The sequence below is a fragment of the Roseateles sp. YR242 genome (genome assembly GCF_900109745.1).
GTDB lineage: Bacteria > Pseudomonadota > Gammaproteobacteria > Burkholderiales > Burkholderiaceae_C > Roseateles.
The window spans coordinates 343465-399980 of record NZ_FOAV01000003.1; the positions used below are offsets into that span (position 1 = coordinate 343465).

Below are 56516 nucleotides of genomic sequence, written 5' to 3' on the forward strand. Positions count from 1 at the left end.
GTCGGCCACCACCTCGCGCTCCTGCTGCAGGGTCAGTTCCAGGCGCAGGGAGGTGGGCTGCGCGAGCCGGTGCGAGAGCTCCGCAAAGTCCGTCTTCAGCACCCGGCACAGTTCATCGATGCGTGACAGCGGCATCTCCCCGCCGGCCGCAAACATGCGCTTCACGCTGGATTCGGACAGGTCCAGCTCACGAGCCAGCTGGGCATAGCTGATGCCGGCGGACTTGAGCTCCACCTTGATGAGATCGATGAGGGTCTGGGTGCTGGCCATGCCAGAACGGTAGCGCAGATTGCACCCGTCCAGGTCAGCCTGCGCCACCGCCACAGGCATCTGGCGAACCCTCGTCCTCCGGGCCACAACATCGCGTCGTTTTCACCGGAAAGGATCATGTTGAAACGACGTCATCTGCTGTGCTGCGGTGGACTGGCCGGCGTGGGCTTGTTCAGCGCCCTGGCGGCCCCAGAGACGCTTCAGGCGCTTCAGGCGTATGAGGGCGGCCCTGTGCTGAACCCGTGCAAGTCGGCAACACCCACGGCCTTTGAAGGCGTTCCGCCGGACTGGCTCGCCGCCGTCTGGGACGGCCTGGACCCGAGCCAGCTTTGGGACGTGCACGCCCACCTGCTGGGCACGGGCGACAGCGGCTCGGGCTGCTGGGTGGACCCGCGGCTGTCCCAGTGGTGGCACCCGGTTGAACACCTGCGCAAGCGCATGATCCTCAACGGTGCGTGTGTGCCCATGGACAGCCGGGCGGTCGACCGGGCCTACGTGAACCGACTGACGCAACTGGCCGACGCATTTCCGGCCGGCGCGCGATGGCTGCTGTTTGCCTTCGACGAAGCACTCGACGACGCAGGCACGCAGCGGCGGGACTGGACCACCTTTCATGTCCCGGACCGCTACGCCCGCGAGATCGCCACCCAGCGTCCGGACCGCTTCGGCTGGGTCGCCTCCATCCACCCCTATCGGGAAGACGCGCTGGAGCGGCTGGAACACGCGCTGAGCGGCGGCGCGCTGGCCATCAAGTGGCTGCCCAGCAGCATGAACATCGATCTCCGTCACCCTCGACTGCTGCCCTTCTACCAGCGCCTGGCGGCCGCCCGGATACCGCTGATCGTCCATGTTGGTGAAGAGCACGCCGTGCCGGGCGCCGGCCGTCAGGCCCTGGGCAACCCCTTGCATCTGCGCGCACCGCTCAGCCAGGGCGTGCGGGTGATCGCCGCGCACTGCGCATCCTTGGGCACCGCCATGGATCTGGACCTGCCACGCCCGCGCAAGGTCCCGGCCTTTGACCTGTTCGCCCGGCTCATGGACGAACCCGCCTGGTCGCAGCTGCTGCTGGGCGATGTCTCCGCCCTCTTCCAGTTCAACCGCAGCCCCGAGGTCTGGCACACCGTGCTGCGCCGAGAAAATTGGCACGCACGCCTGCTGCACGGCTCCGACTACCCGCTGCCGGGCGTGATGCCACTGGTGCGGTTGCCCGGCCTGGTGCGGGCCGGGGTCCTGGATGAGGCTGACGTGGCGCCCTTGGACGCCCTGCGCCGCCAGCACCCATTGCTGTTCGATCTGGCGCTCAAGCGCCGAGCGAATTCCGCTGGCCACCGGCTGCCCGCCTCCGTGTTCGCCACGGCTGGGCACTGGGCGGCTGGGCATGCCCGGGCGGCGCCGACGGTGGCGCCTGATCGGGGAGTGAGTGACCAAAGCACGGATCCGATCCTCCCGTCTTCGGTAGGATCCGCCGTCGGCGCCCAGACCGGAACCACCGGCTTGGCGCGCTGACACTCACGCCCAGACCTTGTCTGCCCTGCGTTTGCATCCCAGTGTGTGCAGCCCAGTGGTTGGCAGCCCCGTTCTTGCAGTTCCGTTTAAGCCCTCACCACCACGAACAGCCGTCATGAGCGAGCCCCAACACACCAGTCAGTTCGCCCTGCTGGGCCAGCGCCGATTTGGCCCCTTCTTCGCCACGCAACTGGCCGGAGCGTTCAACGACTCCTTCCTGAAGCAGCTGACGATCTTGCTGGTCACCTTCCATGCCGCGGAGTACACGTCGCTGTCGCCCGGCCTGGTGGCCAACCTGGCCGCCGGCTTGTTCATCCTGCCCTTTGTGCTGTTCTCCGCCTATGCGGGCCAGCTCGCCGACCGGTTTGACAAGGCCCGCGTGATCCGGGCGGTGAAGGCGGTCGAGGTGGTCATCATGTTGATCGCCAGTGCCGGGTTCTACATGAAGAACCTGCCGGTGCTGCTGAGCGCCATCTTCGCGATGGGGTGCCACTCGGCGTTCTTCGGTCCCGTCAAATACTCGCTGCTGCCCCGTGTGCTGGCCAAAGAGGAACTGACGGGCGGCAATGGCCTGCTGGAGATGGGCACCTTCCTCAGCATCTTGCTGGGCACCCTGGTGGCCGGGGTGCTGGCGGCGGTCACGACCGATCCGCGTTGGTTGTCGCTTGCTCTTCTTGGCTTTGCCTTGGTGGGCCTGGCTTCCAGCCTGTTCATTCCCGCCACGGGTGAGGCGGCGCCCGACTTGCAGCTGCGCTTCAGTGTCGTCAGCGAGACGGTGGCCACCGTCAAGATGGGCAAGCGCGAAGGTGAAGGTGTCTGGAACAGTCTGCTGGCCGTGTCGTGGTTCTGGTTCATTGGTGCGGTGGTGCTGTCTCAGATTCCGGCCTTGGGGAAGGACCTGCTGCACGGTGACACCACGGTGGTGACGCTGCTGCTGGCGACCTTCTCGGTGGGGATTGCCGTTGGCTCCTTGCTTTGCGAGCGTCTGTCCGGCCACAAGGTCGAGATCGGCCTGGTGCCGATCGGCTCCATCGGCCTTTCGCTGTTCACGGCGGATCTTGCTTGGTCGGCGGATCGTTTTGCCGCGATGGCGGGGGCCTCGGCCCTCGCTTCACCACTGGATTGGGCGCATTTTCTGGGCATGAGTGGCAGCATCCGGGTGCTGAGCGACATCTCGCTTGTCGGGCTGTTCGGTGGCCTGTTCATCGTCCCGCTGTATGCGTTTGTTCAGTTGCGCACGGCGCCTCAGCGTCAGTCGCGGATCATCAGCGCCAACAACATCCTCAACGCGCTGTTCATGGTGGTCGCGGCCGGTATGTCGGCGGGCTTGCTTGGCGCGGGGATGTCGGTCACCGGGCTCATCCTGGTCTGCGCCGGACTGAATGCGCTGGTGGCGATCTACATCTACAAGACTGTTCCTGAGTTCCTGTGGCGCTTCGTCAGCTGGTTCGTGGTGCACGCCATCTATCGGCTGCGCGCTCAAGGGACGGCGCATATTCCGGAGGAAGGTCCCGCGCTGCTGGCGCCCAACCACGTCTCCTATGTCGATGCGCTGGTCCTGAGCGCCCTGAGCCCGCGGCCGATCCGCTTCGTGATGGACGCCAGCATCTTCCGCGTGCCGGTGCTGTCGTGGTTGTTCCGGCAGGTCAATGCGATTCCCATCGCTTCGGCGAAGAAGGAGCCCGAGACATTGGAGAGGGCCATGGCGGCGGTGGACGCTGCGCTGCGCAATGGTGAGCTGGTGTGCGTCTTCCCCGAGGGCGCGCTCACGCGTGATGGTCAGTTGGCCGAATTCAAGCCGGGCGTGCGCCGGATCCTGGATGCTTGCCCGGTGCCGGTCATCCCGGTGGGCCTGGCTGGTTTGTGGGAGACCGCGTTTGCTCGAAATGGCAAGTCCACGGCCGCCCGGCTGGCCAGCTTGCGGCCAGGTCGGAGGCTTGACGTCCATGTGGGGGCGCCGCTGCCTCCTGACGTGAGCGTCGAGGCGCTTCGGTTGAAGGTTCAGGGGCTGATGGAAGCGGCTCCGGCGGGAGGTTCCGTGCATCCGTCTCAGGCCCGCGGTTAGCGGTCACAGCGAGAGGTTTGCATGGGTCGCAGACGGCCATCCTAAACAGTCAACGCCGCCCGCTTCACCGACCTCATCAAGGTCTGCCTCACTGGCTTTAGCAAGCCGCCCAAAGCCCGCTCCCCCCGCTGTCCTGGGCGAGTAGGTCCGAGGGCCCTCATACAGTTGGTTTGGACAAGGTGCGTGGTTAAGGACTACTGCGCACGGCGCGCCTCTGAACGGCGCAACAACCGGCGCAGGCGCAACTTCAACGCCCGCGCGGTGCGCCAGACCGCGCTGGCGCGCACCCAAGCGAGCAGCCCCGCCTTCCATTCGGTCCAGCGCGCGTAGACGCGGCGGAACCAGGCCAGGCGCATCAGCGCCGGCTGGGTCAAGGCAAAGAGGCGGGCCACCACCGCCGTGCCCACCACCTTGGCCAGCACGATCACGCTCAGGCCCACCCCCGTGTGGCCCAGGCTGATCAGCCACAGCGCCAGCAACTTCACGGGCACCAGGAACAGGCTCGGCACCAGCAGCACCGCCAGCGCCAGATAAGGCGACAGGCGCCGCACCGCCGCCTCCAGGTGACGGAAGACCGGCAACTGGCCAATCCGGGCCATCGCCCGCTGCAACGGATCCCAGCCCCATTCCTCAAACAGGATCACCAGGGCAAGGACGAACCGGACCGCCCACTTCAACGGCGCCAACATCATCTTGAGCATGCCGCGATCATCTACCCCCGACACCACTAGCGCAAACTGATGCTACATCTCGTTGGAATCGGTTTTTTCGAATGCAGCGTCGTTTTGACGATCTCGACGGTAATTTCGCTTGCAATTAGTTTGCGTGCGATTTAAATTCTCGTCCATGGCACACGACAACACCTCCACCACCGCAGCGGCTGCCCCCGGCACCGCGACGCCGGCGGCCTGTGTGCCGTTGGATATTGATCAGCAGCTCTGTTTCGCCGTCTATTCGACGATGCTGGGCTTGAACAAGATTTACCGGGACCTGCTCAAGGAACTGGGCATCACCTACCCGCAGTACCTCGTGCTGCTGGTGTTGTGGCAACGGGATGGACTGACCGTCGGCGAAATCAGTGAACGCGTGTTCCTGGATTCGCCCACCATCACCCCGTTGCTCAAGCGCCTGGAAGCCGCCGGGCTGCTGACCCGCACCCGCTCGGCACAGGATGAACGCCAGGTCTTGATCACCCTCACGGAGGAGGGCCGCACGATGCAACGGCGGGCCTCGCATCTGCCGGAATGCGTGGCTGAAGCAGCAGACACCGACGTGGCGGAGATCATCGAACTGCGGGACCGCCTCCTGGCCCTGCGATCCCGCATGGCACACAAAGCCGGCTGACGGCGCGCCGTCAACGTCGATCACACCCACCCATCAACGTTCAGATATTCATTCATTCCGTCTTCGTCACATCAAATACTTCGCATGCGAAGTATTAGGAAGCAAGCAAACAAGATTTTTCGCTGTTCTCACGTCTCTCACTGCCCCCTCACCAACCCATTACTCACCACCAAGGAGCCCACCATGACCCATCTCTCCGCCTTTGCCCGCTCGTCACGCCGCCAACTGCTGGCGATTTCCACCTTGGCTATGGCCATGGCGAGCGCCGTCGCCACGCCTGCGTTTGCCGCCGAGGCCAGCAAGCCGGCCGCAGCGCGAGTGGCCGCAACCGCCCAGCCGGCGGGCAGCTACATCACCACCAAGGATGGTGTGCAGCTCTATTACAAGGACTGGGGTCCTCGCAACGGCCAGCCCATTGTCTTCAGCCACGGTTGGCCGCTGGATTCGGACAGCTGGGAGTCGCAGATGATCTTCCTGGCGGACCATGGTTATCGCGTCATTGCCCATGACCGTCGGGGCCATGGCCGTTCCAGCCAGCCTTGGGAAGGCAATGACATGGACCACTACGCGGACGACCTGGCCACTGTCATCGAGACGCTGAACCTCAAGAACGCGGTGCTTGTCGGCTTCTCCACCGGTGGCGGTGAGGTGGCACGCTATATCGGCCGTCATGGCACCTCGCGTGTTGCCAAGGCGGTGCTGGTGTCGGCTGTCCCGCCCATCATGCTGAAGTCGGACAAGAACCCCAACGGCGTTCCGATGGAAGTCTTTGACGGCATCCGTGCGGGCCAGTTGGCCAACCGTTCGCAGCTTTATCGGGACATTGCCTCCGGCCCCTTCTACGGTTTCAACCGTCCGGGCGCCAAGGTGTCGCAGGGTCTGATCGACAGCTGGTGGATGCAGGGCATGTTGGGTGGTCACAAGAACACCTATGACTCCATCAAGGCGTTCTCTGAAACCGACTTCACCGACGACCTGAAGAAGTTTGACAAGCCCACCTTGGTCATCCACGGTGACGACGACCAGATTGTTCCGATCGACATTTCCGGCCGTGCCTCTGCCCGCTTGATCAAGGGTGCTCAGCTGAAGGTTTACGAGGGTGCGCCGCACGGTCTGACCGACACGCACAAGGACCGTCTCAACGCGGACCTGCTGACCTTCATCCAACAAAAGTAAGCCCAAAAAACAAAGGGAGCGCCACGGCGCTCCCTTTTTTTCCCCTGCACCTCACGACCACCTCGGTCCGGGAAAGTGGCGGTCCGGGGGGCAAATACCCCCCGGACCGGCGCTTTCCAGCGATACAAGAGGAATCGCAGATCCCCCTCGGATCCCCTTCAGATCCCTCTGGCCCGATCCGCCTTGAACCTCACCTGGAAGCCAGCAAAGTCCCCGCCGTCCAGCGCTTCGCGGACTTCCTTCATCAGATTGAGGTAGTAGTGCAGGTTGTGCACGCTGGTCAGCATCGGCCCCAGCATTTCTCCGCAGCGATCCAGGTGATGCAGATAAGCCCGGCTGAAGTTCTGGCAGCAATAGCAGCTGCAGGTCTCGTCCACCGGCCGCTCGTCCGCCTTGTAGCGCGCATTGCGCAGGCGCAGGTCGCCAAAGCGTGTGAACAGGTGGCCATTGCGTGCATTGCGGGTCGGCATCACGCAGTCGAACATGTCCACCCCTTGGCGCACACCTTCGACCAGGTCTTCCGGCGTCCCCACGCCCATCAGGTAACGAGGTTTCTGGTCCGGCAGCTGATGCGCCAGATGGTCCAGCACCCGCAGCATGTCCGCCTTCGGCTCGCCCACCGACAGGCCACCAATGGCGTAACCCGGCAGGTCCAGCGCCTTCAACCCGGCCAGCGATTCGTCCCGCAGGTTCTCGAACATCCCGCCCTGCACGATGCCGAACAGCGCATTGGGATTTTCCAGCCGTGCGAACTCGTCCTGGCAGCGCTTGGCCCAGCGCAGGCTCATCTCCATCGACAGACGGGCTTCCTTCTCCGTCGTGATGTGGCCTTTGGTCTCGTAGGGGGTGCACTCATCGAATTGCATCACGATGTCGCTGTTCAACACCGTCTGGATCTGCATGGAGATCTCCGGTGTCAGGAACAGCTTGTCCCCGTTGACCGGCGAGGCGAACTTCACGCCCTCCTCGCTGATCTTGCGCATCTCCCCCAGCGACCACACCTGGAAGCCGCCGCTGTCCGTCAGGATCGGCTTGTCCCAGCTCTCGAACCGGTGCAGGCCGCCGAACTGCTTCATGATGTCCAGGCCCGGACGCATCCACAGGTGGAAGGTGTTGCCCAGGATGATCTGCGCGCCCATCTCCTCGAGCGAACGCGGCATCACCCCCTTCACCGTGCCATAGGTGCCCACCGGCATGAAGATGGGCGTCTGCACGACACCGTGGTTGAGCGTCATCCGGCCGCGACGGGCACGGCCTTCGGTCTTGAGCAATTCGAACTTCAACATGGCCCGGATTGTCGCAGGGCCGGGGGCAATAATCCCGGCCATGCCCTCGAGTCTTGCTGCCCCTGCCCACGCCGAACTGATCATCAAGAAGAGCCGCTTCATCGCCTGCGTGGAATCCGTGGCCAGCCGCCCCGCCGCCCTGGCCCGGGTGGAACAGCTTCGGGCCGAGCATCCCGGCGCCGCGCATGTCTGCTGGGCGTTGATGGCCGGCGGCCAGTCCGCCGCCAATGACGACGGGGAACCCGGCGGCACCGCGGGCCGCCCGATGCTGGAAGTGCTGCGCCATCAGGACCTGGAAGGGGTGCTGGCCACGGTGGTGCGCTATTTCGGGGGTGTGAAACTCGGCGCCGGTGGCCTGGTGCGGGCCTATACCGACGCCGTGGCGCAGGCACTGCTGGGCGCCGAGAAGGTGCCCATGATCCGCTTGCGTACCCTGCGCTGCACCCTGCCCTATGCCCATGAAGGCCTGCTGCGCCGGGAGGCGGAGCGTCATGGCGCGGTGCTCGGCACAGTGGTGCACGGCGCGCTGGTGGATGCCACGCTGCAGTTGCCGGAGGCCCACGCCGCCGATTTCATCACCCGGCTGAATGACGCCGGCCAGGGCCGGATCGGGTGGTTGACGCCCGACGAAGGCAGCCCCGGCGAACTCGGCAAGTGAACCGGCGGCCGGGCGGCCTAGAATTGCTAGTTGCGCCGGTTCCCTGCTCCTGGGTTTTCGGCGAACTTTTTCTGCTCTCCTTCCCCTCTCAACTGCGCGAGACGTCCCGTGGCCGCAACCATCCTCCAAAAGATTCCTGCTGGCGAGCGCGTCGGCATCGCCTTCTCCGGCGGCCTGGACACCAGCGCCGCGGTCCACTGGATGCGCGGCAAGGGCGCCATCCCCTGCGCCTACACGGCCAATCTGGGCCAGCCGGACGAAAGCGATTACGACGACATCCCCCGCAAGGCCAAGGCCTACGGTGCGGAGATCGCCCGCCTGGTGGATTGCCGCGCGCAACTGGTGGCGGAAGGCATTGCCGCCATTCAGTGTGGTGCCTTCCACATCAAGAGCGGCGGCGCCACCTACTTCAACACCACACCGCTGGGCCGCGCCGTCACCGGCACGGCGCTGGTGGTGGCCATGCGCGACGATGGCGTGAACATCTGGGGCGACGGGTCGACCTTCAAGGGCAACGACATCGAGCGCTTCTACCGCTACGGCCTGCTGGCCAACCCGTCGCTGAAAATCTACAAGCCCTGGCTGGACCAGACCTTCATCGACGAGCTGGGTGGCCGCAAGGAGATGAGCGAATATCTCATCGCCCATGGCTTCGACTACAAAATGAGCGTGGAGAAGGCGTATTCGACCGACTCCAACATGCTGGGTGCCACGCACGAAGCCAAGGACCTGGAGTTCCTGAGCAAGGGCATGAGCATCGTGAACCCGATCATGGGCGTGGCCTTCTGGAAGGAAGACGTCGTGATCAAGCCGGAAACGGTGTCGGTACGCTTCGAAGAGGGCGTTCCGGTGGCCATCAACGGCAAGACGTTCGCCAGCCAGGTGGATCTGTTCATGGAGGCCAACGCGATTGGTGGCCGTCACGGTCTGGGGATGTGTGACCAGATCGAAAATCGGATCATCGAGGCGAAGAGCCGCGGCATCTACGAAGCGCCAGGGATGGCGCTGCTGCACATCGTGTATGAGCGCCTGGTGACCGGCATCCACAACGAGGACACCATCGAGCAGTACCGGATGAACGGGATGAAGCTGGGTCGGTTGCTGTATCAAGGCCGCTGGTTCGACCCGCAGTGCCTGATGCTGCGTGAGACCGCCCAGCGCTGGGTGGCCCGCCCGATCACCGGCGAGGTGACGGTGGAACTGCGCCGCGGCAACGACTACACGCTGCTGGATACGGTCAGCCCGAACCTGACGTATGCGCCGGAGCGGCTGTCGATGGAGAAGGTGGAAGACGCTCCGTTCTCCCCGGCAGACCGGATCGGCCAGCTGACGATGCGTAACCTGGACATCGCGGATACGCGGGAGAAGCTGCAGGTCTATAGCAATACGGGGCTGCTGGGTGGGCAGAGCGAAGGCAGCATCGGGTTGCTGACACCACCGAAGGAATAAGCGCCGGTTGTCTTCTGCTGGGCTGCTGGGCTGTTGGAGGTGGCGGTCTCAGAAGATGAAAAGCAAAAAGCCGCTGGGCGTGATGTCCAACGGCTTTTTTTGTGTTTGGCGATACGGCTTTTTTGGGAGTCGGATATAGAGGACGCCGCCAGAAAGTGCCGATTCGGCACCCTTTTCCTCCATGCCAGGGCCAGTGGCCCTGGCGCTCCCTAGGCATAAACAGTCCACTGGACTGTTTATGTCCGAGGTCGCTCCCCCGCCCCTCCGGGGCTCCTCCTAATACTTACGGAAAAGGGCACCGAATTGGCACTTTCCGAACCGAGGACTAGGTCAGCCCGTCAGTTCGTCGGTCCGTCAGTTCCTCGGTCCTAATCGGGACCGAGGAATTCAGCGGCGGCGGCGCGCCAGGAAACCCAGGGCCGCCAAGCCCGCAATCATCATGGCGTAAGACTCGGGTTCCGGCACCGGGCTCGCCAGCGGCGTGGTACTGGGCAAGGCATTGGCCGTGGCACTGGCAAACTCAACACGCACACCGGTGTAGTTGTAGACCGCGCTGGCGTCGTCAGTGACGACAAAACTCAAAGTGTTGGTGCCAGAAACGAAGTAGCTGGCAATGCTGCTGAAATTGGTCCAGCCGGTATAGCCATTGCCCTCAATAGTGGAAATGGCCTGGCCATTGAGCAGCAGCACACCACTGTTGTCCGACGCCCAACGGCCCGTGATGGACGCGCTGGAAAGCTCGTAACCCGTCATGTCGAACGACAGCGACCACGTCACGACACTGTCCGCGCCCGCACTGTAGTTGGTCTGCTGATCACCGCTCAGAATCAGCCAGGAAGACGAATCCGTGTTGGCAATCCAGTGCGGGAACGGATCGTCCGACCCCGTGCTCACCACGCCATAGCCGGCCTGGCCCGCATAGTCGCCACCAGAAACGGTGTAGGTGTAGTACTTGTCCGTGTCACCGGAGCTCAGTCCGCTGCCCGTGTTGACCAAGCCACCAATGGTGTCAGCCATCGCCACGCCGCCAACCAGGGTCGCGGCTACCGCGAAAGGGGTGAGTGCAAGCAGTTTCATGAAATTCCCGAATGACTTGAAATAGTGGTCGACACAGGTTCACACCCGTTCCCTCTGCCCCGGCTTCAAGCACGCCAGGCCCGTCGTTTTGTGAGTTGATTGTTCCAAAAAACGTGACTTATTGATCCCCGTAGCTGTGGGGGTCAGGTCTGTTGATTGGTAACGATGGGGTAACGGCTGTTGCCGCCCCCTTCGAGAGCCGGCAAAGGCGGCAAGTGCAGCAGCTTGTCGGGGTTGCGCTGCACGTAGATGGCGCTGATGCGGTGGCCCGGCGCCGGGCGCAACGCCACCGTCTGGATGGGCTGGCCCGAGGGCTCATAAACGATGTAGCCCGGCCAGCCATTGATGCGCGCAGACCGCAGCCGCCAGTGGTGGCTGGTCGGCATCCGGGCAAAGCCGACAAAGACCTTCGCCACCAGCGCCCCCCCCTCCAGCACACGCGGCACCGCAGAGACCTTGCCACCCCCGTCGGCAAGCAGCACCGCATCCTCGGTGAGCACCCGTGCCAAGGCATCCACATCGAAGTCTTGCAAGGCCGTCACAAAGGCACCAAAGAGCCGTTGACGCTCCTCTTCCTCCACCTCATGCCTGGCGTAATCCGCCTTCACATGCTGACGCGCACGGCTGGCCAACTGGCGGCAGGCCGCGGCGCTGCGACCCAGCCGGGTGGCGATGTCGTCGAACTCGAGCTCAAAGACCTCACGCAGCAGGAACGCCGCCCGCTCCAACGGCGTAAGACGCTCCAGCGTCAACATGAACGCCACGGAAACATCCTGGGCAAATTCGGTCTGCGCCTCCGGGCTGGGCGACCACTCGCTCGCCTCGTCCACCAAGGGCTCCGGCAACCAGACACCGACGTATTGCTCCCGCCTGGCGGCCGCAGACTGGAGACGGTCCAGGCACAGGTTGGTCACCGTGCGGGAAAGAAAGGCGCCCGCATGCTGCACCGTGCGTTCATCCACATCGGCCCAGCGCAGCCAGGCCTCCTGCACGATGTCCTCCGCCTCCGCCCGCGCGCCCAACATGCGGTAGGCCAGCGCACGCAGAGACCGCGCGTGTTCGCGGTCGAAGCGCACGGCACGCTCCGCAGCGGAAAACCCCATCGAAGCAGACACCGGCACATCACCCGGCACGGCAGCGCCAGAGGCGTCCGCCCGAGCAGGCAACCCAGGGCCGGTCAGCTCCGCGCTGGTCGGCACCGGGGAAAAGGAAGACACCGGGCTTGACGGGCTTGACGGGGGTAACGGGGACGAGGAGGGGTCCAGGGGCTGCATCGTGCTCATGCCTCCAAGACGGGACAGGCCCGCAGTTTGTGACGCCCTACCCCCGCCGGTCCAGCAACATCGCGTCCCCATAACTGAAGAAGCGGTAGCGCTGTTCGATGGCGTGCTGGTAGAGCACCATGATGCGCTCATACCCCGCCAGCGCGGAAACCAGCATCATCAAGGTGCTCTTGGGCAGGTGGAAGTTGGTGACCAACCGGTCCACGACCTGGAACTCGAAGCCTGGTGTGATGAAGATGTCCGTCTCACGGGCGCCCGCCTGCAGGCTGCCCCCGCGCGCGGCCGATTCCAACGCCCGCAGCGTGGTGGTGCCCACGGCCGTGACCCGCCCCCCCGCCGCACGGCAACGCGCAATGGCATCCACCGTCTCCTGCGGCACCTGGAACCATTCGCTGTGCATCTTGTGCTCGGCCAGCGTGTCCACCCGCACAGGCTGGAAGGTGCCGGCCCCCACATGCAGCGTCACATGAGCCGTCTGCACCCCCCGTGCTGCCAGGCGCTCCAGCAAGGCCTCGTCAAAGTGCAGCGCCGCCGTGGGCGCCGCCACCGCACCCGGCTCACGGGCAAAGACGGTCTGGTAACGGCGCACGTCATCCGCCGAATCGTCATGGGCGATGTACGGGGGCAACGGCACGTGGCCGTGACGCTCCAGCAGCTCAAAGGGCTCACCCGACAGACGCAGGTGGAAGAGCCCGTTGTCCGGACCGCAGCGGCCCAGCACCTCGGCGTCGAAAGCGTCAGCAAACCGCACCACCGCCCCCGGCTTGGGACTCTTGCTGGCCCGCATGTGCGCCCAGACCTCCCGCGTGCCGGGCAGCACCCGCTCAACCAGCGCCTCCACCGCCCCACCGCTGGACTTGGCACCATACAGGCGAGCCTTGATCACCCGGGTGTTGTTGAAGACCAGGAGGTCCTTGGGGTCCAGCAGATCCGGCAGTTCGCGGAACACACGGTCCACCGGCGCGTCACCGCGCCCGTCCAGCAGGCGGGAGGCGCTGCGTTCGGCAGCGGGATGCTGGGCAATGAGGTCGTCGGGCAGAGCGAAATCGAAGTCGCTCACGGAGAAGAGACGGGACATGGAGAACCAGGGCCGGACAGACCCTTGCCGGTCAGGAATGAGGAATGGCCCGATTCTCCCATTCCGCGCGCCACGTCCCTCGCACGCTTCGGACTGCTCCCGATCCCAGGCAAAATTCCGCCCCATGTCCGAGGCCTCTCCCGACTCCGCCAAATCCAAGTCCAAGCGCTCCCCCAAGGCCCCAGCCAAGGCCGGCGCCCCGGAGGGGGCGACGCCTGCCGCTCCCGCCAAGTCCGCGCCGCAGAAGGCGATGGAGCGCATGGGCCTGACCCGGGACATCGACCTCGCCCTGCACCTGCCCCTGCGTTACGAGGACGAGACCCGCCTGACACCGCTGGACGCCGCCCACGACGGCGACACGATCCAGTGCGAAGGCGAAGTGGTGGAGAGCCGCATCGAGATCCGCGGCCGCCGCCAATTGCTGGTCAGGCTGCGCGACGACCACGGCGCCCTGCTGCAACTGCGCTTCCTGCATTTCTTCCCCGCCCATCAGAAGACCCTGGCCGTGGGCGCCCGGGTGCGCGTGCGCGGCGCCCTGCGCGTGGGCTTCTTCGGCCGGGAAATGATGCACCCCACGTTCCGCAAGGTAGACGGCGAAACACCGCTCGCCACCTCCTTGACCCCCGTCTACCCCACCAGTGCGCAACTGCCGCAGGTCTACCTGCGCAAGGCGGTCGCTTCAGCGCTCAAGCGCGCGCCACTGGACGAAGTGCTGCCGCCCGCGCTGGTCCCGAAAGGCCTGCCCAGCCTGCGCGAGACCCTGCAGTTCCTGCACCATCCGCCCCCCTCGGCTGGGCTCTCCACCTTGGAGGACCACACGCATCCGGCCTGGCAACGCCTGAAGTTCGAGGAACTGCTCGCCCAGCAGCTCAGCCAGCAACGCGCCCAGCGGGAACGGGCTCACCTGCGCGCCCCGGTTCTGCGCGGCACCAAGGGCGGCCTGCATGAACAGCTGCTGGGCGCCCTGCCCTTTGCGCTCACCGGCGCGCAGCAGCGCGTGACAGAAGAGATCGCGGCCGACCTGGCCCTGCCCCAACCCATGCACCGCCTGCTGCAGGGCGATGTGGGCTCGGGCAAGACCGTCGTGGCCGCCATTGCCGCTTCCGTGGCCATGGACGCCGGCTGGCAGTGCGCACTGATGGCGCCCACCGAGATCCTGGCGGAGCAGCACTTCCGCAAGCTGATCAGCTGGCTGGAACCGCTGGGCATCCAGGTGGCCTGGATCACCGGCAGCGTCAAGGGCAAGGCCCGCCAGAAGATGCTGGACGCCGCCGCCTCGGGCGAAGCGAAGCTCGTGGTGGGCACCCACGCCGTCATCGAAGACAAGGTGAAGTTCTCCCGCCTGGGCCTGGCCATCATCGACGAACAGCACCGCTTCGGGGTGGCCCAGCGCCTGGCCCTGCGCAAGAAGCTGGCCGACAGCCTGGCCGACGAGTTCCCCGGTGCCGTCCCCATGGAACCGCACCTGCTGATGATGAGCGCCACGCCCATCCCCCGTACGCTGGCCATGACCTACTTCGCGGACCTGGCCGTGTCGACCATCGACGAACTGCCCCCCGGCCGCAGCCCCATCGTCACCCGCGTCTTCGCGGACGGACGGCGGGACGACGTGATCGAAAAGATCGCCAGCGCCGTGCAAGACGGCCGCCAGGCCTACTGGGTGTGCCCGCTGATCGAGGAGTCCGAGGCACTGGACCTGAAGAACGCCACCGAGACCCACGAGGAACTCAGTGCCGCCCTGCCCGGCTGCCTGGTCGGCTTGCTGCACGGACGCATGCCACCCGCCGAGAAGGCCGCCGTGATGTCACTGTTCAGCAGCGGCCACGTGAGCGTGCTGGTGGCCACCACCGTGATTGAAGTGGGCGTGGACGTGCCCAACGCCAGCCTGATGGTGATCGAACACGCTGAACGGTTTGGGCTGTCGCAGCTGCACCAGTTGCGTGGCCGGGTGGGACGCGGCTCAGTGGCCAGCGTGTGTGTGCTGCTCTACACCGGGCCGCTGTCCGACACCGGCAAGTCGCGCCTGCGCGCGATGGCGGAAACCACCGACGGCTTCGAGATCGCCCGGCGCGACCTGGACATTCGCGGCCCGGGAGAATTCATGGGGGCCCGCCAGAGCGGCGCACAGTTGCTGCGCTTTGCAGATCTGGAGGAAGACGCCCCGCTGCTCAGCGCAGCCCGCGCACTGGCCCCGCGCCTGCTGGATCAGTACCCGCAAGCCGCCGAGCGGCAGGTGGAACGCTGGCTGGGCCACAAGACCGAATACCTGAAGGCCTGACGGTCTGAAAGCCTGAATGCCTGGGCACCAGGCTGCTGCCCCCCGAGGTCAGCCTTCGATGTTGTCGATCAGGCGCGTCTGGCCCAGCTTGGCCGCGCCCAGCGCCACCAGCGGCTCACCCTCACGCGGCGCGCCCAGGTCGTGCTGGCGGCGCAGGGTCATGTAGTCCGGCTGCCAGCCGGCGTCACGCAGGGTCTGCATGGCATCGCGCTCGATCCGGTCGATGTCCCGCTCCCCGCCCTGCCACCGGGCGAGCTGCCCGCGCAGCGACTGCGACAACAGCAAGGCACGCTGCTTCTCATCGTCGCTCAGGTAGCCGTTGCGCGACGACAGGGCCAGCCCGGTGTCACTGCGGCGGGTCTCGCCCGCGAGGATGCGAATGGGCAGGGCCATCTGGTCCACCAGGCGGCGCAGGACCATCAGCTGCTGGTAGTCCTTCTTGCCAAACACCGCCACATCCGGCTGCACGATGTTGAACAGCTTGGTGACCACGGTGCTCACACCGATGAAGAAGCCTGGGCGGAAATGCCCTTCCAGGATGTCTGCCAGCTCGGCCGGCGGATGCACCTTGTAGCCCTGGGGCTCGGGGTACATGGTGGCCTCGTCCGGCGCGAAGATGACATCGCAGCCCACGCTGGCCAGCAGTTCCGAATCCCGCTGCAGCGTTCTCGGGTAGCGGTCGAAGTCCTCGTGCGGCGCAAACTGCAGCCGGTTAACAAAGATGGACGCCACGATCCGGCCCTGCGGCCCCACCGCTTGCCGCGCCTGCGTCACCAGCGCCAGGTGGCCGTCATGCAGGTTGCCCATGGTGGGCACAAAGGCCACGGGGGCGTCGCCCTGGAGTGCGGCGCGCAGGCCGGGGATGTCGTGATGGATCTGCATGGCGGGGATGATGGCGTGCGCTGTGCCTGAAGCTCGGCAGGAAGCAAGACAAAGAGCGAGAGGGGTTCAGTATGTGTGTTCCGCTGCGGGGAACGCACCGGATTTCACATCCGCCACATAGCGCTGCACCGCGTCCTGGATAGAGGTGGCGCCTTGCATGAAGTTGCGCACAAAGCGCGGGCGGCGCCCCGGCGTCACATCCAGCATGTCGTGCAGCACCAGCACCTGGCCGGAACATTCTGCACCCGCACCGATGCCGATCACCGGAATGCCCAGGCTGCGGGTGAGCTCACCCGCCAACGCCGCCGGCACCATTTCCAGCACCAGCATCTGGGCACCGGCCGCCACCAGTTCACGCGCATGCGCCTTGAGCTGGGCGGCACTCTGTTCGTCACGTCCCTGCACCTTGAAGCCGCTCAGGGCGGTCACGGTTTGGGGCGTCAGGCCCAGGTGGGCGCATACCGGAATGCCGCGTTCAGTCAAGAAACGCACCGTGTCGGTGGTCCAGCCGCCGCCTTCCAGCTTCACCATGTGGGCGCCCGCCTGCGCCAGCTGCATGGCGTTGAGCCAGGCGTCCTGGGGCGAGGTGTGATAGGTGCCGAAGGGCAGGTCCGCCACGATCCACGCCTGACGGCGGGCCCGCGCCACGCAGCGTGTGTGATAGACCATTTCCTCCAGGCGCACCGGCACGGTGGTGTCCTGGCCCTGCAGCACGTTGCCCAGCGAATCGCCGATGAGCAGCGCGTCCACGCCGGCGGTATCCAGCAGGTGGGCAAACGCGGCGTCGTAGCAGGTGAGCATGGCGATCTTGTCGCCGGCGGCATGCATATCCAGCAGCCGCTGAAGGGTCATGGGTTTTTTGTCAGTGGTCATGCGTCTCCCCTGGTCTTGTCCCATGGGTGGGCCGGCAGTGTACCGGGCCCCAACCGGGAAGGCCGTTTCTGAGGACAATGCGCCCATGACCCTGACCGAACTTCGCTACATCGTCGCCGTGGCCCGCGAACGCCATTTCGGCCGTGCCGCCGAGGCCTGCTTTGTCTCCCAGCCCACCCTTTCCGTGGCCATCAAGAAGCTGGAAGAGGAACTGGACGTCAAGATCTTCGAGCGCGGCGCCAATGAAGTCACCATGACCCCCCTGGGTGAAGACATCGTGCGCCAGGCGCAATCGGTGATCGAACAGGCCAGCGCCATCAAGGACATTGCCAAACGCGGCAAGGACCCGCTGGACGGCGCGCTGCGTCTGGGCATCATCTACACGATTGGTCCTTACCTGTTGCCGGAGCTGGTGAAGCACTGCATCGAGCACTATCCGCGCATGCCGCTGATGCTGCAGGAGAACTTCACCACCAAGTTGCTGGACATGCTGCGCACGGGCGAGCTGGACTGCGCCATCATGGCCGAGCCCTTCCCGGACGCTGGCCTGGCGGTGGCGCCGCTCTACGACGAACCTTTTGTCGTGGCGGTGCCGGCCACGCATGCGTTGGCCAAGCGCACCAGCATCACGGCCGAGGAGCTCAAGGCGGAAACCATGCTGCTGCTGGGCAACGGCCACTGCTTCCGGGACCATGTGTTGGAGGTCTGTCCCGAATTCGCCCGTTTCTCCACGGACGCGGAAGGCATCCGCAAGAGTTTCGAGGGCAGTTCTCTGGAGACCATCAAGCACATGGTGGCCTCCGGCATGGGTGTCACGGTGGTGCCATCCCTGAGTGTGCCGGCCCAGGTCCCGGACCACCTGCGCTACGTGCCCTTCGAAGCGCCCGCGCCGACCCGCCGCGTCGTACTCGTCTGGCGACGCACCTTCACCCGCTACGAAGCCGTCGCCGCGCTGCGCAACGCCGTCTACGCCTGCAAGCTCGACAGCGTCACCCTCCTCTCCTGACGGGGTGGCGCCCCTTGGGCCAGGAGCGCAGCCACCGGCCATGCGCCTGCGGGCGCCGCGATCCCGCAGCCTGAGACCCCGCGCCAACGACCAGCTGACGACCAGCCGACCACCGCGCCGGCGGCCCTGCTGCGCCTCCCCCAAACGTCTCTCCAGCCGGCCTCCTTCTGGGCTGGGGCCGCTACGCCCTTTGGGAGGTAGTTTTTTACTATCGCGCCTTTTAAGCTATTTGCGTTGATCTATTAGCTGGCGGTTTTTACATTCGTCCTCATGTCGTGCCGCGACAAAGACCAAGAGGTTCGCCAGCCCCACTAAAGGGGTCCGGTCCGGGCCTCCAGACCTTCGAGGAGTTGTTACCCATGAGTGTGAAGCCTTCCCATCCCGCCCAGTGCCCGGTCATGACGACCACCGCCGGCGCCCCTATTGCCGACAACCAGAACTCGCTGACCGCCGGCCCACGCGGCCCCGTCCTGATGCAGGACTACCAGCTGATGGAAAAGCTGGCCCACCAGAACCGGGAACGCATTCCTGAACGTGTTGTGCACGCCAAGGGCTGGGGCGCCTTCGGTACCCTGACCGTCACCCACGACATCAGCCGCTTCACCCGCGCCAAGCTGTTCGGCGAGGTGGGCAAGAGCACCCCGATGCTGGCCCGTTTCTCCACGGTGGCCGGTGAGCTGGGCGCCGCCGATGCCGAACGCGATGTGCGCGGCTTTGCGCTGAAGTTCTATACCGAAGAAGGCAACTGGGACCTGGTGGGCAACAACACCCCGGTCTTTTTCATCCGCGACCCGCTGAAGTTCCCCGACTTCATCCGTACCCAGAAGCGCCATCCGGTGAGCCACCTGCGCTCGGCCACCGCCGCCTGGGACTTCTGGAGCCTTTCCCCGGAAAGCCTGCACCAGGTCACCATCCTGATGAGCGACCGCGGCATCCCGGTCAGCCCGCGTTTCATGAACGGCTACGGCTCGCACACCTACAGCTTCTGGAACAACAACGGCGAGCGTTTCTGGGTGAAGTTCCACTTCAAGACCCGCCAGGGCCATCGCACCATGAGCAATGCCGACGCCGCCAAGGTGATCGGCGAGACCCGTGAGAGCTACCAGGAAGACCTGTTCGGCTCCATCGATCAAGGGGACTATCCGCGCTGGACGATGTTCGTGCAGGTCATGCCCGAGCTGGACGCCGACAAGACCACCTACAACCCCTTCGACCTCACCAAGGTGTGGCCGCACCAGGAGTACCCGCTGATTGAAGTGGGCGTGCTGGAGCTCAACCGCAACGCGGACAACTATTTCGAAGAGATCGAGCAGGCCGCCTTCTCGCCCAGCAACATCGTGCCCGGCATCGGCTTCAGCCCGGACCGCGTGTTGCAGGCCCGCATCTTCAGCTACGCCGATGCGCACCGCTATCGGCTGGGCACGCACTACGAGGCGTTGCCGGTGAATGCGCCCAAGTGCCCGGTGCACCACTATCACAAGGACGGCTCGATGAAGTTCTTCCGCACGCCGACCGGCAATGCCGACGCCTACTACGAACCCAACAGCTTCGGTGGCGCCACGCAGGACCCGTCGGTGGCGGAGCCGCCGCTGCGTCTGCAAGGTGATGCGGACCGCTACAACCACCGTGACGGGAACGACGACTACAGCCAGCCGGGCGCCCTGTTCCGCATCCTGGGGGCCGAGCAGCAACAGCGCCTGGGCCGCAACATCGCCGCGTCCATGAAGGGCGTGCCGGCTTTCATCATCGACCGCCAGCTGGGCCACTTCGACAAGGCCGACCCCGACTACGGCCGCGCCGTGCGCACCGCGCTGCGCGAGCTGGACATCGAGTTCACCGTCTGAGCGTGATTCCGGGGGCAGCACGGCCCCCGGTCAAAACAAGGAGCCTTGATCATGAACATCAGATCCGGACAACGACTGCTGGGACTGGTCCTCACCGCTGCGGGAGCCGCCCTCAACGCCCAGACACTGGTGGATTGGATGCGGCACGGCACCACCTGACCCCAGGCATGGCGCATGCCAAAGTCACCGGGATCAGTTAGGCTTCACCCGCAACAGAATTGGGCGACACCGGTCGCCCCCAACGACCACAGGAGTCCGTAGATGGCCAAGAAGTCTCCCGCCGCGCCCGTCAATTCCAAGGGCCAGGCCCCCATCAACATCGGCATCAGCGACAAGGACCGCGCTGCGATCGCGCAGGGCCTGTCCAAGTTGCTGGCTGACACCTACACGCTGTACCTGACCACCCACAACTTCCACTGGAACGTCACCGGGCCGATGTTCAACTCGCTGCATGCGATGTTCATGACCCAGTACACCGAGCTGTGGAACGCGGTGGACCCGATTGCCGAGCGCATCCGCTCGCTGGGCCACGCCGCACCAGGCTCCTACGCCCAGTTCGCTGCGCTGAGTTCGCTCAAGGACGCACCGACCACCCCGCCCAAGGCGCTGGACATGGTGCGCGTGCTGGTGGAGGGCCATGAAGGCGTGGCACGCACGGCCCGTTCGCTGTTCCCCCTGGTGGAAAAAGCCAGTGACGAGCCCAGCGCCGACCTGCTGACTCAGCGCCTGACCGTGCATGAACAGGCCGCGTGGATGCTGCGCAGCCTGCTGGAAGACCGCTAAGCCGCCGCCCCCTGGAGCGCACCCGGAACACGCGGGAAGCACGCTGGAATGGCCGCTGACGTGGCCATTGACGTGGCCGTTGGCGCCTAACCCACGGCCTTGATGCGTCCGGAGCGGCGGGCATCCGCCAACATGGATGCCAGCGCACAAGACGCCAGCCGAGCGGCCCGCGAGTCGGCCCGGCTGGTGAGGATGATGGGCACCTTGGCGCCCAGCACCACCCCAGCCGCATACGCCTGTGCCAGGAAGCTCAGGCTCTTGGCCAGCATGTTGCCGGCGTCCAGGTCCGGCACGATCAACACATTGGCACGCCCGGCCACCGGCGAGACGATGCCCTTGATACGGGCCGCCTCCAGGTCGATGGCGTTGTCCATGGCCAAAGGGCCATCCAGCACCGCGCCGGTGATCTGACCCCGGTCCGCCATCTTGCACAGCGCGGCGGCCTCCAGCGTGGAGGGCACCTTGGGGTTGACCGTCTCCATGGCCGAGAGCAGCGCCACACGCACCTCTGGCAGCCGCACGGCATGCGCCAGGTCGATGGCGTTCTGGACGATGTCGACCTTCTCTTCCAGCGTCGGCACGATGTTGATGGCGGCGTCCGAAATGATGAGCGGTTGGGGATGACCCGGCACGTCCATCACGAAGCAGTGGCTGATGCGCCGTGAGGTGCGCAGGCCCCCCTCGCGCCGCACCACCGCCCCCATCAGTTCATCGGTATGCAGGCTGCCCTTCATCAGGGCGTCCACCTGGCCGCTGAGCGCGAGCTTCACCGCCGTCTCGGCGGCAGCATGGCTGTGGGGCACGTCATGCAGTTCAAAGGCGGACGCGTCCACCCCCGCCAGGGCCGCAGCCTCGGACACCTTGCCTGCCGGCCCGACCAGCACCGGCTGGATCAACCCCAGCGATGCCGCCTCCACCGCCGCATGGATAGAGACGTCACTGCACGGGTGGACGATGGCGACACGCAGCGGCGGCAAATGCCGCACGGCTTCAATCAGGCGGTCGTAATGGGGGTGCGCTGACGACATGAAGAAACTCCCTGATTTGATTGAACGCATGATGCGATCGTGACGACTCGTCGCTTATCCCTGCACGTTGGTCGGAGATGTACGCGAATCGCGATAAATCATGCATGCTGCATCGCAACAAATCAAGCCGCCAAGGGGGTGCACGTGATTGCAGATGACTGGCACAACTATGTCGGGGACGCCTGGCAACGCTGGCTGCTCACCCTGGATGCGCTGCATGCGCGCGGCCAGATCTTCCTGGATCACCTCGAAGCTGGCAAACCGGCGCTGCTCAAGTTCCAGCATGAGTTGCTGATGGACGGGCGCGACCTGCCGCAGCCGTGCAACTACTCGTTGCTGCACATCGTGCCGCCGCCCGAGTGGCCCGAACGCCCCGCCAGCCGGCCCATCATCGTCATCGATCCGCGGGCCGGTCACGGCCCCGGCATTGGCGGTTTCAAGCCCGACTCCGAGATCGGTGTGGCCCAGCGGGCGGGGCATCCGGTGTACTTCATCACCTTCGCGCCAGAACCGGTCGAGGGCCAGACCCTGCTGGACGTGGCGCGCGCCGAGGCCACCTTCATCGAAGCCGTGGTGGCCCGCCATCCGGACGCGCCTGGCCGCCCGGCCGTGATTGGCAACTGCCAGGCTGGCTGGGCTGTGGCCGCGCTGGCGGCCGTGCGCAGTGACCTGCTGGGCCCCATCGTGCTCAACGGCGCGCCACTGTCCTACTGGGCGGGCAGCCCGCAGCAGAACCCGATGCGTTATTCCGGTGGTGTACTGGGCGGCGCCTGGCTGTCCGCCCTGACCTCCGACCTCAGCGGTGACCGGTTCGACGGGGCCTGGCTGGTCTCCAACTTCGAGAACCTCAACCTGGCCAACACCTGGTGGGACAAGTACTACCACCTCTATGCCAATGTCGACACCGAGCGCGACCGTTTCCTCGACTTCGAACGCTGGTGGGGGGGCTACTTCCGCATGACCGGCGAGGAAATCGAATCCATCGTCGAGAACCTCTTCATCGGCAACCGGCTGGCGCGCGGCGAGGTGACGCTGGAGGGCTACCGGCTGGATCTGCGTAATATCCAGGCCCCCATGGTGATCTTCGCTTCCTGGGGCGACAACATCACCCCACCCCAACAGGCGCTGGACTGGATCATCGATGTCTGGGGCAGCGAAAAGGCCCTGATCAAAGCCGGCCGCACCATCGTCTACACGTTGCATCCCAAGATCGGCCATCTGGGCATCTTCGTGGGAGCGGCGGTGGCGCGCCGGGAGCACGAGCAGATCGTGGACACCCTGGAGCAGATCACGGTGCTGCCGCCCGGGCTCTATGAGATGAAGATCAGCACCCGCGATCCCGAAGCCCCGCTGGCAGAGCTGGAATCTGGCGACTACAGCGTGAGCTTCGAGCTGCGCACCGTGGACGACCTGCGCGCATTGAACCCCGATGGGCGCCGCGATGAAGCGGTGTTCAGCACCATCGCCCAGTGCTCGGAATTCAACATGCAGGCCTACAGGCGCTGGGTCCAGCCGATGGTCCGGGCCGTCGGCAGCCGGGAACTGGGGGAATGGCTGCGCTGGATGCACCCGCTGCGTCGGCAACGCCTGGCGTTCTCCAACCTGAACCCGGCGTCGACCTGGGTCGCAGCCGCCGCCGCCAGTGCGCGCGAAAAACGTGCACCGGTGCAGAGCGACAACCCGTGGCTGGCGCTGGAGCAGACCGGATCGCGCTGGATCAGTGACACCCTCGACCACATCGGCCAGCAACGTGACCAGGCGGTGGTCCGGTGGGTGGAGGCGGTTTATGGCCCGCATGGGTTGGGTGCCCTGCTGCCGCCACGCGCCTCCGATCTTGCGGCGGGAGAGGCCCGTGCCGCCCAGGACGAAGCCGAAGGCCGGCGGGTGGCGCTGGCGCAGGTCGAAGAAGGCGGATTCCCCGAAGCGGTCTGCCGCATCCTGCTGGCGGGGATGTCCCATCTGGGTGTGATTCAGCGCCGAGGCCTGATCCTCGGCCAGCAGCTGGCGGCCTCCCAGCGCCAGTTGCCGCCCTGCCAGACATCGCCCGGGGAGTCCCGCTCCACCGCCCCGCAGAACGGCGCGTCACCGGAAGACTGGGCCTCGCTGCTGCATCAGCAGGCGCTGGTCATGGCCTTCGCCCCGCAGGAGGCCATTGCCGCGCTGCGTCAACTGCTGCCATCGGTGCAGGAGCGTGAGCAGGCGCTTGCCCTGGCCACCGCCGTGCTCATGGCCGAATCCGACATCGCCAGCCCCGATTCCCCCGCCGCGCTTTATCTGCAGCAAACGCTGGGCGTGGCGACTGCCCGGGTGGTGGCACTGGCCAGGACACTGCATGCCTCACCGGTGGCCACGGTTTCCGTGCCGCCACCGGGCAAGCCTTCGCGCGCAGCCAAGGCGACGACCCTGCCATCCTGACCTGACCATTCGACGATACGGAGGCGACATGGACCCCAGACTCGAAGGCGAATTCATCGCCGTGGTGAACGCAGGTTCATCCAGCGTCAAGCTCTCACTGTTCTCATTGCATGCGGATGCAGAGACGGCGCCGGGCGTCGCGCCCCTGCGCTTCGAATTGCATGCGCAGGTGGAGGGGCTGGGCACCTCGCCGCACTTCGAGGCGCGGCATGCCGACGGCAGCTCGGCCGGCACCCGCGATTGGCCGGTGGCCACCCTGACCCACGACCGGGCCATCGACCATCTGGTGGAATTCGTCAGCCACGAATACCCCCACCTCGAGATGCTGGCGATCGGCCACCGTGTGGTGCACGGCGGCGCGGACTTTGACCAGCCGGTGGTGGTCACCCCCGAGGTGCTGGCCCGGCTGGAAGCCCTGATCCCCCTGGCCCCGCTGCACCAGCCCCACAACCTGGGGCCCATCCGCCGTGCCCTGGAAGGGCTGCCGGGCCTGCCGCAGGTGGCCTGCTTCGACACCGCCTTCCACCGCACCCAGAGCGTGGTGGCGGAGGCCTATGCCCTGCCCTATGAGCTGTACGAGGCCGGGGTGCGCCGTTATGGCTTCCATGGCCTCAGTTATGAATACATCGCTGCGAGCCTGCCGGCGCTGTCTCCCGCGCTGGCCGACGGCCGCGTGGTGGTGCTGCACCTGGGCAACGGCGCCAGTGCCTGCGCGCTGATCCGTGGCCGCAGTGTGGCCACCAGCATGGGTTTCACGGCCGTCGAGGGCCTGCCCATGGGCACCCGGAGCGGATCAGTGGACCCCGGCGTGCTGCTCTACCTGATGGACCAGCGCGGCATGGATGCCCGCGCCCTGGAACACCTGCTCTACAAGGAGTCCGGCCTGCTGGGCGTGTCCGGTCTCTCCAGCGACATGCGGACCTTGCTGGCCAGTGATTCGCCGCACGCCCGGCTGGCGGTGGAGTTGTTTGTCCACCGGATCGTCCGCGAGATCGGAGCGCTCGCGGCGGACCTCGGTGGCCTGGACGGTATTGTCTTCACCGCCGGCATTGGCGAACATGCGCAGGCCATCCGCCGACGTGTGCTGGAACGCTGCGCATGGCTGGGGCTGAGCTTCGACGACGATGCCAACCGGGCACCGCCGCAGACGCCGCATGGCGCCCGGCGCATCAGCGCCCCGGGAAGCCGCTGCGAGGCCTGGGTCATCCCCACCGATGAAGAGCTCATGATGGCGCGTCACACTTACGAGGCCCTCGTCACCCCGGACTGAGCCATTCACGGCCTCAAGGAATATTGCCATGCGAACCCCCAACCAACGCCACAGCCACGAGGAGTGGGAACACACCACCGAGGAGGTGGACCTGAAGATCGTCCAGCTGGCGGTCATGTGCAACATCCGCCTGCTGGAGCCCGGCGTGATCAACCGCGTGCTCGACAACGACACCAGCCTCTGCCATAGCGACCATCAGGGTGCGTTTGAACAGTTGCGAGGCATGGTGTTCCTGCACTACGAGATCCAGAAACGGCTGGCGGGTGAGCTGGGGGCCGCGGATGCGGCCGAAGTGGTCGCGCGGGTGCGCCAGCACCTGCTGGTCCGTGTGGGCACCCAACTGGGCACGCCCAGGTAGCCGGGGCAGCCCCGGGTAAAAAGACCCTTTGGACTTGGGAGAGTCGGCCGGCAGCGATAAAGTCGGCGCAACGCCATGCATATCGCCATCCTCTCCTTCGACGGATTCAACGAACTCGACTGCTTCGTGCCGCTCGGGCTGCTGAACCGCCTCAAGCCGATGGGCTGGTCCGCCGAACTGTGCGGGCCCGGCGGCATGGTGACGTCCATGAATGGCGTCAACGTCCAGGTGCAGCGGCCGCTGGAGTGGGCCAACGAAGCGGACGCCGTCTGGTTCGGCGCAGGGCTCTACACCCGCGCCATCGCCGAGAATTCCGCCCTGCTGGACCGGCTCCAGCTCGACCCCACGCGCCAGATGTTTGCCGCCCACGGTGCCGGCGCCCTGCTGCTGGCCCGGCTGGGCCTGCTGGGGGAGGTGCCGGCCTGTACCGACGGCTCCGCCCGCCCCTGGCTGGTCGAGGCCGGTGTACGGGTGCTCAATGAGCCCTTCCATGCCCGGGGGCCGGTGGCCACGGCCGGCGGCGGGCTGGCCTCCCAATACCTGTCCGCCTGGCTGATCTGGCAGAAGGCCGGTGAGGAGACCGCGCGGGAGGCCCTGGGGCATGCCGCCCCGGTCGGCCAGAAAAGTGACTATGTGGACAGCCTGCTGGGCATCGTGCGGCCTTTCATGGCGCCCGCCACGCCCCCCAGTCCGCCTTAGCGGGCGGCATCGTCGATAATCGCGGGTTCGCCGCTTCGGCACCCATTTTTCCCCTGCGCGCCTGACCCGGGCCGGTTGATGCCGGCCCCCACCGGACCCTGTATCGACGACGGTCCTGGTCCGGGCGCGACCCCACCATTCGCGCCATGTCTACCGACCAACCCAGCCGTATCCAGTCCGAAGTGCGCCGCCGCCGCACCTTCGCCATCATTTCCCACCCTGACGCGGGCAAGACCACGCTGACCGAAAAGCTGCTGCTGTTCTCGGGTGCCATCCAGATCGCCGGTTCGGTGAAGGCGCGCAAGGCCACGCGCCATGCCACCTCGGACTGGATGGAAATCGAAAAGCAACGGGGCATTTCCGTGGCCTCGTCGGTGATGCAGATGGAATACCGTGACTGCGTCATCAACTTGCTCGACACCCCGGGCCACCAGGACTTCTCCGAAGACACCTACCGCGTCCTGACCGCCGTGGATGCGGCGCTGATGGTGATCGACGCCGCCAACGGCGTGGAACCGCAAACCCGGCGCCTGCTGCAGGTCTGCCGGGCCCGCAACACCCCCATCCTGACCTTCGTCAACAAGATGGACCGCGAAGTGCAGGACCCGCTCGCCCTGATGGACGAGATTGAACAGGAGCTGGGCATGACCGTGGTGCCGTTCACCTGGCCGGTGGGCATGGGCAAGCACTTCCATGGCGTGATGGACCTGCGCCAGAAGCGCATGCGCGTGTTCTCGCCCGGTGAAGACCGCGCGGCGGGTACCGAAGAAGTGCTGGACGGCCTGGACAACCCGGCCTATGCCGAGCGCTTCGGCATGCAGTATGAAAACGCTCAGAGCGAGATCGAACTGGTGAACGAGGCGGCACCCGCCTTCAGCGAGAGCGATTTCCTCACCGGCCGCCAGACCCCGATGTTCTTTGGCTCCGCCGTCAACAACTTCGGCGTGCAGGAAGTGCTGGACGCCCTGGTGGAACTGGCGCCGCCGCCTGCCGAGCGCGCCGCCATGCAACGTGTGGTGCAGCCGGAAGAACCCAAGTTCACCGGCGTGGTGTTCAAGATCCAGGCCAACATGGACCCGGCGCACCGCGACCGCATTGCCTTCCTGCGCGTGGCCTCCGGCCACTTCGAGCGCGGCATGCGGCTCAAGGTGGTGCGCTCCGGCAAGGAGCTGCGGCCCAACACAGTGGTGAGCTTCCTGAGCCAGCGCCGCGAGCTGCTGGACGAGGCCTTTGCTGGCGACATCATCGGCATCCCGAACCACGGCGTGCTGCAGCTGGGGGACACCATCACCGAGGGCGAAGCGCTGCAATACACCGGCCTGCCCTTCTTCGCGCCCGAAATGTTCCGCTCAGTGGAAGTCGCGGACCCGCTCAAGACCAAGCAGCTGCGTGAAGGGCTTCGCCAGCTGGGCGAGGAAGGCGCGATCCAGGTCTTCCGTCCCGAGGCGGGCAGCGTGCTGCTGCTGGGCGCCGTCGGCCAGCTGCAGTTTGAAGTGGTGGCGCACCGCCTGGAGCACGAATACAAGGTGAAGGCGCGCATCACCGCCGCCCGCTACAACGTGGCGCGCTGGGTCACCTGCGATGAGGCCGATGGTGGGGAGAAGGAGCTGCGCCGCTTCATCGACCACAACGCCCACCGGGTGGCCTGGGACGCGGTGAACGCGCCCACGGTGCTGCTGGAATACGCCGGGGAACTCCGCGCCATGCAGGAGAACTGGCCCAAGATCAAGTTCCACGCCTTGCGGGAACATGCCGGGCTGGTGTTCCAGAAGCAGATGGACGCCTGATCAGTACCGCAGCTCCCAACCCAGATTCCACACATTCACGTTGACCCCGGCATACCGTTCATAGCCGGTGGTCAGCGCCATGTGACTGCCCAGTTGCAGGGCCAGGCCGACGCCGGCGGACGCAGAGGTCTTGGTGGAGTCGGGGCCGTTGTCCCGCTTCAAGGTGGTCTGGCCGATGCCCGCGCGCCCGGTCACGTTGAAGATGCTGCTGATGGGCAGCGAGCCCGTCAGCGCCACGCCGACATGGCGCTCGGGATAGGCGTAATCACGGTTGGGCGCAAACAGGTTGATGTCGAAGTTCAGGCCACGCAGGAACACCTCGGCCCCGAGGTTGGGCGTGAAGCGGTAACCCAGGCCCCAGGCCACCGACAGGGTGCTGCTCTTGTCATAGTTGGGATTGCTGCCGTTGGCCGCGCCAATGGCGAACTGGCCATAAACACCCGGCGTCAACCCGGGGTTCGGGTCTTCCGCATGGGCATCGCTGGACGCGCCCAGGGCAGCGGTCAGCACCATCGCCGACGCGCAGGTGGCCACAAAAGTTCTCATGCTGCTCCCCTCCATGATTCGTATATCGCCCAATTCGGCGAGGCGCAGCATAACGATCTGTTTCCCACTTGGGGAGGGTGCCCCCCCTTGGTGGGATCGCCCGCCGCACCGTCCCCGGTGCGGCCGACCAGGACCAGGTGGGGTCAGGGCTTGATGCTGTAGTTCACCGGCACCCAGGTGTAGCCCTTGCCGTCCGCACGCAGGTGGCCGATGCCGGGGAAGGACAGGTGGGCCACGGCGACGAAGTAGCCCTTCTTTGCGGCATCCGCAAACACCTTCTCGCGCTGCGGCACCGCGACCTTGGAGTCGCTGTCGAAGTTGATCGCCACCGACGGGTCAGCGAACTGCACGGCGGCCACGTGCATCACGTCACCCCACACCGCCAGTTGCTGGCCCTGGCTCTCCACCATGTAGATGGTGTGGCCCGGGGTATGGCCGGGTGCGGCCACCGGATGGATGCCGGGCACCAGTTCAGCCGTGCCGGTGAACGGCTTGACGCGGCCGGCGTCCTGGTAGGGCTTGAGCGCGGCGATGACGCCGGGGAAGAAGCCACGGTGGCCTTCCGGCTCCTTGGCCGCGTTGGCGGGGTTGAGCCAGTGGTCCGCGTCATGCTGGTCCATGCGCACCACGGCATTCGGGAACACCGCCTTGCCGTCCAGCGTCAGGCCGCCGGCATGGTCCGGGTGCAGGTGGGTGATGTAGATCTCGTCGACCTGCTCGGGCTGATAGCCTGCGGCCTTCAGGTTGGTCAGCAGACGGCCGGCCGTGGGGCCGAAGAGGCCGGCGGCGCCCGTGTCGATCAGCACCAGCTTGGTGCCGGTGTTGATCAGGTAGGCGTTGACCGAGGTCTCCACGGGCGGCTTGAGGTAGGCCTTCTGCAGCGCCTTCACCACCGTACCGGGCTTGGCCTTGTCCATCAGTTGGTCGACCGGCAGGTCCAGCGTGCCGTCGTTCAGCGCGGTGATCTCGAAGTCGCCCAGCATCAGGCGGTAATAGCCGGGCGCCTGGGTCTTGACCTGCGGCGCGGCGGCCTGCACACCGGCGGCGGCCAGTGCCATGGCCAGGCCCAGGGCGGCAAAGCGTTGGTTCAGACGAATCATGCGGCTCTCCTTGGAGGATCAGGGATTTCAATGAGCGCGCAGCATAACGACGCGCGCAACCGCCTGCCTTTTGCAGCAGAGAAGCCCTCCTCTTTTGGAAGAGTGGCCCAGGTCCCCCTGCAAAGTCTCATGTCAGCGTGCTGAAAGCCGACGCAGGCGAACTGAACAGGGCTTGCGCGTGCACTGACCGCATCCAAGGGTTAGCCCTTGCGCAATGCTACGTAAAGGGTTCTACGCTCGCCGCTGCGGCGGGCCGCACCCTAAATTCCTGGCTCCACTACAGAGGCACCGGACACCGATGCCCACCCTTGCGCCGATGAGCACACTCATCCTGGAGACACGCAAACTGACCAAGACGTTCAAAGGCTTCACCGCCGTGGACGCCGTGGATCTGCAGGTTCAGCGCGGGCATATCCACGCGCTGATCGGCCCCAATGGGGCCGGCAAGACCACCTGCTTCAACCTGCTGACCAAATTCCTCACGCCCACCCGAGGCCAGATCCTGTTCAACGGCACGGACATCACCGGCGAGAAACCGGCCCAGATCGCGCGGCGCGGCGTGATCCGCTCCTTCCAGATTTCCGCGGTCTTCCCCCACCTCACGGTGCTGGAGAACGTGCGCATCGGGCTGCAACGCTTCACCGGCACCAGCTATCACTTCTGGAAGAGCATGACCGCGTTGCGCGCGCTGGACGAGCGCGCGCTCGCGCTGCTGGAACTGGTGGACCTGCGGGATGCCGCGTCCCTGCGCGCCGCCGACCTGCCCTACGGGCGCAAGCGCGCCCTGGAGATCGCCACCACCATGGCCATGGAGCCCGAGCTGATGCTGCTGGACGAACCCACGCAGGGCATGGGCCATGAAGATGTGGACCGGGTCACCGCCCTGATCAAGCGGGTGGCCGAGGGGCGCACCGTGCTGATGGTGGAACACAACATGAAGGTGATCAGCAGCATCGCCCACCGCATCACCGTGCTGGCGCGCGGCGCGGTGCTGGCCGAAGGCGACTACGCCACCGTCTCCCGCCATCCGGCCGTGCTCGAGGCCTACATGGGCAGCGAAAGCGCCGAACTGCAGGGAGCGCACGGATGACCGCCGCGCTGGAAATCCGGGGGCTGCAGGCCTGGTATGGCGAGAGCCACATCCTGCATGGCGTGGACCTCACCGTCCCCCAGGGCCAGGTCTTGACCCTGCTGGGCCGCAACGGCGCGGGCCGCACCACCACGTTGCGCGCCATCATGGGCCTGACGGACCGCCGCAGCGGATCGATCAAGGTGCATGGCCAGGAGAGCGTCCATCTGGCCACCCACCGTGTTGCCCGGCTGGGCCTGGGCTACTGCCCGGAAGAACGCGGCATCTTTGCCTCGCTCACCACCGAAGAAAACCTGCGCCTGCCGCCCGCGCTCAAGGGCGGCCGCGGCAAGGTGATGTCCGAGCCGGAGATCTACGCCATGTTCCCGAACCTGGCGGAGCGGCGTCACAGCCCGGGCACCCGGCTCTCGGGCGGCGAGCAGCAGATGCTGGCGGTGGCCCGCATCCTGCGCACCGGCGCGGACATCCTGCTGCTGGATGAAATCTCGGAAGGGCTGGCACCCGTCATCGTCCAGGCCCTGGCCCGCATGATCACGGCGCTCAAGGCCCAGGGCTTCACCATTGTGATGGTGGAGCAGAACTTCCGGTTCGCCGCGCCGCTGGCGGACCATTTCGTCGTGATGGAACACGGGCAGGTCGTTGAATCCTTCCCGGCGGTGGAGCTGGCGGCCAAACGCGCGCTGCTCGACCAGTTGCTGAGTGTGTGATCCCAGGCAAACAGGCCACCATCAAAGGCCGTGAACAAGGAGACAAGCATGAAGAACAGCAAACCCGCCTTCCCCAAGGCGCTTGAGGCTTTCAAGGCTCAATACACCAGCAATACCAGCAACACCAGCAGCGCCCGCAACGTCCTCAAGCCACTGGCTGCCGCCCTGATGCTGGCGGGCGCGGCCACCGGCGCCCAGGCGCAGTTCTCGGGTGACGTGGTGAAGATCGGCATCATCACCGACATGTCCAGCGTCTACGCGGACATCGACGGCGCGGGCGGCGTGGAGGCCGTCAAGATGGCCATCGCGGATGCCAAGGGCCAGGTGGCGGGCAAGAAGATCGAGTTCTTCTTCGCGGACCACCAGAACAAGGCGGACGTCGCCGCCTCCAAGGCGCGTGAATGGTTCGACACCCAGGGGCTGGACCTGCTGATCGGCGGCACCAACTCCGGCACCAGCCTGGCCATGGCCAAGGTGGCGGCGGAGAAGAAGAAGCCCTTCATCTCCATTGGCGCGGGCACCTCGCGGCTGACCAACGAAGACTGCACCCCGTTCACCATCCACTATGCCTACGACACGGTGGCGCTGGCCAATGGCACGGGCGCTGCGGTGACCAAGTCCGGTGGCAAGACCTGGTTCTTCCTCACTGCGGACTACGCCTTCGGCACCTCGCTGCAGTCGGACACGTCGGCCGTGGTCACCAAGACGGGCGGGCAGGTGCTGGGCAGCGTGAAGCATCCACTCAATGCCAGCGACTTCTCCTCCTTCCTGCTGCAAGCCCAGAGCTCCAAGGCGCAGATCCTGGGGCTGGCCAATGCGGGCGGTGACACCATCAATGCGGTGAAGGCGGCCAACGAGTTCGGCATCACCAAGACGATGAAGCTGGCCGGCCTGCTGATGTTCATCAATGACGTGCATTCGTTGGGCCTGAAGACCACCGAGGGCATGTACCTCACCGACAGCTGGTACTGGAACCAGAGCGCCGAGTCCCGTGCGTGGAGCCGGCGCTTCTTCGAGAAACTCAAGCGCATGCCCTCGTCCCTGCAGGCTGCGGACTATTCCGCCACCGCGCACTACCTGAAGGCGGTGGAGGCCGCCAAGACCGATGATGGCGAGAAGGTCATCGCGCAGATGAAGGCCACCCCGGTCAATGACTTCTACACCAAGGCCACCATCCGCAAGGAAGATGGCCGCGCAGTGCACGACATGTACCTGCTGCAGGTGAAGTCGCAGAAGGAGTCGACCGAGCCGTGGGACTACTTCAAGGTGGTCACGCGCATTCCTGGGGATGAGGCGTTCACCAAGCTCGCCGACTCCAAGTGCCCGCTGGTGAAGAAGTAATCCCTGAACACGAGCCCGCGCAATGACTGAAATCTTTGGCGTCCCGCTGCCCGCCCTGCTGGGCCAGTTGTTGCTCGGGCTCGTGAACGGCTCGTTCTACGCAATGTTGTCGCTGGGGCTGGCGGTGATCTTCGGCATGCTCAACATCATCAACTTCGCTCATGGCGCGCTGTACATGATGGGCGCGTTCCTGGCGTGGATGGGGCTGGAACAGCTGGGGTTGAACTATTGGGTGATGCTGGTGCTGTCGCCGCTGGTGGTGGGTCTGTTCGGGCTGGTGATCGAGCGGCTGCTGTTGAAGTGGCTGTACAAGCTGGACCATCTCTACGGGCTGCTGCTGACCTTCGGCATCACCCTGGTGATCGAGGGCATCTTCCGCTCGTTCTACGGCGTGTCCGGCCAGCCCTATGCCGTCCCGGAAGCGCTCTCCGGGGCCACCAACCTTGGTTTCATGATCCTGCCCAACTACCGGGCCTGGGTGGTGGTGGCCTCGCTGGTGGTGTGTCTGGGGGTGTGGGCGCTGATCGAGAAAACCTCGCTGGGCGCCACGCTGCGTGCCGGCACCGAGAACCCGCGCCTGGTGCAGGCGTTTGGGGTGAACGTGCCACGCATGATCACATTCACCTATGCCGGTGGTGTGGCGCTGGCCGCCTTCGCCGGTGTGCTGGCCGCGCCCATCCTGCAAGTGAACTCGCTGATGGGGTCCAACCTGATCATCGTGGTGTTTGCGGTGGTCGTGATCGGTGGCATGGGGTCCATCCTCGGCTCCATCCTGACCGGCCTGGGGCTGGGGGTGGTGGAGGGCCTGACCAAGGTGTTCTACCCGGAAGCTTCCAACACCGTGGTGTTTGTGGTGATGGCCCTGGTGCTGCTGGTGCGGCCGGCGGGGCTGTTCGGCAAAGAGAAATGACTTCGCGACCAGGACGCCTCTGTCGATGAACAAGAAGACCTCGGGTTATGTCGTGCTCCTGATCGCGGTGGCGCTGCTGCCGCTGGCGGGGGTGTATCCCATCTTTGCGATGAAGGTGATGTGCTACGCGCTGTTCGCCTGTGCATTCAACCTGCTGATCGGCTTCACCGGGCTGCTGAGCTTCGGCCACGCCGCCTTCCTCGGCACGGCCGCCTATGCGGCGGGCCATGCCTTGAAGGTGTGGGGGTTCCCGCCGCTGGTGGGCATTCTTTTTGGCACGGCCATGGCGGCGCTGGCAGGGTTGGTGTTCGGGCTGCTGGCCATCCGCCGTTCCGGCATCTACTTCGCCATGATCACGCTGGCGCTGGCGCAGATGCTGTTCTTCTTCTTCCTGCAGGCGTCTTTCACCGGGGGTGAGGACGGCCTGCAATCGGTGCCGCGCGGCTCGCTGCTGGGCATCGGGCTGGACAACGACACCACGCTCTATTACCTGGTGCTGGCCATCTTCGCCTTTGCCTTCTGGCTGATCTACCGCACGGTGCATTCCCCGTTCGGCCAGGTGCTGACCTCCATCCGCGAGAACGAGGCGCGAGCCATTTCGCTGGGCTACGACACCGACCGGTTCAAGCTGCTGGCCTTTGTGCTGTCGGCCGCGCTGGCGGGCCTGGCCGGGGCGACCAAGACGCTGGTGCTGGGTTTTGCCACGCTCACGGACGCGCTCTGGACCACCTCCGGCCTGGTCATCCTCATGACCCTGGTGGGCGGCATGGGCACGATGGTGGGGCCCATCATCGGCGCGCTGCTCATCATCGCCCTGGAGAACAAGATCGGAGACCTGGGCCAGTGGCTGGCCGGACTGACCGGCATCCAGTGGTTTGCCGGCCTGGGTGAATCGGTCAGCCTGGTGACCGGCCTGATCTTCATCATCTGCGTGCTGGCCTTCCGGCGTGGGCTGGTGGGTGAGGCGGGGGCGCTCTGGGAGCGGTTGCGCAAGCCTGCCTGAGCAGACACCCGGCGCTGGCCGACAATGGCCCCATGACCTCCGCCGCACCCTCCCCTGCCGCACCCTCCCGGCTGTCGCTCTACCTGAACCTGATCCGCTGGGACCGGCCGGCGGGCAGCTACCTGCTGCTGTGGCCCACGCTGGCCGCGATGTGGATGGCGGCGGACGGATGGCCGGGCTGGCACCTGCTGCTGGTCTTCGTGCTGGGCACCGTGCTCATGCGCAGCGCGGGCTGTGCCGTCAACGACGTGGCAGACCGCGAGTTCGACAAGCACGTCAAACGCACCGCACAACGCCCGGTCACCAGCGGCATGGTCAGCGTCAAGGAAGCCCTGGGTCTGGGCGCCGTGCTATCACTGGTCGCTTTTGCACTGGTGCTGTCCACCAACGCCCCCACCATCCTGCTGTCCTTCGCCGCGCTGGCGGTCACCATCCTCTACCCCTTCACCAAGCGCTGGGTGTCCATGCCCCAGGCCGTGCTGGGCGTGGCCTTCTCCTTCGGCATTCCGATGGCGTTCTCCGCCGTTCTCGGCGGGCGCGAGTGGAGCCTGGAGGCCGTGCGTGCCTCCGTACCTCTGGCCGCCTGGGGCCTGCTGCTGGCCAACCTGTTCTGGGTGCTGGCCTACGACACCGAATACGCCATGGTCGACCGCGACGATGACATCCGCATCGGCATCAAGACCTCCGCCCTGACGCTCGGCCGCTTCGACGTCATCGGCGTGATGAGCTTCTACGTGATCTTCCTGGCCCTGTGGACCGGCATCGGCCTGCAGCTGGGCATGGGCCACTGGTTCCTGGCCGGCATGGCCGTGGCGGCCGGCCAGGTGGTCTGGCACTACCTGCTGATCAAGGACCGCACCCGCGACGGTTGCTTCCGCGCCTTCCGTGAGAACCACTGGCTGGGCTTCGCGATCTTTGCCGGCACGGTGCTGGACCTGAGCTTGCGCTGAGCACCGCCCGTACGAGCCCTACGACAGCAACCGCACGATGGCATCGGGGTGCAGCGCCCACCCGGCCAGCCCGGCGACGCCCATCACCACCCCGAGCGCGGTAGGCACCAGGGCCGCCGCATACAAGGCCCAGAGCTGCGTGAGTGCCGTGATGGCCAGCATGGCGATGGCAATCGCCAGCAACGCGTCCGACAGGTCGAACTGGTCATCCCGGTAGTTGAACGCGTCATAGGCCTGCTGGTCGGCCTCGGCCTGCTGGCGCAATTCTTCCTTCTTGCGCCCCTGCTCCTCGGCCAGCGCCCGGTATTGGGCAATGGCCTTCTGATAACCCTCGGCCGCTGAGGCTGGCGCGGACTGGGCCTGCAACGCCAGCTGCACCAGCGTGGCCTTGGCCACCTCCTCGCGCATGTTGCGCGCCTGGTAGAAGGCCCAGTGGTCAATACGGTTGGCCTCGGCCTGCTGCATGGCCTGGACGATGTTGTCGTCCTTGACCTTGCAGATGCCCATGAAGGTGGCCAGGATCGCCACCGTCACCGCCACGGTGGCATTGAGCCGCGCGCCTGGGCGATGCGTGGGCGGCGGCAGGTCATTCACCTGGCGGGCGTTCTCAATCAGCTCTTCGGGATCGATGTCCATCGGGTCGGAGGCCTCGGGCCTGGTGGGGCGTGGGTCGGAACAAGGGGCAAGGCCGGCAGCACGTCCGCCGGCTCGCGGCGAAGTCTAGGCGACCCCGGTGGCCCCTGGCTTAATCGAGGCTGATGGGGATCTCAAAGCCTGTCCATCCGGGCCAGCGCCGCCACCAGGTCGGACTGCGTCAGGATGCCCACCAGGCGCGCCTCTGGCCCGACCACCGGAATGTGGTGATGGCCCGTGTCCGCAAACAACGGCACCAGCTCCGCCAGCGGCCGGTCGGCACTGGCCACGCGAACCTGCCGCGTCATGATCTGGCCCACCACCTCGGGCTTGTCGCTGTGGCTGGTCGGCGTCGGCAGGATGAGGCGGCGCAACCGCGTGGGCCACTCGTCATGCACATCCAGCGAGGCTTCGCGCATGAAGTCGTTCAAGGTCACGATGCCGACGACCCGGCGGGCCCGGTCGATCACCGGCAGCGCCTTGATCTGATGCTCTCGCAGCAGGGCCCAGGCGTCTTGCAACGGTGTGCCCCACTCGACGACCTTGAGGTCGGTGGACATGACGTCCGAGCAGCGCAGCGTGGTGATGCGCCGCCGCGCCGCCGTCAGGCCGGCCTCGTTGAGGATGCTGCGCAGGTCATCCGGCGGCACGTCCAGCACCTGGTTGTAATGCGCGAGGGCTGCCTCCAGGTCGGCCTCGCCAAACACACCGGCCTCGGTGGGGCCGGCCGACACGGGTGCGGCGGCCGCCACCTGGGGGTGCGGATAACGACGGCCGCTCAGGCTGTTGTAGGCCATGCCTGCCGCCACCAGCAGGCAGGAATTGAGCAGCACGGGTTCCAGCGCAAAGGTCCAGCCCTTCACGCCTGTCAGCACCATCAGCAGGGCCGCCGCACCACCGGGCGGGTGCAGGCAGCGCAGCAGGAACATCAGGCCGATCGCCAGCCCAACGGCGGCCGCCGCGGCGATTTCGGGCACATCGCCCAGCAGGTGCACACAGGCAATGCCCACCAGGGCCGACGCGGTGTTGCCCGCCACCACGGCCCAGGGCTGTGCCAGCGGGCTGGCCGGCACGCCGAACACCAACACCGCGCTGGCCCCCAGCGGCGCCACCAGCCACGGCAGGCCACCGCCATGCGGCATCAGCCATTCAGTCAGGCAAGCGGTCAGCAACAGGCCGACGCTGGCCCCCGCCACCACCCGCAGCCGCTCGCGGGCGTCCACCCGCAATGGCGCAGGGCGCAGTGCCAACAGCCATTGCCGCAGCGCATCCCACCTGGGGGTTTTCGGGAAGGAGTTCGTTCCACTCATGGCGGTGTCCGGAATAAAGAGCGCCTGCCCCGCCGCGCTCAGCGCCGGCGTTTCAGCCGCAAGGAGCCGGGTGACCGCTCGGCCACCGTCGGGACAAACAATTCCATCACCCGCAACTGCATGCCGTGGCGGGTGAAGACCGAGTTGCGCGACCACTGCATCTGCGCCGGCGCCGGCACCCCGGTGGCCGCCCGCCACTGGCGCTCCATCTGGCGACGGGTGTGCCCATGCCGCGACAGCCGTCGAGGCTGCAGTTCACTGCGGTGAATGCGCGGATCTTCATACAACAGGTGGCCCAACGGTCGGGCCCCCAGGCCCTTGACGGCCTTCCAGGGCCCGGCCAGCGCGCTGCCATGCAGCGCCGAACGGGCCCACACCAGAGGCTGGCCATCCACCCGCAACAGCACCTCCCGCACCACCGTGCAGCCACGGCGGGGCAACCCCAGCGCCGCACGTTCCGGCGCCCGCAACGGCGCCACGGCCTGTCGAAGCACCTGCACCTCGTAGCGGCAGCCCGTGGCGGCCAGGCGCTTGCTCAGCGAGCCGGGCGCGCGCAGCCAGGCGCGCAGGCCCCAACGGTCAGCGATCCCCATCCCGTTCCAGCGTCAGGCTGCTCCGGGCGCACGGCCGAACTCGTCGCCCAGCTCCTGCGCACGACGATGGGCAGCGGCCACGGCACGCTGGATGGAAGCCCCCACGCCGTCCGCCTGGAGCATCGTGATGGCGGCATGGGTGGTGCCGCCCTTGGAAGTCACCTTCTCCCGCAGCTGAGCGGGCGCTTCGCCCGACTGCAGGGCCAGCGCCGCAGCGCCCGCACAGGTGGCCAACGCCAGTTCCCGGCCCTCGGCTTCGCTCAGCCCCAGTGACTGCGCAGCCGCCACCATGTGTTCCACCAGGTAGAAGAAATAGGCGGGGCCGGAGCCGGACAGGGCCGTCACGGTGTCCAGGTCGGACTCGCGCTGGACCCACAAGGTGCGGCCCGTTGGCGCCAGCAGTTGGTCGACCACGGCGCGGTCGGCTTCCGTCAGACCGTCAGTGGCGAACAGGCCGGTGATGCCGGCCCCAATGAGCGCGGGCGTATTGGGCATGCCCCGCACGACGCGCGCGGCCCCCGTCGCGGCCGCAATGGCATCCGTGCGCAGGCCTGCCATGATGGACACCTGCAAGGCGGCACCGACATGCGGCGCGACCGGCGCGGCGGCTTCCAGGAAGAGCTGGGGCTTGACCGCCCAGACGACGGTGCCGGCCCGTGCCAGCGAGGCATCCGCAGCGGCCAGGGCCTTCACGCCGAAATCGGCCAGCAGGCGTTCCCGCTGCGCGGCCACGGGCTCGACCACCACCAGGTCTTCGGCCGGATGGCCGGCACGGCGCAGGCCGCCGATGATGGCGCTGGCCATGTTGCCGCCACCGATGAATGCGATGCAGGAACTCATGGGCGGCAGTGTAGCTGTGGCGCCGTGAGGGTGTCCCGCCAGCAAGCCTCCGGCTCAGCGCCTTGGGGCCTCGGTGACCCCGCTTCGGCTCGCGGGCGGCAGGCAGAGTTTGCCTACGGCGCGGCCATCACCGGCCGGGCTGGCGCGCGGTCGCCGTGTTTCATCAGCGACTGGCACAGCTCGCCCAAAGTCGCCACCGCCTGCCGCTGGCCTTCGTCCATCAGATAGCCGGCATTGACGCGCAGGAAACCGTCAAAGCGCAGGGAGTTCGAGAACATGGCCCCCGGCGCAATGCGTACGCCCTTCTCCAATGCCGCCTCGAACAGCCGCATGGACGACACCCCCGGCGGCAACTCCACCCACAGGTTCATGCCGCCCTGGGGCAGACTCAGCCGCGTGCTGGCCGGCAGGTGGTCGGACAGCAGCTGGGCCATCGCCTCCCGCTGCTGCGCCAGCCGGGCGCGCAGCGTTCGAAGGTGCCGGTCCATCTGGCCGCCGGCCAGGAACTCGGCCACCACCGCCTGGCCCAGCATTTCATTGGGGCGGCTCTGGGCGTATTTGAGGATCTCCACTCGGTGCTGCCAGCGCCCGGCCGTCATCCAGCCGATGCGCATGCCAGGGGCCAGCGTCTTGTGCATGGACGCACAGAAGATCACCCGCCCGGTCTGGTCCCAGGACTTGATGGCGCGCTGCGGCTGATCCGCGAGTGCGGCGTAGGTGTCGTCCTCGATGAGTGCGAGGTCCCGCTGTTCACACCAGTCCAGCAGCGCGACCTTGGCGTCGTCCGGCATCAGTGAACCCAGCGGGTTTTGCAGATGGGGCACCACCACCACCGCCTTGAGCCGGGGTTCACGTTCAGCGGCCTCCTGCAGGGCCGGCAGCGACAGGCCCGTGTGGGGGCTGGCCGGAATCTCCAGCGCCCGCAGGCCCAGGGTCTCCAGGATCTGCAGCAGGCCGTAATAGGTGGGGGACTCCACCGCGACCGTATCGCCGGGCTGTGTGATCGCCCGCAAGGCGATGCCCAGCGCCTCGGTGCAGCCGTGGGTCACCAGCACCTGGGCCGGATCGAGCTGGATGCCGGCGTCCAGGGCGTGCCGTGCCAGCGCCGTGCGCAGCAGCGGATGGCCTTGGGGTTCCGGCGCCTGGCCCAGCAGCTCGGGGCGGCGGCGCAGCAGGCGCTGGGCCTGCAGGGCCAGCGCCTTGACCGGGTACAGGGTCGGGTCCGCACACGCGCCGCCCAGATGGACCTTGACCTGTGCCATGCCGGCACGGGTGAGGATGTCCGACACCCGCTGATGCACGCCGACAAACTGGGAAGGGTCTGCCTGCGTCTGGCTGGGTTCCGCCGCGCGGGCCAGCCGCAAGGCGCGCAGCGGGCGAACAAAATAACCGGCCCGCTGACGCGCCTGCAGCAGGCCCTGGCTCTCCAGCAGCCGGCAGGCCTGCAGCGCCGTGGTGAGGCTGACGCGGTGCAGGCCCATCAGCGCCCGCACCGATGGCATGCGGCTGCCGGGTTGCATCAAGCCCTTCTGGATGGCCTGGCGGTACTGCGCCGCCACCTGCTCGTACAACGGCGGGGCCGACGGCGCCGCAGCGGCGGCAGACAGGGCGGTGCGTTCAGTCATGGCGCGATTCTGCGCCGGCCAAAAGCAGGGCATGCGGAACAGCCGTGCATGAATCCATACGGAACAGCGATGAAGAGGGCGCTGTTATCGACAACAAAGGTGTGCGCTGTACCTGTTGCCGCGCCAGCCGTCGCACGAGACTGAAACGGTTCTGTGTCGAGGTTCCAGCATGACCGCCCTTGTTCCGCTCTTTCGACCCCTTGCCTTCTGGCGCCAATGGCTGAAGCCGCGTCCCGCTGCGGGCCGTGCCGTGGTGTCGGGCAAGCCTGCATCGGCAAAGACCGCTACGGCGGATACATCAGCGGCGGCGGGCTCGTCGGCGCAGCCGGGCCTGTGGACCCACACGACGGTAGCCGCCAGCCACCACCCCCTGGTGCTGATGGAGAGCCAGACCGCGCTTCAATGGCTGGCACGGGGTGCCGTGCTGCATGTACACCGGGGAGCATTGACCGTGGAAGAAGCACCGCGCGGCTGGGCGGGACGGGCCTGGTGCCAGACCTGGGCGCTGCCCCGCGGCCAGGTCTGGGTGGCGCCGCGCGCCGCTTGGGTCCGCCTCACGGCGGGCCCGGGTCGGTGCGAGTTCAGTGCACGCCGGCCAGCAGGGCGGCATTGCCCCCCGCCGCCGCCGTGTTGATGGTCAGCGTCTGTTCTGCCGCAAAGCGGTAGAGCTGGCGCGGCTGGCCGGCCTCGGCGGCCGGGATGACCGGCAGGATGGCGCCGTCACGGCTGGCCAGCTCGCGCTGCACCGGAGCCAGCAGGGCCGCGGGCACCACCACGCCCGCCAAGCGCGGCGCGCGCAGCACCGCGCCGAGCTGGTCCGGCGGCAGCAGGGCCAGCGTGCCAGCGGCCACACCGCCGCGCAGCAGGGCATCGCGCAGCTCACGCGCCACGTCGCCCTCACCCACCACCGCCACGGCATTGCCGGCGACCAGCGCCGCCGCCAGCGACCGGGCCAGCTCCAGCGGCAGCAGGCCCTGGGTCAGGATGGCGATGACACCACGGCCATGCAGGCGCAGCTCATTGCTTTCGCCGGTCGGACCGGGCAGCACCTGGTCGGCCAGCGCGGTGCGAGCCGTGCGCGCGATGTCGCGCCAGGCCTGCGCCACCTCCGGGCCCTGGCCGGCCGCCGCGCGCTCCAGCGCGGCGGCACGTTGTTCCAGGGGCCGGGCAGCCCAGGCATCGTGTGCCTGGAACAGCGCGCCCAGGTCGGCAACGGCCGTGGTGGTAGCCAGGGCGGGCGCTTCGTCAGTCACCGTCGGCGCCACCACTGGTGCGGTGAAACGCAGCAGGTAGTGCGGCCCACCCGCCTTGGGGCCGGTCCCGGACATGCCTTCGCCGCCGAAAGGCTGCACGCCCACCACGGCACCGATGATGTTGCGGTTCACATAGACATTGCCAATCCGGGCTTCGGCGGCCAGGCGCAGGGCGCGGCTGTCGATCCGGGTCTGGATGCCCAGTGTGAGGCCGTAACCCAGCGCATTGATCTGGCCGATGACGCCTTCGACATCGCCGCTCCAGCGCACCACATGCAGCACCGGGCCGAAGATTTCCTTCTTGAGCGCGGCGATGCTGCCCAGCTCCACAGCGATGGGGGGCAGCAGGCGGGCACCGCTGTCTGCGGTGTCGGACTCGGCGATGACCCGGGCTTCGCGCTTGAGACGCTGTACCTCGCCCGAAATGGCCTGGAAGGCGTCGTCGTCGATCAGCGGGCCCACATCGGTCGCCAGGTTGGCGCTGTCGCCCACCCGCAATTCCCGCACGGCGCCACGCAGCATCTCGATCACACCGTCGGCAACAGCCTCGTGTACCGCCAACAGGCGCAGTGCGGAGCAACGCTGACCGGCACTGCGGAAAGCCGACTGCACTACCGCATCGATCACCTGTTCCGGCAGCGCCGTGGAGTCCACGATCATGGCGTTCAGCCCACCCGTCTCCGCGATCAGCGGCAAGGTGCCCGCCCCAGGCTTGGCCGCCAATTGGCGATTGATGATCTGCGCCACCTGCGTGGAGCCGGTGAAGCACACGCCCGCGGTATGCGGCGACGCCACCAGCCCCGCGCCCACGGTGTCGCCCTGGCCATGCAGCAGGGCCAGGGCGTCCGCCGGCACACCGGCGGCATGCAGCAGCGCCACGCATTCGCGGGCGATGGCGGGCGTCTGCTCGGCCGGCTTCGCGGCCACGGTATTGCCCGCCGCCAACGCCGCCACCACCTGGCCGGCAAAGATCGCCAGCGGGAAGTTCCAGGGCGAGATGCACACGAACACACCACGGCCATTGAGCGGGGCACCGTCCGCGGTGAGGCGTTCGGCTTCATCGGCGTAATAACGCATGAAGTCGATGGCCTCACGCACTTCGGAAATCGCGTCGCCCAAGCTCTTGTGGGCCTCCTTCACCAGCAGGGCACAGTAGGCCGGCAGGGCCGCCTGGAGCGCATCGGCTGCTCGGCGCAGCGCGGCGGCGCGCTGCGGCACCGGCGTGGCATTCCAGGCCGGGAAGCCGGCCTTGAGACGCTGCATGGCCGCATCGACATCCGCTTGCGTGGCTTCGCTCAGCACCGGCACCTCGCAGGCGGCCAGTGCGTCCAGCAAAGGCTGGCGTTGCTGCGGCACGGCCAGGTCCAGGCCCGAGGAGTTGTCGCGGCCACGGCCGGCGCTGTCGCGGTACAGGTCCAGCGGCAGGGGCAGGCTGGTGCGGGGCTGGATCTGCGCCATCGGCGACCCCAGCAGCGCTTCCGGTGCCACCGACGGGTCGGCCAGCTGATGCACGAACGAGGAGTTCGCGCCGTTCTCCAGCAGTCGGCGGACCAGGTAGGCCAGCAAGTCGCGGTGCTCACCCACGGGGGCATATACGCGGCAGGGAATGCTGCCGTCCTTGAGTACTTCGCGGTATACGCCCTCGCCCATGCCGTGCAGGCGCTGCATCTCGAATTTCGCGCCCAGCGACCGGGCCATCTGCACGATGGCAGCGATGGTGCCCGCGTTGTGGCTGGCGAACTGCGGGTAGATCACGTCGTGATGCTGCAGCAGCGCCTGCGCACAAGCGAGATACGACACATCGGTGTGAGGCTTGTGGGTGTAGACCGGATAGGTCGGCAGGCCCTGTTCCTGGGCGCGCTTGATTTCGCCGTCCCAGTAGGCGCCCTTGACCAGGCGCACCATGAAGTGCAGGCCATGCTTGCGGGCAATGGCGGCCACCTCGTCGACCACGGCGCGGGCGCGCGTCTGGTAGGCCTGCACGGCCAGACCGAAGCCGCGCCAGTCGGGGAAGTGGATGGCGATGCGGGCGGCCAGCGCGTCCAGCAGCTCCAGCGAGAGCTCCAGGCGGTCGACTTCCTCGGCGTCGATGGTCAGATTGATGTTGGCGTGTGCGGCCTTCTCGACCAGTTGCCACACACGCGGCAGCAGCTCGGCATAGACCCGCTCACGCTGCAGGATCTCGTAGCGTGAGAAGAGCGCGGAGAGCTTGATGGAGATGCCATCGCTGCCTTCCGGGGACTCGGCGCGGCGGCCACCGGCCAGCGCGGCGATCGCGGCCAGGTAGGAGGCTTGATAGCGTTCGGCATCACGTTCCGTGCGGGCGCCCTCGCCCAGCATGTCGTAAGAAAAACGCAGCTGGCGCTGGACCTTGCGGGCGGCGTCGGCTTCGGCCATGGCCTCGTCGATGTTGCGGCCCAGCACGAACTGACGGCCCAGCAACTGGATGGCGCGCACCGTGGCGGCCACCACCGTCTGCGCACCCAGGCGCTTGAGCAGGCCGGCTTCGGATTCAGCATCCGGCAGGAATTTCTTGGACAGCGAGATGGCGCTGGCGGCCAGGCCGGCGAGCATCTTGTGCGGGCCTTCGGAACTGCCGTCGAAATGGGCGCGGCCCAGTTGGTCGGCGGTCAGGGCGATGGCGGTCTCCGCATCGGGCACACGCAGCAGCGCCTCGGCCAGACGCATCAGGGCCAGACCCTCGGCGCTGGTGATTGGATATTCCCGCAGCAGGGACTCCATGGCCCAGAACGGCGCGGGGTTGTTGCGCACCTGCTGCACCCACGGACGGGCCTGTTCGAGCACGGCAGACCACTGGAGGTGCTTCAACTGTTCGGCCAGTTCCTGCACCAGCGGCAGTTCATCGCAATAGGGGTCCGGCAGGCGTGAGACTTCCGGGGGCAGGGAAAAGGCGGTCATGAGTGTCCTCTCGGGAGCGAGACTCGGGCAAATTAGTGAGTGGCGCGACTGTAGAGAGGCTCGGGCTGGATTAAATTCGGTTCCTTGCCACGTTCACCGAGATTTATCCAGCATGAACCCGCCAGACGACCTGGACAAGATTGACCTGCGCATTCTGCGCGTCCTGCAGCACGACGGGCGCATCAGCAACCTGAAGCTGGCCGAGGAGGTGCATCTCTCCGCCACGGCGGTGCTGGAGCGTGTGAAGCGCCTGACGCGGGAGGGTTACATCCTGGGCTACGAGGCCCGCCTCAACCCGGCCAAGCTGGGGGCATCCATGCTGGTGTTCATCGAGATCCTGCTGGACCGGACGGTGCATGACGTGATGGACAACTTCCGGGCCGCGGTGCAGTCCCGCCCGGAGATCCTGGAATGCCACCTGGTGGCGGGTGGATTCGATTACCTGCTCAAGACCCGGGTGTCCGACATGGCCGCCTACCGGGAGTTCATCGGCTCGTCCATCTGGACGCTGCCGGGGGTGCGGGAGACGAGGACGTATGCGGTGATGGAAGAGGTGAAGAACACGACGGCGTTGCCGTTGTAGGGGCGTGCGCTGGCTCGAATGGGCCGCGTCAACAACGTACCTCTGGGCTGCTGATAGGCTGGTCTGGCGCGTTCGCCCCTTGCAGGTCAAACGCCTTCAGCCGCCGGTGTAGCGCAACGCGTCCACGATCAGAGACAGCGCCCGGGACGGTTGACGGCGGCTCGCGTAATACACATACAGGCCGGGACTCACCGGGCACCAGTCTTCGAGCACATATCGCAGCCGCCCCGCCGCGACATGAGGCGCGGCCATGTCTTCCGGCATGAAGGCGAGGCCCACGCCTGCCAGCGCCGCATTCAGGATCTGGTACGCGCCGTTGAAGGTGGCCTGCCCTTCCACCTTGACCTGCAACTCGCGCCTGCCTTTCTTGAGCTCCCACGCATACAGGCCCCCGCTGGCGAAGCGCAGGGCGATGCAGTTGAGGGCCAGCAGGTCTTCCGGCTGCTTCGGCAGAGGGATGGTCGACAGATAGTCCGGCGAGCCAACGATCACCCAGCGCATGTCGGGCCCGATGCGCACCGCAATCATGTCCTTGGCCACTTGGTCGCCCGAGCGAACGCCCAGGTCGTAGCGTTGTGCAACCGCATCGACCAGACCGTAGTCAACCGTGAGGTCGACCTTCAGGTCCGGATAGGTGCGCAGCAGCGGTGCCAGCCTTGGCCAGATCACCGTGTCCGCTGCGTAATCGGTTGTGGTGATGCGGATCGTGCCTTTGGGCTTCTGGGCCAGATCGCTGACGGCGTTGAGCTCTGCATCCACTTCGGCGAGCCGGGGTCCCACTGAATTCATGAGTCGTTCGCCGGCTTCAGTCACCGAGACGCTGCGCGTCGTGCGCGTGAGCAACCGGACACCCAGCGACTCTTCGAGGCCGCGGATGGTGTGGCTCAACGCGGAGGCAGAAACGCCCAGGTGGGCGGCAGCTCGCGTGAAGCTGCGCTCACGGGCCACCACCAGAAAGGCCTGTACATCACCCAGGCGGTCGCGTGCCATTGATGAATTTCCTTCACAAGTACATGCGAATTATTGCATCTAGTCGCCAGAACACCCCCCGCCTACATTGGTCTCCATACCGAAGCAAGCAAGCTTTTTTATGGAGAAACCGATGAATCCCCGCTACGACTTCAAGGGCCAGGTGGCTCTGGTGACCGGTGCCAGTTCCGGCCTTGGCCTCGCAACGGCGCGGGCCTTTGCCGAATCCGGCGCTGCGGTCACGCTGGTGGATCGCAACGAAGCCCAGCTCGAGGCCGCTACGGACGCCTTGCTGGCCGCAGGCCATCGCGTAATCGCCATCGCCTGCGACGTCAGTGAAGAGGCGCAGGCCCAGGCGGCCGTGGAGCGCACCGTCGCCGAATTCGGCCGGCTGGACATGGCCTACAACAATGCCGGCATCCTGGGCCCCATGTGCGAGATGTCCGAGGAGACGTTGGACGGTTTTGATGCCACGCAGTCGGTCAATCTGCGTGGCGTCTGGACCTTCATGAAGCACGAGCTGTTGCAGATGAAGAAGCAGGGCAGCGGCGCCATCGTGAACTGCTCGTCCCTTGGGGGCCTGGTCGGTCTCCCCGGTCGCGCCGCTTACCACGCGAGCAAGCATGGCGTGATCGGCCTGACCAAGAGCGCCGCGTTGGATGTTGCCGCCACAGGCATCCGCGTCAACGCCGTGTGCCCGGGCTGCATCGAGACGCCGATGGGTGACCTGATCGACCCCGCCGCGATGACGGAGTTCCTCAAGCTTCAGCCGATTGGCCGGTTCGGCCGCCCGGAAGAGGTTGCCGCCGCCGTGCTGTGGCTGTGCAGTCCGGCGGCGAGCATGGTGCTCGGTGTTGCGCTGCCGGTCGACGGTGGCTTCGTCGCCCATTGAGGCCCATCGCCATGCTGCCCAGACTCACGGTCACGCTCATGTGCGCTGCTGCTTCCATCCACACGTCCTGGGCTGCAGAGCCCATGGCGCAGCCCGCTCAGCAGATCACCCTGGCGGGCACTGCTCCGTCAGTCCCTGCGCCGGCGGAATTCTTCACCGGCAAGGTGCGTATCGACCCGGTGTACGCGGCCAACAACGACATCAATGCGTCAGGCAGCCTCGTGACCTTCGAGCCCGGGGCGAGGTCGAACTGGCACACCCATCCGAAGGGGCAGTACCTGGTGGTGACGTCCGGTGTCGGCCTGGTGCAGGAATGGGGCAGGCCAACCCAAGTGATCCGACCTGGCGATGTCGTCTGGTGCCCGCCCGGCGTCAAGCACTGGCACGGCGCGGGCCCGAACACGGCCATGACGCACATGGCCGTCACCGGCACGCTCGCTGGCCAGAACGTCCACTGGCTGGAGAAGGTCGGCGATGAGCAGTACCTCGCTCCCTGACGTCGGCGGTATCCGCCGGCGTGCGCTTCTGGGAATGGCGCTTGTCGACCTCATTCCTGGGAGCGCCGCCGCGACAACCCCCACCCCCCACCCGACAGGAATTCTGATGACTGACTCAAGGCTTTCCGCCAGGCAACTGGCCATCGGCCCGATCGCGGCCAGCATGGCTTCGGGCCACATGTCCGCCTTGTCAGCGGCCGTGAACAGAGGGCTCGATGCCGGCCTGAGCATCGCCGAAACGAAGGAGGTGCTGGTGCAGCTCTATGCCTATGCCGGCTTCCCGCGTGCATTGAATGCGCTGGGGGAGTTGATGAACGTGGTGAACGAGCGCCGTGCGCGTGGGCTGCGGGATGAGCCCGGACGTGATGCCGGGCCCGTTCCCGTCGGACCGGCACTGCTGGAGGCCGGCACGGCCAACCAGACGCAGCTGGCGGGCGGGCCGGTGAAAGGGCCGCTGTTCGAGTTCGCCCCTGCGATCGACCGGTTCCTGAAGACCCACCTGTTCGGCGACATCTTCGTCCGAGACAACCTCGACTGGCCCAGCCGCGAACTGGCCACGGTGGCGGCCTTGTCGGCGCTGCCGGGCGTTGAATCGCAGTTGCTCGCGCACGTCCGCATCAGCCTCCATGTCGGCTTGACCATCGGTCAGCTGAGCCAACTTGCTGATGCGCTATCCGCCAGCGGCGACACCGCGAGCAGCCAGCAACTGAACGCAGCGCTAGCCCAGCCGACCTGGGCGGCCACGAAACCGTAACCCTCAACCTGTTCAAGGAATCACCATGCATCTCAAACGAGCAGGCTCCCAGCCCTCCCAGAAGGGCCCCGCCGAGTTTTTCACCGGTACCGTGCGCATCGACCCGCTGAACGCCCCACCGGCGCCGGCACGCGTCTCTTGCGCCAGCGTGACCTTCGAGCCGGGCGCCCGCTCCAACTGGCACACACATCCGCTGGGTCAGACGCTGATCGTGACCGCCGGCTGTGGCTGGACCCAGTGCGAAGGCGAACCCATTGTCGAAATCCGCGCCGGCGACGTGATCTGGTGCCCGCCGGGACACAAGCATTGGCATGGCGCCTCGCCGACCACCGCCATGACCCACATCGCGGTGCAGGAGGCGCTGGACGGGAAGAACGTCATCTGGATGGAGCCCGTCACCGAGGCCCAGTATCTGGCCGGTCCCGCTCAAGCGTCGCCATGAACGGATTCGGCGCGGCAACGGCGGGCCCGCCAGCCTGCGCAGCGGAGGGTCTCGACACCACACACCCGCAGCGGATGAGTTGAAAGTGGAATGACGGCGCGAGGGGGGATGAGGGGGAGCGCCCTCCCCCCATCAGCCCACCCCTTAGCGGGCTGCCCGGCCGGGGTCAGGCATCGGACAGTGAAAGGCTTCTTCCACTGACCACGGCCGGGGCCTGCGCCTCCACGTCATGACCACTTCCCGAGATCCCTCCCGAGACCTGTCCCGCCCCCCTTCACGAACCCCATCCCGAGATTCATCGCGCCAACCGCCGCGAGACCCCTCCGGGGTTCAGCCCCAGCAGATGGCTCGGCCCGTCAGGACGGGCGCGTCCCCCGCCAGCCAGGCTGTTGACACCGTGTCGAACGACCCTGCCGCCCCCCACGGCACCGACGCCCACAGCTGGTTCGACTCCAGCTACGTGTTGCAGCGTGGCCTGGAGGTGCGGGAGATCAGTGCGCGGGAGTGGCTGCTGCTGACGTCTGAGCCCAAGCCACCAGGCCAGCCGCCCGGCGATGCATCTCATGACGGGTGTACGGATGCTCGCGGCCCGACAGCGCCAGGCTGAGCGTGGTGACCCATTGGTGGGTGCGTGGCGGTGGCGCGATCCATGGCGCGGCAAAAAGCAGGGCCACCATCAGTACCGACAGGCCGGCACTGCGGCGCAGCACCCGCACGGAGGTTTCACCATCGGTGCCGGGGCGAGCCTCCCAGAGCGCAAATAGCGCCACGGCGGCCCCCAGGTCGAACCCCAGCAGCGCTTCGGAAACCGAATGCGCCCCCACGGGCAAACGGGAATAGGCGATGAGCGCCGCCAGGCCCAGGGCCACGCACAGCCCCAGCGCCCGCAGCCGGGCCGAGCGGACCGCCTGCAGGCCCAGCCAGGCCAGCAGCGGGAAGATGGCGGATGCACACACGGCGTGGCCGGAAAAGCCGGTGAAGTCCCAGGAAGCAATACCCAGTTCCCAGCCCATGAACGCCACCTTGGACAGCAGCGTCAGGCCAAAGACCAGCACGAAGCCAGTCACCCAGCGCCGGACCACCAGCCGCTGCCGCTTGCAGGCCCAGAGGCCGGCCATGGCCATGGCGGCCAGCGGCAGGAGGGCTTGCGCTTCACCCAGCCGGGTGAGCACATGCCAGAAAGGAAGGTAAGGGGATGGCGCCAGCAGCATCGGATCCGTACGGTGGGGCAAGGCTTGGAAGCCGAGCAGCTTACCGTGTCCTGCCACCCCCACCGAGGCACGCCGTCACACCATCAGGCCAGTTGCAGCCGCTTCAGCGGCGGCCGGCGCAAGGCTTCCGGCGGAACGGTGGGCACAAACTCCTCGGACGGCATCGGGCGGCCATACAACCAGCCCTGCGCCCAGTCGCAACCCTCGCGGCGCAGCCATTGCGCCTGCTCCTCGGTCTCTACGCCCTCGGCCAGCACATCCATCTGCAAGCTGCGGGCCAGCACGATGATGGTGCGGGCAATGGCCGCCACGTTGGCGTCACTGCTGAGCTCGTTGACGAAGCTGCGGTCAATCTTGAGCGTATTCACCGGCATGCGCTTGAGATACGCCAGCGACGAGTAACCGGTGCCGAAATCGTCGATCGCCACCCGCACGCCGCGCTTGGCCAGCCGGCTCAACAGGCTGATCGCCTGTTCGGCATCTTCCAGGAGCAGGCTCTCGGTGACCTCGAGCTCCAGCGCGTGGGGCGGGCAGCCGGTGTCGGCCAGGATGAAGTCCAGCGTGTCGATGAAGTCCGGCTGGCGCAGCTGGCGCGCAGAGACATTCACGGCCACCTGCTGGGGCTTGCCCTCCTGCCCCTGCCAACGTGTCACCTGCGCGCAGGCCTGCTCCAGCACCCAACGGCCGATGGGAATGATGAGCCCGGTTTCCTCGGCCAGCGGAATGAAGTCGGCTGGCGAGATCGGGCCGCGGGTCGGATGGCGCCAGCGCAACAGCGCCTCGGCACCGATGAGCGAGCCATCGGACAGGCGCACCTGCGGCTGGTATTCGAGACGGAACTGCGCCGCCTCATTGGCCTGGCGCAGCGCATGCGTCAGCTCAAAACGCTGCTGCACCGCCTGCGTCAGTTCCGGACGGTAGGACTGCACCGAGCCCCGCGCCTGCAGCTTGGCCCGGCACATGGCCACCTCGGCATTGCGCAGCAGTTCATCCACCTGCACGCCGTCCGCCGGGAACAGCGCCAGACCGACGCTGGCGCCCACATTGAAGCGGTGATGGTCGATGACGATCGGTTCGTCCATGGCCTGGATGAGACGGTCGCCCAGGCGCATGGCGGTCTCTTCATCCACCAGGCCGGAGAGCACCACCACGAACTCATCGGCGCCCACCCGCGCCACCGAATCGGACAGGCGCACCACGTTGACAAACCGCGCCGCGGCCGTCAGCAGCACCTGGTCGCCAGCGGCATGGCCGGCGATGTCGTTGACGTCGCGGAAACCGTCCAGATCTATATAGAGAACGGCCACACAGGTGTGGTCGCGCTGCGCGGTGCCAATCTGGCGGGCAATGCGGTCCCGCAGCAGCGCGGCGTTGGGCAGGCCGGTCAGGCTGTCGTGCAGCGACTGATGCAGCAGCTCCGCCTCGGTCATCTTGATGCGCGAGATGTCGGTCAGCACGCTCAGGTAGCTGAACTGCGAGGGCTGGCCCGCACCGGCCGCATCTCCGGGCACCTTCACAAAGGTGGCCCACATCGGAATGGCATCGCCATTGCGGTGACGTTCGGTCACCTCACCGCTCCATTTGCCGTCGCGTTCCACCTCGGCCCAGAGGGCGCGCAGCTTGTCGGGGTCCTGCTCGCCCTCGCGCAACATGAGCGGGCGCGTGCCCAGCAAATCTTCGCGGCTGTGGCCAGTGATGGTGCACAGGGCCGGGTTCACGTCGCAGATGCGCAACTGTTCGTCCAGCATCATGATGCCTTCGCCGCAGTGCTCATACACGGTCGCGGCACGCCGAGCGGCCTCGGTGGCCCGCTGCAGTTCGGTGACGTCACGCGCAATGGCCACCTGGCCCAGGATCTGGCCCTCGTCGCTCACCTCGGCGCTCTGGACATCCATGCAGCGGGAACGGCCCTGCTCATCCACGCGCCAGGTCAACACCCGGTCCGTGTCGCCTCCGGTATGCCACTGGGGAGGCCGCAACAGTTGGTCGTCCCGGCGCCCGAGCAGCTCACCTTCGGTCATGCCGACCAGGCGTTCAAAGGCGGGGTTGCACCCTTCATAGGCGCCAGCGGCGTCCTTGAAATACAGGGGGTCCGGGATGGCGTTGAGCAAGGCGCTCAGGCGGGCCCGCTCCTGACGCACCCGGCGCAGCTCTTCGCGGCGGCGGTGCAGGCGCTGGCGCTGCTGGAAGAACACACTCACCATCCAGCCCATGGCCACGCCACCGACCACGCAGGTCAGACCGAGCCAGAACACCGTGCCCTCAGGCGCAAGCACGGTTTGCACCGGGCTCAACGGCGCGGCCACGGCGCTGCCGGCCCACCCGGGCAGCAGCACACTCATGATCGGCACGGACACACACCTGCTTCCCCAGCGACGGTTCAGGCGAATACGCATGGTTCACCTATATTTTTTTGGGGGATGGCAGCCCCTCCCCTTCTCTCTCACCACTACGGAGTATGGTCGGCACCACGCCGCGCTAGCAGACCGTCACTGAAACTGCGAGCCCGGTTCGCTGCACGATTACACGTTTTACGTTCTCTTATAGATTGCTACAGCTGGGCTGTTACCCTCAGCCTGTCTAAGCGGACTCTGTACGCGGATCGCCCGGGTCTCCGGGCCCTGTGGACGGGCGAGCGGTGACCACCGTATTTCTAAGCAGAAACCCGTGCTTTACCGGATCTGACATGGCTTCGTGAATACACTCGCGGTCTGTGTCCAGATTGATATCGAACTTCACACACCTGTCATGACGCAACAAGCCTTAGCAACATGCACCCCGTCCAATGCCCCGAACCGGATTTGGAGTAGGACGATGCAATTCAAGACCTGGGCCTGGGGCCTGAGCGTGGCCTCCATGGCCCTTCTGACCGCCTGCGGCGGCGGCGGCGGCGGCAGCTCTGCCGATGTGCGCCTGCTCAACGCCAGCATCAGCTACGCCGCACTGGACATGGCCGTGGGTGATGACGAGACCGTCATCAACAGCAACATCGCCTACGCGGCGGTGGGTGACTACGGCAGTGTGAAGACCGATGATTCCGGCACCTACATCCAGAACTCCACCGTCGGCAGCACGCTGTACACGACGACGCCATCGCTGACCTCCGGCAAGAAGTACACGATGATCGCCTACGGCACCACCGGTGCCGTCAAGACCACCCTGCTGCAGGAAAACCAGGACAACCCGGATGCCGGCAAGTCCAAGTTCCTGATCCTGAACCTGGCCCCTGACGCTGGCGCGGTCGACATCTACGAAACCGCCACCACCGTGACCGACCTGAACGATGCGGCCACCGTGGCCAGCAGCATCTCTGCCGGTTCCGGCACCGGCTACGCCTCGCTGAAGTCGGGCACCTTCCGCTTCGTGGTCACGGCCGCTGGCGACAAGACCGACATCCGCCTGGAAATCCCGTCGCTGACCCTGCCTGATGCCGGTGTCTCGACCCTGGTCCTGACCGGCTCGAACGGCGGCCTGCTGGTGAACGGCATGCAGCTGATCCAGCAGGGCGCGGTGACCAACTTCGCCAACAATACCGCCCGCGTGCGTGTGGTGTCCGGCCTGCCCACCAGCAACTCCGTCGCCGCCACCCTGGGCGGCACCGACCTGCTGAACGGCACCGCTGCGTCGCCGGCCATTGGTGCGTACACCAAGGTGACGGCGGGTACCCCTGCGCTGGCCGTGACGGTGAACGGCGCTGCCCTGGCTGCCGCCGCCCCCACCATCCAGGCTGGTTACGACTACACGGTGCTGGTCTATGGCGCCGTCGGTGCCCCGTCGCTGACGCTGCTGTCGGACGACAACAAGCTGCCAACAACCTCGACCAACGCCAAGATCCGCCTGATCAACGGCCTGAGCAACAGCACCGCTGGTGTGAACCTGAACGTCAACTACGCGGCCTACGCCTCGAACGTGACGGCGGGCTCGACCTCGGTGCCGGCCCAGATCGCTGCGGTGACCGACGCGCTGATGACCGTGACGACCACGTCCTCGACGCTGTTCACGCAGACCGACACCGACATCACCGCGAACAACGTCTACACCGTGTTCGTGCTGGGTGACGGCAACGGTACGGTTTCGGCTTCGCTGCGTCGCGAACGCTGATCAGCGTTAACTAGATCCTCCCTGTTGGCCACGACCTCGCAAGAGGCGTGGCCATTTTTTTTGGGATGGCAAGATCACACCTATGGATGACTTGCCGGTTCCCACCACGTTGCAGCTGCGCCGGCTCCGCCAGCAGTGGCGGTCGGCCGGCTGGCCGTGCCAGGACATGCTGGAGCTGGAATTGCTCGCCTGCGGCTGGCTGGAACGGCTGCGCGATGGCCACGGGCGGGAGACGCTGCGGCTGACAGATGCCGGTATCGCGGTGCTGCATGCCGGGTTTCAGAAGAACCGGGGGCTGCGGGACCGGCACGAGACCCTGGTGGCGCGCATGGCGGTGGAGTTGCAGCGCGCGGGGCGCCTGGTGTGGCGGGGGCTGTCGCTACGCGCCGGCCTGTTGCGCGAGGACGATCCAGCTCGGATGCGCTGGGTGAATGCGATGCCCGACCTGTATTCAGTCCGGAACACCACCGTCGAGGACTACCTGGAAGCGGCGGTGCACGAGATCAAGGTGAGCCGTGCCGACCTGCTGGGTGAGTTGCGCCGGCCCGCCAAGGCCCAGGCCTACCTGGCGCTGAGCAGCCAGTGCTGGTACGTGATCAAGGCCGGCATTGCCCATCCGGAGGAGATCCCTGCGGCGTTTGGCGTGCTCATTGCGCATGAAGGCATCCAGGGGGGCGGGACCATGCACTTTGAACTGGCCCGTCCCGCACCTCGGCGGGCGCAGCGGCCGGACTTCGGGACCTGGATGGCCCTGGCCCGGGCCACGCCGGTACCGTCACCACTGGACGACGGTCAGGACGGGTTGCCGGACGCAGGGCCCTGAACCTGTCGGCCGCGGCCTCACCCCTTCTTGAGGATGCCTTCGCAAACTGCCTTGTCCGACTGCTCCTGCTTGGCGCAGACGCCGTCCAGCTGGGTGCGCAGGCGGGTCAGGCTGGCAGTGTGCTGGCCCTTGGCATTCCAGGCATTGAGCTGGCTGCCCACCTTCTGCAGGGCTCGGGCACTGCGCTCATAAAACGCGCCCTTGTCCTTCTCCGCCTCGGCGAGCAACTGGGCCGCCGCCTTCTCGATACGGGCCGAGTCCTGCGGTGTCAGCTCCACCAGCGCGGTCAGGTAGCTGGAGCCCCATTGCAGGCGGGTGGCGGGGCCTTCGCTCTTGTTGAAGGCCTCTTCATACCAGCGCAGCGCCTCTTCGGTGCGGCCCTGCTTGCGGGCATTGCCGCCCAGGTAGCTCATCAGGTAATACGGCGAGTGGCTCTTGGCCAGGCTGGCCTTGAGCAAGGCATCGCTGTCGGCCCACAGGCCGGCACGGCCCAGCACATGGGCCGCCGAGGTGATTACCGCCTGACGCTCATAACCGTCGGTGACCTCCTGGTCCACCTTGGCGGCGGCCGCCTTCACTTCACTCAGCAGCGCTGCATCCAGCTTGGGGTTCAACGCCGTCTTGGGTTCATCCAGGCGCGCCAGTTCCACACGGGCCAGCAAGGCCTGCAGGCGGTCCGCACGCGACAGGGTGGTGTCGGCCTGGAAGCGCTTCAGCGCGGTGTCCAGGCGCGGCACCAGCGCCTGGCGCTCCGGCCCGGCCGCAGGGGCCAGCGCCAGGGCGATGTCGTCGGCATAGTTGGCCAGCACGTCGACCTGCACGCGGGAAGCCGCAGGGTCGGCCAGCACCTTGTCCACACGGGCGCGCAGGGCAGCGTCCGGCTTCAGGCCCTTGCCGCCTTCATTGGACGCCAGCGCCTTGAGCCACAGGCGGGTGCTGGTGTCGTCATCCACGCCCTGGCTGGCCTGGGCCAGCCTGGCGAGCAACGCCGCACGTTGAGTGGCCGGCA

General features: G+C 66.6%; 50 protein-coding genes (2 of these 50 only partly in view). 29 read left to right on the forward strand and 21 right to left on the reverse strand.

Translation table 11 applies throughout. The features are described from left to right. Positions 1–270: the start of a helix-turn-helix domain-containing protein gene (locus BMY53_RS08700; RefSeq protein WP_092945952.1), read on the reverse strand. It extends 495 nt beyond the left edge of the window; 270 of the gene's 765 nt are visible here — the first part of the coding sequence; it begins with the start codon at positions 268–270; its stop codon lies off the left edge, out of view. A gap of 117 nt (positions 271–387) precedes the next feature. On the opposite strand from BMY53_RS08700, the gene BMY53_RS08705 reads away from it, so the two are divergent. Next, on the forward strand, positions 388–1776 hold the full coding sequence (locus BMY53_RS08705; RefSeq protein WP_092945613.1) for an amidohydrolase family protein: 1389 nt from the start codon (positions 388–390) through the stop codon (positions 1774–1776). A gap of 115 nt (positions 1777–1891) precedes the next feature. After that, positions 1892–3841, forward strand: a complete 1950-nt coding sequence (locus BMY53_RS08710) for an MFS transporter (protein WP_092945614.1) — start codon at positions 1892–1894, stop codon at positions 3839–3841. Positions 3842–4035: 194 nt separating this feature from the next. On the opposite strand, the gene BMY53_RS08715 is transcribed toward BMY53_RS08710, so the two are convergent. Continuing rightward, positions 4036–4542 (reverse strand): hypothetical protein, encoded by a 507-nt coding sequence (locus BMY53_RS08715; protein ID WP_255370094.1) that lies wholly within the window; start codon positions 4540–4542, stop codon positions 4036–4038. 145 nt (positions 4543–4687) lie between these two features. Between BMY53_RS08715 and BMY53_RS08720 the strand changes: the two genes are divergently transcribed. Both BMY53_RS08720 and BMY53_RS08725 read left to right on the forward strand, forming a co-directional pair. Then, positions 4688–5185 carry a MarR family winged helix-turn-helix transcriptional regulator gene (locus BMY53_RS08720; protein ID WP_092945615.1) on the forward strand — a complete coding sequence of 166 codons (498 nt, stop codon included), beginning with the start codon at positions 4688–4690 and terminating at the stop codon, positions 5183–5185. A 183-nt stretch (positions 5186–5368) separates the two neighbouring features. Next, positions 5369–6361, forward strand: coding sequence for an alpha/beta fold hydrolase (locus BMY53_RS08725; protein WP_092945616.1), 993 nt, complete (start codon positions 5369–5371; stop codon positions 6359–6361). 158 nt (positions 6362–6519) lie between these two features. On the opposite strand, the gene tgt is transcribed toward BMY53_RS08725, so the two are convergent. Beyond that, positions 6520–7647, reverse strand: a complete 1128-nt coding sequence (tgt, locus tag BMY53_RS08730; RefSeq protein ID WP_092945617.1) for a tRNA guanosine(34) transglycosylase Tgt — start codon at positions 7645–7647, stop codon at positions 6520–6522. A gap of 40 nt (positions 7648–7687) precedes the next feature. On the opposite strand from tgt, the gene BMY53_RS08735 reads away from it, so the two are divergent. Together BMY53_RS08735 and argG are read left to right on the forward strand one after the other, a co-directional pair. Further along, the gene (locus tag BMY53_RS08735) at positions 7688–8305 is read left to right on the forward strand and encodes an IMPACT family protein (RefSeq protein ID WP_092945618.1); all 618 of its coding nucleotides are present in this window, start codon (positions 7688–7690) and stop codon (positions 8303–8305) included. A 108-nt stretch (positions 8306–8413) separates the two neighbouring features. Next, on the forward strand, positions 8414–9754 hold the full coding sequence (argG, locus tag BMY53_RS08740; RefSeq protein WP_092945619.1) for an argininosuccinate synthase: 1341 nt from the start codon (positions 8414–8416) through the stop codon (positions 9752–9754). A gap of 387 nt (positions 9755–10141) precedes the next feature. Here argG and BMY53_RS08745 read toward each other — a convergent pair whose 3' ends face one another. From BMY53_RS08745 to queA, 3 genes are all read right to left on the reverse strand, one after another. Next, a complete protein-coding gene (locus BMY53_RS08745) occupies positions 10142–10831 on the reverse strand; it encodes a PEP-CTERM sorting domain-containing protein (RefSeq protein WP_092945620.1) in 690 nt (229 codons plus the stop codon). 143 nt (positions 10832–10974) lie between these two features. Continuing rightward, positions 10975–11934 carry an RNA polymerase sigma factor SigJ gene (sigJ, locus tag BMY53_RS08750; RefSeq protein WP_092945621.1) on the reverse strand — a complete coding sequence of 320 codons (960 nt, stop codon included), beginning with the start codon at positions 11932–11934 and terminating at the stop codon, positions 10975–10977. Between the two features lie 217 nt (positions 11935–12151). Continuing rightward, complete coding sequence (gene queA / locus BMY53_RS08755; protein WP_092945622.1) at positions 12152–13192, reverse strand: tRNA preQ1(34) S-adenosylmethionine ribosyltransferase-isomerase QueA; 1041 nt, start codon at positions 13190–13192, stop codon at positions 12152–12154. Between the two features lie 124 nt (positions 13193–13316). Here queA and recG point away from each other — a divergent pair, with 124 nt between their 5' ends. After that, on the forward strand, positions 13317–15470 hold the full coding sequence (recG, locus tag BMY53_RS08760; RefSeq protein WP_092945623.1) for an ATP-dependent DNA helicase RecG: 2154 nt from the start codon (positions 13317–13319) through the stop codon (positions 15468–15470). A 48-nt stretch (positions 15471–15518) separates the two neighbouring features. On the opposite strand, the gene panC is transcribed toward recG, so the two are convergent. Together panC and panB are read right to left on the reverse strand one after the other, a co-directional pair. After that, positions 15519–16352, reverse strand: coding sequence for a pantoate--beta-alanine ligase (gene panC, locus BMY53_RS08765; protein WP_092945624.1), 834 nt, complete (start codon positions 16350–16352; stop codon positions 15519–15521). 66 nt (positions 16353–16418) lie between these two features. Continuing rightward, a complete protein-coding gene (gene panB / locus BMY53_RS08770) occupies positions 16419–17225 on the reverse strand; it encodes a 3-methyl-2-oxobutanoate hydroxymethyltransferase (protein ID WP_255370096.1) in 807 nt (268 codons plus the stop codon). Between the two features lie 85 nt (positions 17226–17310). On the opposite strand from panB, the gene BMY53_RS08775 reads away from it, so the two are divergent. The 3 genes from BMY53_RS08775 to BMY53_RS08785 all read left to right on the forward strand — a co-directional run bounded on the left by BMY53_RS08775 (position 17311) and on the right by BMY53_RS08785 (position 20858). Beyond that, positions 17311–18231: a hydrogen peroxide-inducible genes activator gene (locus BMY53_RS08775; protein WP_092945626.1), complete on the forward strand. Its 921-nt coding sequence runs from the start codon at positions 17311–17313 to the stop codon at positions 18229–18231. Between the two features lie 359 nt (positions 18232–18590). Next, positions 18591–20075, forward strand: a complete 1485-nt coding sequence (locus tag BMY53_RS08780; RefSeq protein ID WP_177200795.1) for a catalase — start codon at positions 18591–18593, stop codon at positions 20073–20075. 261 nt (positions 20076–20336) lie between these two features. After that, complete coding sequence (locus BMY53_RS08785) at positions 20337–20858, forward strand: Dps family protein (protein ID WP_092945628.1); 522 nt, start codon at positions 20337–20339, stop codon at positions 20856–20858. Positions 20859–20944: 86 nt separating this feature from the next. Here the strand turns inward: BMY53_RS08785 and BMY53_RS08790 are convergent, their stop codons facing one another. Further along, positions 20945–21886 carry a phosphate acetyltransferase gene (locus BMY53_RS08790; RefSeq protein ID WP_218151207.1) on the reverse strand — a complete coding sequence of 314 codons (942 nt, stop codon included), beginning with the start codon at positions 21884–21886 and terminating at the stop codon, positions 20945–20947. A 144-nt stretch (positions 21887–22030) separates the two neighbouring features. On the opposite strand from BMY53_RS08790, the gene BMY53_RS08795 reads away from it, so the two are divergent. The 5 genes from BMY53_RS08795 (at position 22031) to BMY53_RS08815 (ending at position 28415) form a co-directional block, all read left to right on the forward strand. Further along, complete coding sequence (locus tag BMY53_RS08795) at positions 22031–24301, forward strand: DUF3141 domain-containing protein (protein ID WP_092945956.1); 2271 nt, start codon at positions 22031–22033, stop codon at positions 24299–24301. Positions 24302–24329: 28 nt separating this feature from the next. Next, on the forward strand, positions 24330–25571 hold the full coding sequence (locus BMY53_RS08800) for an acetate/propionate family kinase (RefSeq protein WP_092945630.1): 1242 nt from the start codon (positions 24330–24332) through the stop codon (positions 25569–25571). A gap of 28 nt (positions 25572–25599) precedes the next feature. Next, complete coding sequence (locus BMY53_RS08805) at positions 25600–25929, forward strand: hypothetical protein (protein WP_092945631.1); 330 nt, start codon at positions 25600–25602, stop codon at positions 25927–25929. Positions 25930–26004: 75 nt separating this feature from the next. Beyond that, the gene (locus BMY53_RS08810) at positions 26005–26628 is read left to right on the forward strand and encodes a type 1 glutamine amidotransferase family protein (RefSeq protein ID WP_092945632.1); all 624 of its coding nucleotides are present in this window, start codon (positions 26005–26007) and stop codon (positions 26626–26628) included. A gap of 146 nt (positions 26629–26774) precedes the next feature. Further along, positions 26775–28415: a peptide chain release factor 3 gene (locus tag BMY53_RS08815; RefSeq protein WP_092945633.1), complete on the forward strand. Its 1641-nt coding sequence runs from the start codon at positions 26775–26777 to the stop codon at positions 28413–28415. On the opposite strand, the gene BMY53_RS08820 is transcribed toward BMY53_RS08815, so the two are convergent. Both BMY53_RS08820 and BMY53_RS08825 read right to left on the reverse strand, forming a co-directional pair. Further along, positions 28416–28961, reverse strand: coding sequence for a porin family protein (locus tag BMY53_RS08820; RefSeq protein ID WP_177200796.1), 546 nt, complete (start codon positions 28959–28961; stop codon positions 28416–28418). Positions 28962–29104: 143 nt separating this feature from the next. Beyond that, on the reverse strand, positions 29105–30061 hold the full coding sequence (locus BMY53_RS08825) for an MBL fold metallo-hydrolase (protein ID WP_092945635.1): 957 nt from the start codon (positions 30059–30061) through the stop codon (positions 29105–29107). A gap of 316 nt (positions 30062–30377) precedes the next feature. On the opposite strand from BMY53_RS08825, the gene BMY53_RS08830 reads away from it, so the two are divergent. The 6 genes from BMY53_RS08830 to ubiA all read left to right on the forward strand — a co-directional run bounded on the left by BMY53_RS08830 (position 30378) and on the right by ubiA (position 36062). Beyond that, the gene (locus BMY53_RS08830) at positions 30378–31151 is read left to right on the forward strand and encodes an ABC transporter ATP-binding protein (protein WP_092945636.1); all 774 of its coding nucleotides are present in this window, start codon (positions 30378–30380) and stop codon (positions 31149–31151) included. Beyond that, a complete protein-coding gene (locus BMY53_RS08835; RefSeq protein ID WP_092945637.1) occupies positions 31148–31858 on the forward strand; it encodes an ABC transporter ATP-binding protein in 711 nt (236 codons plus the stop codon). Before BMY53_RS08830 ends, BMY53_RS08835 begins: the two co-directional genes overlap by 4 nt. 168 nt (positions 31859–32026) lie before the next feature. Beyond that, positions 32027–33199, forward strand: coding sequence for an ABC transporter substrate-binding protein (locus BMY53_RS08840; RefSeq protein ID WP_092945958.1), 1173 nt, complete (start codon positions 32027–32029; stop codon positions 33197–33199). A gap of 22 nt (positions 33200–33221) precedes the next feature. Then, the gene (locus tag BMY53_RS08845; RefSeq protein WP_092945638.1) at positions 33222–34109 is read left to right on the forward strand and encodes a branched-chain amino acid ABC transporter permease; all 888 of its coding nucleotides are present in this window, start codon (positions 33222–33224) and stop codon (positions 34107–34109) included. Positions 34110–34134: 25 nt separating this feature from the next. Further along, a complete protein-coding gene (locus BMY53_RS08850) occupies positions 34135–35112 on the forward strand; it encodes a branched-chain amino acid ABC transporter permease (protein WP_092945639.1) in 978 nt (325 codons plus the stop codon). A gap of 32 nt (positions 35113–35144) precedes the next feature. Continuing rightward, positions 35145–36062, forward strand: a complete 918-nt coding sequence (gene ubiA, locus BMY53_RS08855; RefSeq protein WP_092945640.1) for a 4-hydroxybenzoate octaprenyltransferase — start codon at positions 35145–35147, stop codon at positions 36060–36062. 18 nt (positions 36063–36080) lie between these two features. Here ubiA and BMY53_RS08860 read toward each other — a convergent pair whose 3' ends face one another. The 5 genes from BMY53_RS08860 to BMY53_RS08880 form a co-directional block, all read right to left on the reverse strand. Beyond that, positions 36081–36698, reverse strand: coding sequence for a DUF4337 domain-containing protein (locus tag BMY53_RS08860; protein WP_092945641.1), 618 nt, complete (start codon positions 36696–36698; stop codon positions 36081–36083). Positions 36699–36829: 131 nt separating this feature from the next. Next, the gene (locus BMY53_RS08865; protein ID WP_092945642.1) at positions 36830–38005 is read right to left on the reverse strand and encodes an HPP family protein; all 1176 of its coding nucleotides are present in this window, start codon (positions 38003–38005) and stop codon (positions 36830–36832) included. Positions 38006–38043: 38 nt separating this feature from the next. Continuing rightward, positions 38044–38598, reverse strand: coding sequence for a chorismate--pyruvate lyase family protein (locus BMY53_RS08870; RefSeq protein ID WP_092945643.1), 555 nt, complete (start codon positions 38596–38598; stop codon positions 38044–38046). A 12-nt stretch (positions 38599–38610) separates the two neighbouring features. Beyond that, positions 38611–39438, reverse strand: coding sequence for a pyrroline-5-carboxylate reductase (gene proC, locus BMY53_RS08875; RefSeq protein ID WP_092945644.1), 828 nt, complete (start codon positions 39436–39438; stop codon positions 38611–38613). A gap of 113 nt (positions 39439–39551) precedes the next feature. After that, positions 39552–41063 (reverse strand): aminotransferase-like domain-containing protein, encoded by a 1512-nt coding sequence (locus BMY53_RS08880; protein ID WP_255370097.1) that lies wholly within the window; start codon positions 41061–41063, stop codon positions 39552–39554. Positions 41064–41232: 169 nt separating this feature from the next. Between BMY53_RS08880 and BMY53_RS25420 the strand changes: the two genes are divergently transcribed. Continuing rightward, on the forward strand, positions 41233–41697 hold the full coding sequence (locus BMY53_RS25420; RefSeq protein ID WP_143074000.1) for a hypothetical protein: 465 nt from the start codon (positions 41233–41235) through the stop codon (positions 41695–41697). Here BMY53_RS25420 and BMY53_RS08885 read toward each other — a convergent pair. Further along, on the reverse strand, positions 41645–45235 hold the full coding sequence (locus tag BMY53_RS08885; RefSeq protein WP_092945646.1) for an L-glutamate gamma-semialdehyde dehydrogenase: 3591 nt from the start codon (positions 45233–45235) through the stop codon (positions 41645–41647). The two genes, BMY53_RS25420 and BMY53_RS08885, sit on opposite strands and share 53 nt — an antisense overlap. A gap of 112 nt (positions 45236–45347) precedes the next feature. On the opposite strand from BMY53_RS08885, the gene BMY53_RS08890 reads away from it, so the two are divergent. Then, on the forward strand, positions 45348–45818 hold the full coding sequence (locus BMY53_RS08890; RefSeq protein ID WP_092945647.1) for an Lrp/AsnC ligand binding domain-containing protein: 471 nt from the start codon (positions 45348–45350) through the stop codon (positions 45816–45818). Between the two features lie 96 nt (positions 45819–45914). Here BMY53_RS08890 and BMY53_RS08895 read toward each other — a convergent pair whose 3' ends face one another. Beyond that, on the reverse strand, positions 45915–46808 hold the full coding sequence (locus tag BMY53_RS08895; RefSeq protein WP_092945648.1) for a LysR family transcriptional regulator: 894 nt from the start codon (positions 46806–46808) through the stop codon (positions 45915–45917). Positions 46809–46920: 112 nt separating this feature from the next. On the opposite strand from BMY53_RS08895, the gene BMY53_RS08900 reads away from it, so the two are divergent. From BMY53_RS08900 to BMY53_RS08915, 4 genes are all read left to right on the forward strand, one after another. After that, on the forward strand, positions 46921–47679 hold the full coding sequence (locus BMY53_RS08900) for an SDR family NAD(P)-dependent oxidoreductase (protein ID WP_092945649.1): 759 nt from the start codon (positions 46921–46923) through the stop codon (positions 47677–47679). Positions 47680–47690: 11 nt separating this feature from the next. Next, on the forward strand, positions 47691–48176 hold the full coding sequence (locus tag BMY53_RS08905; RefSeq protein WP_092945650.1) for a (R)-mandelonitrile lyase: 486 nt from the start codon (positions 47691–47693) through the stop codon (positions 48174–48176). A 106-nt stretch (positions 48177–48282) separates the two neighbouring features. Then, the gene (locus tag BMY53_RS08910) at positions 48283–48930 is read left to right on the forward strand and encodes a carboxymuconolactone decarboxylase family protein (RefSeq protein ID WP_255370098.1); all 648 of its coding nucleotides are present in this window, start codon (positions 48283–48285) and stop codon (positions 48928–48930) included. A gap of 25 nt (positions 48931–48955) precedes the next feature. Further along, complete coding sequence (locus BMY53_RS08915) at positions 48956–49372, forward strand: (R)-mandelonitrile lyase (RefSeq protein ID WP_092945653.1); 417 nt, start codon at positions 48956–48958, stop codon at positions 49370–49372. Between the two features lie 491 nt (positions 49373–49863). Here the strand turns inward: BMY53_RS08915 and BMY53_RS08920 are convergent, their stop codons facing one another. Together BMY53_RS08920 and BMY53_RS08925 are read right to left on the reverse strand one after the other, a co-directional pair. Beyond that, a complete protein-coding gene (locus BMY53_RS08920; RefSeq protein ID WP_143074001.1) occupies positions 49864–50604 on the reverse strand; it encodes a phosphatase PAP2 family protein in 741 nt (246 codons plus the stop codon). A 62-nt stretch (positions 50605–50666) separates the two neighbouring features. After that, positions 50667–52925, reverse strand: a complete 2259-nt coding sequence (locus BMY53_RS08925) for a sensor domain-containing protein (RefSeq protein ID WP_255370115.1) — start codon at positions 52923–52925, stop codon at positions 50667–50669. Between the two features lie 472 nt (positions 52926–53397). Here BMY53_RS08925 and BMY53_RS08930 point away from each other — a divergent pair, with 472 nt between their 5' ends. Both BMY53_RS08930 and BMY53_RS08935 read left to right on the forward strand, forming a co-directional pair. After that, complete coding sequence (locus tag BMY53_RS08930; protein ID WP_177200798.1) at positions 53398–54684, forward strand: DUF4397 domain-containing protein; 1287 nt, start codon at positions 53398–53400, stop codon at positions 54682–54684. Between the two features lie 82 nt (positions 54685–54766). Continuing rightward, positions 54767–55507, forward strand: coding sequence for a hypothetical protein (locus BMY53_RS08935; protein ID WP_092945661.1), 741 nt, complete (start codon positions 54767–54769; stop codon positions 55505–55507). A 17-nt stretch (positions 55508–55524) separates the two neighbouring features. Here the strand turns inward: BMY53_RS08935 and BMY53_RS08940 are convergent, their stop codons facing one another. Continuing rightward, positions 55525–56516, reverse strand: the 3' portion of a protein-coding gene (locus tag BMY53_RS08940) for a thioredoxin family protein (RefSeq protein ID WP_255370099.1). Its footprint extends 586 nt past the window's final position; the window shows 992 of its 1578 coding nt (coding positions 587–1578); its start codon lies beyond the right edge, outside the window; its stop codon occupies positions 55525–55527.

What these genes read in the sequence shown, in the direction of transcription:
- BMY53_RS08895 (WP_092945648.1), bottom strand. Translation starts at nt 46,808, where the DNA reads ATGGCACGCGACCGCCTGGGTGATGTACAGGCCTTTCTGGTGGTGGCC.
- BMY53_RS08835 (WP_092945637.1), top strand. Translation starts at nt 31,148, where the DNA reads ATGACCGCCGCGCTGGAAATCCGGGGGCTGCAGGCCTGGTATGGCGAG.
- BMY53_RS08780 (WP_177200795.1), top strand. Translation starts at nt 18,591, where the DNA reads ATGAGTGTGAAGCCTTCCCATCCCGCCCAGTGCCCGGTCATGACGACC.
- BMY53_RS08775 (WP_092945626.1), top strand. Translation starts at nt 17,311, where the DNA reads ATGACCCTGACCGAACTTCGCTACATCGTCGCCGTGGCCCGCGAACGC.
- BMY53_RS08885 (WP_092945646.1), bottom strand. Translation starts at nt 45,235, where the DNA reads ATGACCGCCTTTTCCCTGCCCCCGGAAGTCTCACGCCTGCCGGACCCC.
- sigJ (WP_092945621.1), bottom strand. Translation starts at nt 11,934, where the DNA reads ATGGGGTTTTCCGCTGCGGAGCGTGCCGTGCGCTTCGACCGCGAACAC.
- BMY53_RS08845 (WP_092945638.1), top strand. Translation starts at nt 33,222, where the DNA reads ATGACTGAAATCTTTGGCGTCCCGCTGCCCGCCCTGCTGGGCCAGTTG.
- BMY53_RS08900 (WP_092945649.1), top strand. Translation starts at nt 46,921, where the DNA reads ATGAATCCCCGCTACGACTTCAAGGGCCAGGTGGCTCTGGTGACCGGT.
- BMY53_RS08840 (WP_092945958.1), top strand. Translation starts at nt 32,027, where the DNA reads ATGCTGGCGGGCGCGGCCACCGGCGCCCAGGCGCAGTTCTCGGGTGAC.
- BMY53_RS08815 (WP_092945633.1), top strand. Translation starts at nt 26,775, where the DNA reads ATGTCTACCGACCAACCCAGCCGTATCCAGTCCGAAGTGCGCCGCCGC.
- BMY53_RS08865 (WP_092945642.1), bottom strand. Translation starts at nt 38,005, where the DNA reads ATGAGTGGAACGAACTCCTTCCCGAAAACCCCCAGGTGGGATGCGCTG.
- BMY53_RS25420 (WP_143074000.1), top strand. Translation starts at nt 41,233, where the DNA reads ATGACCGCCCTTGTTCCGCTCTTTCGACCCCTTGCCTTCTGGCGCCAA.
- BMY53_RS08910 (WP_255370098.1), top strand. Translation starts at nt 48,283, where the DNA reads ATGACTGACTCAAGGCTTTCCGCCAGGCAACTGGCCATCGGCCCGATC.
- BMY53_RS08870 (WP_092945643.1), bottom strand. Translation starts at nt 38,598, where the DNA reads ATGGGGATCGCTGACCGTTGGGGCCTGCGCGCCTGGCTGCGCGCGCCC.
- BMY53_RS08915 (WP_092945653.1), top strand. Translation starts at nt 48,956, where the DNA reads ATGCATCTCAAACGAGCAGGCTCCCAGCCCTCCCAGAAGGGCCCCGCC.
- panB (WP_255370096.1), bottom strand. Translation starts at nt 17,225, where the DNA reads ATGACCACTGACAAAAAACCCATGACCCTTCAGCGGCTGCTGGATATG.
- BMY53_RS08705 (WP_092945613.1), top strand. Translation starts at nt 388, where the DNA reads ATGTTGAAACGACGTCATCTGCTGTGCTGCGGTGGACTGGCCGGCGTG.
- BMY53_RS08805 (WP_092945631.1), top strand. Translation starts at nt 25,600, where the DNA reads ATGCGAACCCCCAACCAACGCCACAGCCACGAGGAGTGGGAACACACC.
- BMY53_RS08905 (WP_092945650.1), top strand. Translation starts at nt 47,691, where the DNA reads ATGCTGCCCAGACTCACGGTCACGCTCATGTGCGCTGCTGCTTCCATC.
- BMY53_RS08890 (WP_092945647.1), top strand. Translation starts at nt 45,348, where the DNA reads ATGAACCCGCCAGACGACCTGGACAAGATTGACCTGCGCATTCTGCGC.
- panC (WP_092945624.1), bottom strand. Translation starts at nt 16,352, where the DNA reads ATGCAGATCCATCACGACATCCCCGGCCTGCGCGCCGCACTCCAGGGC.
- proC (WP_092945644.1), bottom strand. Translation starts at nt 39,438, where the DNA reads ATGAGTTCCTGCATCGCATTCATCGGTGGCGGCAACATGGCCAGCGCC.
- BMY53_RS08880 (WP_255370097.1), bottom strand. Translation starts at nt 41,063, where the DNA reads ATGACTGAACGCACCGCCCTGTCTGCCGCCGCTGCGGCGCCGTCGGCC.
- BMY53_RS08725 (WP_092945616.1), top strand. Translation starts at nt 5,369, where the DNA reads ATGACCCATCTCTCCGCCTTTGCCCGCTCGTCACGCCGCCAACTGCTG.
- BMY53_RS08785 (WP_092945628.1), top strand. Translation starts at nt 20,337, where the DNA reads ATGGCCAAGAAGTCTCCCGCCGCGCCCGTCAATTCCAAGGGCCAGGCC.
- BMY53_RS08715 (WP_255370094.1), bottom strand. Translation starts at nt 4,542, where the DNA reads ATGCTCAAGATGATGTTGGCGCCGTTGAAGTGGGCGGTCCGGTTCGTC.
- BMY53_RS08820 (WP_177200796.1), bottom strand. Translation starts at nt 28,961, where the DNA reads ATGAGAACTTTTGTGGCCACCTGCGCGTCGGCGATGGTGCTGACCGCT.
- BMY53_RS08710 (WP_092945614.1), top strand. Translation starts at nt 1,892, where the DNA reads ATGAGCGAGCCCCAACACACCAGTCAGTTCGCCCTGCTGGGCCAGCGC.
- tgt (WP_092945617.1), bottom strand. Translation starts at nt 7,647, where the DNA reads ATGTTGAAGTTCGAATTGCTCAAGACCGAAGGCCGTGCCCGTCGCGGC.
- BMY53_RS08800 (WP_092945630.1), top strand. Translation starts at nt 24,330, where the DNA reads ATGGACCCCAGACTCGAAGGCGAATTCATCGCCGTGGTGAACGCAGGT.
- BMY53_RS08930 (WP_177200798.1), top strand. Translation starts at nt 53,398, where the DNA reads ATGCAATTCAAGACCTGGGCCTGGGGCCTGAGCGTGGCCTCCATGGCC.
- BMY53_RS08925 (WP_255370115.1), bottom strand. Translation starts at nt 52,925, where the DNA reads ATGAGTGTGCTGCTGCCCGGGTGGGCCGGCAGCGCCGTGGCCGCGCCG.
- BMY53_RS08790 (WP_218151207.1), bottom strand. Translation starts at nt 21,886, where the DNA reads ATGTCGTCAGCGCACCCCCATTACGACCGCCTGATTGAAGCCGTGCGG.
- BMY53_RS08935 (WP_092945661.1), top strand. Translation starts at nt 54,767, where the DNA reads ATGGATGACTTGCCGGTTCCCACCACGTTGCAGCTGCGCCGGCTCCGC.
- ubiA (WP_092945640.1), top strand. Translation starts at nt 35,145, where the DNA reads ATGACCTCCGCCGCACCCTCCCCTGCCGCACCCTCCCGGCTGTCGCTC.
- recG (WP_092945623.1), top strand. Translation starts at nt 13,317, where the DNA reads ATGTCCGAGGCCTCTCCCGACTCCGCCAAATCCAAGTCCAAGCGCTCC.
- BMY53_RS08830 (WP_092945636.1), top strand. Translation starts at nt 30,378, where the DNA reads ATGAGCACACTCATCCTGGAGACACGCAAACTGACCAAGACGTTCAAA.
- BMY53_RS08810 (WP_092945632.1), top strand. Translation starts at nt 26,005, where the DNA reads ATGCATATCGCCATCCTCTCCTTCGACGGATTCAACGAACTCGACTGC.
- queA (WP_092945622.1), bottom strand. Translation starts at nt 13,192, where the DNA reads ATGTCCCGTCTCTTCTCCGTGAGCGACTTCGATTTCGCTCTGCCCGAC.
- BMY53_RS08850 (WP_092945639.1), top strand. Translation starts at nt 34,135, where the DNA reads ATGAACAAGAAGACCTCGGGTTATGTCGTGCTCCTGATCGCGGTGGCG.
- BMY53_RS08745 (WP_092945620.1), bottom strand. Translation starts at nt 10,831, where the DNA reads ATGAAACTGCTTGCACTCACCCCTTTCGCGGTAGCCGCGACCCTGGTT.
- BMY53_RS08720 (WP_092945615.1), top strand. Translation starts at nt 4,688, where the DNA reads ATGGCACACGACAACACCTCCACCACCGCAGCGGCTGCCCCCGGCACC.
- BMY53_RS08735 (WP_092945618.1), top strand. Translation starts at nt 7,688, where the DNA reads ATGCCCTCGAGTCTTGCTGCCCCTGCCCACGCCGAACTGATCATCAAG.
- BMY53_RS08860 (WP_092945641.1), bottom strand. Translation starts at nt 36,698, where the DNA reads ATGGACATCGATCCCGAAGAGCTGATTGAGAACGCCCGCCAGGTGAAT.
- BMY53_RS08825 (WP_092945635.1), bottom strand. Translation starts at nt 30,061, where the DNA reads ATGATTCGTCTGAACCAACGCTTTGCCGCCCTGGGCCTGGCCATGGCA.